General features: G+C 57.7%; 46 protein-coding genes, 1 tRNA gene and 1 pseudogene (2 of these 48 cut by a window edge). 20 read left to right on the forward strand and 28 right to left on the reverse strand.

Features of this window, described 5'->3' with window-relative positions; genetic code table 11:
- Positions 1-801, forward strand: partial view of an ABC transporter permease gene (locus ADJ24_RS01840; protein ID WP_023312492.1) — the 3' portion only. Its footprint begins 225 nt before the window's first position; 801 of the gene's 1,026 nt are visible here — the last part of the coding sequence; its start codon lies off the left edge, out of view; it ends in the stop codon at positions 799-801.
- Between the two features lies 1 nt (position 802).
- Positions 803-2,392: a microcin C ABC transporter ATP-binding protein YejF gene (gene yejF, locus ADJ24_RS01845; protein WP_023312493.1), complete on the forward strand. Its 1,590-nt coding sequence runs from the start codon at positions 803-805 to the stop codon at positions 2,390-2,392.
- 3 nt (positions 2,393-2,395) lie between these two features.
- On the opposite strand, the gene ADJ24_RS01850 is transcribed toward yejF, so the two are convergent.
- The 3 genes from ADJ24_RS01850 to rsuA all read right to left on the reverse strand — a co-directional run bounded on the left by ADJ24_RS01850 (position 2,396) and on the right by rsuA (position 4,939).
- On the reverse strand, positions 2,396-2,740 hold the full coding sequence (locus ADJ24_RS01850) for a YejG family protein (protein ID WP_023312494.1): 345 nt from the start codon (positions 2,738-2,740) through the stop codon (positions 2,396-2,398).
- A gap of 279 nt (positions 2,741-3,019) precedes the next feature.
- The gene (locus ADJ24_RS01855) at positions 3,020-4,216 is read right to left on the reverse strand and encodes a Bcr/CflA family multidrug efflux MFS transporter (RefSeq protein ID WP_008500953.1); all 1,197 of its coding nucleotides are present in this window, start codon (positions 4,214-4,216) and stop codon (positions 3,020-3,022) included.
- Positions 4,217-4,231: 15 nt separating this feature from the next.
- The gene (gene rsuA, locus ADJ24_RS01860; RefSeq protein WP_023312495.1) at positions 4,232-4,939 is read right to left on the reverse strand and encodes a 16S rRNA pseudouridine(516) synthase RsuA; all 708 of its coding nucleotides are present in this window, start codon (positions 4,937-4,939) and stop codon (positions 4,232-4,234) included.
- Positions 4,940-5,091: 152 nt separating this feature from the next.
- Between rsuA and ADJ24_RS01865 the strand changes: the two genes are divergently transcribed.
- Positions 5,092-6,852 (forward strand): DEAD/DEAH box helicase, encoded by a 1,761-nt coding sequence (locus ADJ24_RS01865; protein ID WP_048701931.1) that lies wholly within the window; start codon positions 5,092-5,094, stop codon positions 6,850-6,852.
- Positions 6,853-6,977: 125 nt separating this feature from the next.
- Positions 6,978-7,262, forward strand: a complete 285-nt coding sequence (gene rplY, locus ADJ24_RS01870; RefSeq protein ID WP_023312497.1) for a 50S ribosomal protein L25 — start codon at positions 6,978-6,980, stop codon at positions 7,260-7,262.
- Positions 7,263-7,313: 51 nt separating this feature from the next.
- On the opposite strand, the gene yejK is transcribed toward rplY, so the two are convergent.
- Positions 7,314-8,321 carry a nucleoid-associated protein YejK gene (yejK, locus tag ADJ24_RS01875; RefSeq protein ID WP_021241524.1) on the reverse strand — a complete coding sequence of 336 codons (1,008 nt, stop codon included), beginning with the start codon at positions 8,319-8,321 and terminating at the stop codon, positions 7,314-7,316.
- A gap of 134 nt (positions 8,322-8,455) precedes the next feature.
- Here yejK and ADJ24_RS01880 point away from each other — a divergent pair, with 134 nt between their 5' ends.
- The 3 genes from ADJ24_RS01880 to ADJ24_RS01890 all read left to right on the forward strand — a co-directional run bounded on the left by ADJ24_RS01880 (position 8,456) and on the right by ADJ24_RS01890 (position 10,612).
- Positions 8,456-8,683 carry a YejL family protein gene (locus ADJ24_RS01880; protein WP_008500958.1) on the forward strand — a complete coding sequence of 76 codons (228 nt, stop codon included), beginning with the start codon at positions 8,456-8,458 and terminating at the stop codon, positions 8,681-8,683.
- A gap of 19 nt (positions 8,684-8,702) precedes the next feature.
- Positions 8,703-10,463, forward strand: coding sequence for an LPS biosynthesis-modulating metalloenzyme YejM (gene yejM / locus ADJ24_RS01885; protein WP_023312498.1), 1,761 nt, complete (start codon positions 8,703-8,705; stop codon positions 10,461-10,463).
- A 72-nt stretch (positions 10,464-10,535) separates the two neighbouring features.
- A tRNA-Pro gene (locus ADJ24_RS01890) sits at positions 10,536-10,612 on the forward strand.
- Positions 10,613-10,648: 36 nt separating this feature from the next.
- On the opposite strand, the gene ADJ24_RS01895 is transcribed toward ADJ24_RS01890, so the two are convergent.
- Together ADJ24_RS01895 and ADJ24_RS01900 are read right to left on the reverse strand one after the other, a co-directional pair.
- Positions 10,649-11,836, reverse strand: coding sequence for an MFS transporter (locus ADJ24_RS01895; RefSeq protein WP_023312499.1), 1,188 nt, complete (start codon positions 11,834-11,836; stop codon positions 10,649-10,651).
- Between the two features lie 137 nt (positions 11,837-11,973).
- Complete coding sequence (locus tag ADJ24_RS01900; RefSeq protein ID WP_008500962.1) at positions 11,974-12,234, reverse strand: DUF2534 family protein; 261 nt, start codon at positions 12,232-12,234, stop codon at positions 11,974-11,976.
- Between the two features lie 209 nt (positions 12,235-12,443).
- On the opposite strand from ADJ24_RS01900, the gene eco reads away from it, so the two are divergent.
- Positions 12,444-12,947, forward strand: coding sequence for a serine protease inhibitor ecotin (gene eco, locus ADJ24_RS01905; RefSeq protein WP_023312500.1), 504 nt, complete (start codon positions 12,444-12,446; stop codon positions 12,945-12,947).
- 135 nt (positions 12,948-13,082) lie between these two features.
- On the opposite strand, the gene mqo is transcribed toward eco, so the two are convergent.
- Positions 13,083-14,732: a malate dehydrogenase (quinone) gene (mqo, locus tag ADJ24_RS01910; RefSeq protein ID WP_023312501.1), complete on the reverse strand. Its 1,650-nt coding sequence runs from the start codon at positions 14,730-14,732 to the stop codon at positions 13,083-13,085.
- A 187-nt stretch (positions 14,733-14,919) separates the two neighbouring features.
- Between mqo and ADJ24_RS01915 the strand changes: the two genes are divergently transcribed.
- Positions 14,920-16,209, forward strand: a complete 1,290-nt coding sequence (locus tag ADJ24_RS01915) for a SulP family inorganic anion transporter (RefSeq protein ID WP_023312502.1) — start codon at positions 14,920-14,922, stop codon at positions 16,207-16,209.
- Here the strand turns inward: ADJ24_RS01915 and mgtE are convergent.
- The 6 genes and pseudogenes from mgtE to ADJ24_RS01945 all read right to left on the reverse strand — a co-directional run.
- Entirely contained in the window at positions 16,172-17,608 is a 1,437-nt protein-coding gene (gene mgtE, locus ADJ24_RS01920; protein ID WP_023312503.1) for a magnesium transporter, read from the reverse strand. The genes ADJ24_RS01915 and mgtE overlap by 38 nt on opposite strands.
- A 148-nt stretch (positions 17,609-17,756) precedes the next feature.
- A complete protein-coding gene (locus ADJ24_RS01925; RefSeq protein WP_032668521.1) occupies positions 17,757-19,400 on the reverse strand; it encodes a multidrug ABC transporter permease/ATP-binding protein in 1,644 nt (547 codons plus the stop codon).
- Between the two features lie 69 nt (positions 19,401-19,469).
- Positions 19,470-20,126, reverse strand: coding sequence for a DNA oxidative demethylase AlkB (gene alkB, locus ADJ24_RS01930; protein WP_023312505.1), 657 nt, complete (start codon positions 20,124-20,126; stop codon positions 19,470-19,472).
- Positions 20,126-21,184, reverse strand: coding sequence for a bifunctional DNA-binding transcriptional regulator/O6-methylguanine-DNA methyltransferase Ada (ada, locus tag ADJ24_RS01935; protein WP_023312506.1), 1,059 nt, complete (start codon positions 21,182-21,184; stop codon positions 20,126-20,128). Before ada ends, alkB begins: the two co-directional genes overlap by 1 nt.
- 72 nt (positions 21,185-21,256) lie before the next feature.
- Positions 21,257-22,312 carry an FAD:protein FMN transferase ApbE gene (apbE, locus tag ADJ24_RS01940; protein WP_023312507.1) on the reverse strand — a complete coding sequence of 352 codons (1,056 nt, stop codon included), beginning with the start codon at positions 22,310-22,312 and terminating at the stop codon, positions 21,257-21,259.
- A gap of 114 nt (positions 22,313-22,426) precedes the next feature.
- Positions 22,427-23,455: pseudogene (locus ADJ24_RS01945) on the reverse strand (porin OmpC); the annotation flags it as partial.
- 380 nt (positions 23,456-23,835) lie between these two features.
- Here ADJ24_RS01945 and rcsD point away from each other — a divergent pair.
- Positions 23,836-26,508 (forward strand): phosphotransferase RcsD, encoded by a 2,673-nt coding sequence (gene rcsD, locus ADJ24_RS01950; protein WP_023312509.1) that lies wholly within the window; start codon positions 23,836-23,838, stop codon positions 26,506-26,508.
- Between the two features lie 16 nt (positions 26,509-26,524).
- Positions 26,525-27,175, forward strand: coding sequence for a response regulator transcription factor RcsB (gene rcsB, locus ADJ24_RS01955; RefSeq protein ID WP_006176468.1), 651 nt, complete (start codon positions 26,525-26,527; stop codon positions 27,173-27,175).
- Positions 27,176-27,265: 90 nt separating this feature from the next.
- Here the strand turns inward: rcsB and rcsC are convergent, their stop codons facing one another.
- Together rcsC and gyrA are read right to left on the reverse strand one after the other, a co-directional pair.
- On the reverse strand, positions 27,266-30,112 hold the full coding sequence (gene rcsC / locus ADJ24_RS01960; RefSeq protein WP_023312510.1) for a two-component system sensor histidine kinase RcsC: 2,847 nt from the start codon (positions 30,110-30,112) through the stop codon (positions 27,266-27,268).
- Positions 30,113-30,247: 135 nt separating this feature from the next.
- The gene (gene gyrA / locus ADJ24_RS01965; protein WP_023312511.1) at positions 30,248-32,884 is read right to left on the reverse strand and encodes a DNA topoisomerase (ATP-hydrolyzing) subunit A; all 2,637 of its coding nucleotides are present in this window, start codon (positions 32,882-32,884) and stop codon (positions 30,248-30,250) included.
- A gap of 146 nt (positions 32,885-33,030) precedes the next feature.
- On the opposite strand from gyrA, the gene ubiG reads away from it, so the two are divergent.
- The 4 genes from ubiG to yfaE all read left to right on the forward strand — a co-directional run bounded on the left by ubiG (position 33,031) and on the right by yfaE (position 37,826).
- Positions 33,031-33,759, forward strand: coding sequence for a bifunctional 2-polyprenyl-6-hydroxyphenol methylase/3-demethylubiquinol 3-O-methyltransferase UbiG (ubiG, locus tag ADJ24_RS01970; protein WP_023312512.1), 729 nt, complete (start codon positions 33,031-33,033; stop codon positions 33,757-33,759).
- 347 nt (positions 33,760-34,106) lie between these two features.
- On the forward strand, positions 34,107-36,392 hold the full coding sequence (nrdA, locus tag ADJ24_RS01975; RefSeq protein ID WP_023312513.1) for a class 1a ribonucleoside-diphosphate reductase subunit alpha: 2,286 nt from the start codon (positions 34,107-34,109) through the stop codon (positions 36,390-36,392).
- Positions 36,393-36,441: 49 nt separating this feature from the next.
- Positions 36,442-37,572: a class Ia ribonucleoside-diphosphate reductase subunit beta gene (nrdB, locus tag ADJ24_RS01980; protein WP_023312514.1), complete on the forward strand. Its 1,131-nt coding sequence runs from the start codon at positions 36,442-36,444 to the stop codon at positions 37,570-37,572.
- Positions 37,572-37,826 (forward strand): class I ribonucleotide reductase maintenance protein YfaE, encoded by a 255-nt coding sequence (gene yfaE / locus ADJ24_RS01985; RefSeq protein WP_008500234.1) that lies wholly within the window; start codon positions 37,572-37,574, stop codon positions 37,824-37,826. Before nrdB ends, yfaE begins: the two co-directional genes overlap by 1 nt.
- Before the next feature lie 105 nt (positions 37,827-37,931).
- On the opposite strand, the gene glpQ is transcribed toward yfaE, so the two are convergent.
- Positions 37,932-38,990: a glycerophosphodiester phosphodiesterase gene (gene glpQ, locus ADJ24_RS01990; protein ID WP_023312515.1), complete on the reverse strand. Its 1,059-nt coding sequence runs from the start codon at positions 38,988-38,990 to the stop codon at positions 37,932-37,934.
- Between the two features lie 11 nt (positions 38,991-39,001).
- Positions 39,002-40,354 (reverse strand): glycerol-3-phosphate transporter, encoded by a 1,353-nt coding sequence (gene glpT / locus ADJ24_RS01995; protein WP_023312516.1) that lies wholly within the window; start codon positions 40,352-40,354, stop codon positions 39,002-39,004.
- A gap of 252 nt (positions 40,355-40,606) precedes the next feature.
- Here glpT and glpA point away from each other — a divergent pair, with 252 nt between their 5' ends.
- The 3 genes from glpA to glpC are packed head-to-tail and all read left to right on the forward strand — an operon-like array spanning position 40,607 to position 44,629.
- Positions 40,607-42,235: an anaerobic glycerol-3-phosphate dehydrogenase subunit A gene (glpA, locus tag ADJ24_RS02000; protein ID WP_023312517.1), complete on the forward strand. Its 1,629-nt coding sequence runs from the start codon at positions 40,607-40,609 to the stop codon at positions 42,233-42,235.
- Positions 42,225-43,442, forward strand: coding sequence for a glycerol-3-phosphate dehydrogenase subunit GlpB (glpB, locus tag ADJ24_RS02005; protein ID WP_023312518.1), 1,218 nt, complete (start codon positions 42,225-42,227; stop codon positions 43,440-43,442). The genes glpA and glpB overlap by 11 nt, the downstream gene beginning before the upstream one ends.
- Positions 43,439-44,629, forward strand: a complete 1,191-nt coding sequence (gene glpC / locus ADJ24_RS02010; protein ID WP_023312519.1) for an anaerobic glycerol-3-phosphate dehydrogenase subunit GlpC — start codon at positions 43,439-43,441, stop codon at positions 44,627-44,629. Before glpB ends, glpC begins: the two co-directional genes overlap by 4 nt.
- Before the next feature lie 33 nt (positions 44,630-44,662).
- Here glpC and ADJ24_RS02015 read toward each other — a convergent pair whose 3' ends face one another.
- The 10 genes from ADJ24_RS02015 to ADJ24_RS02060 form a co-directional block, all read right to left on the reverse strand.
- Complete coding sequence (locus ADJ24_RS02015; RefSeq protein ID WP_023312520.1) at positions 44,663-45,862, reverse strand: nicotinamide mononucleotide deamidase-related protein YfaY; 1,200 nt, start codon at positions 45,860-45,862, stop codon at positions 44,663-44,665.
- A 93-nt stretch (positions 45,863-45,955) separates the two neighbouring features.
- Positions 45,956-46,495, reverse strand: coding sequence for a YfaZ family outer membrane protein (locus ADJ24_RS02020; RefSeq protein WP_023312521.1), 540 nt, complete (start codon positions 46,493-46,495; stop codon positions 45,956-45,958).
- A gap of 124 nt (positions 46,496-46,619) precedes the next feature.
- Complete coding sequence (menE, locus tag ADJ24_RS02025; RefSeq protein WP_023312522.1) at positions 46,620-47,981, reverse strand: o-succinylbenzoate--CoA ligase; 1,362 nt, start codon at positions 47,979-47,981, stop codon at positions 46,620-46,622.
- Positions 47,978-48,943 (reverse strand): o-succinylbenzoate synthase, encoded by a 966-nt coding sequence (gene menC / locus ADJ24_RS02030; RefSeq protein WP_023312523.1) that lies wholly within the window; start codon positions 48,941-48,943, stop codon positions 47,978-47,980. The genes menE and menC overlap by 4 nt, the downstream gene beginning before the upstream one ends.
- Positions 48,943-49,800 (reverse strand): 1,4-dihydroxy-2-naphthoyl-CoA synthase, encoded by an 858-nt coding sequence (gene menB / locus ADJ24_RS02035; protein ID WP_023312524.1) that lies wholly within the window; start codon positions 49,798-49,800, stop codon positions 48,943-48,945. The genes menC and menB overlap by 1 nt, the downstream gene beginning before the upstream one ends.
- Positions 49,797-50,573: a 2-succinyl-6-hydroxy-2,4-cyclohexadiene-1-carboxylate synthase gene (menH, locus tag ADJ24_RS02040; RefSeq protein WP_023312525.1), complete on the reverse strand. Its 777-nt coding sequence runs from the start codon at positions 50,571-50,573 to the stop codon at positions 49,797-49,799. Before menH ends, menB begins: the two co-directional genes overlap by 4 nt.
- Entirely contained in the window at positions 50,570-52,240 is a 1,671-nt protein-coding gene (menD, locus tag ADJ24_RS02045; RefSeq protein WP_023312526.1) for a 2-succinyl-5-enolpyruvyl-6-hydroxy-3-cyclohexene-1-carboxylic-acid synthase, read from the reverse strand. The genes menH and menD overlap by 4 nt, the downstream gene beginning before the upstream one ends.
- Positions 52,241-52,328: 88 nt before the next feature.
- Complete coding sequence (gene menF / locus ADJ24_RS02050; protein ID WP_023312527.1) at positions 52,329-53,624, reverse strand: isochorismate synthase MenF; 1,296 nt, start codon at positions 53,622-53,624, stop codon at positions 52,329-52,331.
- Positions 53,625-53,710: 86 nt separating this feature from the next.
- On the reverse strand, positions 53,711-54,016 hold the full coding sequence (gene elaB / locus ADJ24_RS02055; protein ID WP_008500219.1) for a stress response protein ElaB: 306 nt from the start codon (positions 54,014-54,016) through the stop codon (positions 53,711-53,713).
- Between the two features lie 53 nt (positions 54,017-54,069).
- Positions 54,070-54,531 carry a GNAT family N-acetyltransferase gene (locus ADJ24_RS02060; protein WP_023312528.1) on the reverse strand — a complete coding sequence of 154 codons (462 nt, stop codon included), beginning with the start codon at positions 54,529-54,531 and terminating at the stop codon, positions 54,070-54,072.
- 71 nt (positions 54,532-54,602) lie between these two features.
- Here ADJ24_RS02060 and rbn point away from each other — a divergent pair, with 71 nt between their 5' ends.
- The gene (rbn, locus tag ADJ24_RS02065; protein ID WP_023312529.1) at positions 54,603-55,520 is read left to right on the forward strand and encodes a ribonuclease BN; all 918 of its coding nucleotides are present in this window, start codon (positions 54,603-54,605) and stop codon (positions 55,518-55,520) included.
- Between the two features lie 64 nt (positions 55,521-55,584).
- Positions 55,585-56,589, forward strand: coding sequence for a chemotaxis protein (locus tag ADJ24_RS02070; RefSeq protein WP_023312530.1), 1,005 nt, complete (start codon positions 55,585-55,587; stop codon positions 56,587-56,589).
- A gap of 92 nt (positions 56,590-56,681) precedes the next feature.
- On the opposite strand, the gene nuoN is transcribed toward ADJ24_RS02070, so the two are convergent.
- On the reverse strand, positions 56,682-57,671 hold the 3' portion of the coding sequence (gene nuoN / locus ADJ24_RS02075; protein WP_023312531.1) for an NADH-quinone oxidoreductase subunit NuoN. It continues 468 nt past the right edge of the window; 990 of the gene's 1,458 nt are visible here — the last part of the coding sequence; the start codon falls outside the window, past its right edge — the gene reads right to left on this strand; its stop codon occupies positions 56,682-56,684.

Below are 57,671 nucleotides of genomic sequence, written 5' to 3' on the forward strand. Positions count from 1 at the left end.
GCGGAGTATCAGGATCCGTGGCTTCGCCAGCAGATCGAACAGCACGGCTGGGCGCTCTGGGCGCCGGTGCGCTTTGGCGCAAACAGCATTAACTTCGCCACCACGACGCCATTCCCTTCCCCGCCCTCCGCGCAAAACTGGCTGGGAACGGATGCTAACGGCGGCGACGTGCTGGCGCGCATCCTGTACGGCACGCGAATCTCGCTTCTCTTTGGGCTGATGCTGACGATCTTCTCAAGCGTAATGGGCGTGGTGGCGGGCGCCGTTCAGGGCTACTACGGCGGGAAAATTGACCTGTGGGGCCAGCGGGTGATTGAAGTCTGGTCAGGCATGCCAACGCTGTTCCTGATCATCCTGCTTTCCAGCGTGGTGCAGCCTGGCTTCTGGTGGCTGTTAGGTATCACCGTCCTGTTCGGCTGGATGGCGCTGGTGGGCGTGGTGCGCGCGGAGTTCCTGCGTACCCGCAATTTCGACTACATTCGCGCCGCGCAGGCGCTTGGCGTGAGCGACCGGGGGATTATCTTCCGCCACATGCTGCCCAACGCGGTAGTGGCAACGCTCACCTTCCTGCCGTTTATTCTGTGCAGCTCGATCACCACCCTCACCTCACTGGATTTTCTTGGTTTCGGGCTACCGCTGGGTTCCCCGTCGCTCGGCGAACTGCTGCTGCAGGGCAAAAACAACCTGCAGGCACCGTGGTTAGGTATCGCCGCCTTTCTTTCCGTGGCCGTGCTGCTTTCACTGCTGATTTTTATTGGCGAAGCCGTGCGCGATGCCTTCGATCCGAACAAGGCGGTATAAAATGACCCAGCCTCTTCTCAGTATTGATAACCTGTCGATTGCTTTTTCAAAGCAGGGCGAGACGCGCACCGTGGTCACCGACCTGTCGCTGCAGATCCAGACCGGTGAAACGCTGGCCCTGGTGGGCGAGTCGGGTTCAGGCAAGAGCGTTTCGGCACTCTCTATCCTGCGCCTGTTGCCGTCCCCGCCGGTGAGCTACCCGCAAGGGGATATTCTGTTTCACGGCAGCTCGCTGCTGCATGCCGACGAACATACCCTGCGCGGTATTCGCGGCAACAAAATCGCCATGATCTTCCAGGAGCCGATGGTTTCCCTCAACCCGCTGCACAGCCTGGAGAAACAGCTCTATGAAGTGCTCTCCCTGCACCGGGGGATGCGCAAAGAGGCCGCGCGGGGAGAAATTCTGGATTGTCTGGAACGAACAGGCATACGCAACGCGGCCAAACGGCTGAATGATTTTCCGCACCAGCTCTCCGGCGGCGAACGCCAGCGCGTGATGATCGCCATGGCCCTGCTCACGCGACCCGAGCTGTTGATTGCAGACGAGCCCACAACGGCGCTGGACGTGACGGTACAGGCGCAAATATTGACGCTGCTGCGGGAGCTGCGTGACGAGCTGAACATGAGCCTGCTGTTTATCACGCACAACCTGAGCATTGTGAGAAAGCTGGCCGACAGCGTCGCGGTGATGCAAAACGGACGATGCGTTGAACAGAATACCGCGTCCACGCTGCTGAGCGCGCCGCAGCACCCCTATACGCAGCGTTTGCTCGACAGCGAACCCTCCGGCGACCCGGTTCCCCTCAAGGCGGACAGCACACCGCTGCTGCGCGTTGAGGATCTGTCCGTCTCGTTCCCGATCCGCAAAGGTATTTTGCGACGCATCGTCGACCAGAATCCGGTGCTGAAACACATCCGCTTCTCGCTGCGCCCGGGAGAATCCCTGGGGCTGGTGGGCGAATCCGGTTCCGGCAAAAGCACCACCGGTCTGGCGCTGCTGCGCTTAATTGCCTCCCAGGGCGAGATCCTCTTTGACGATATGCCGCTGCACCGCTGGAACCGCCGCCAGATGCTGCCCGTGCGGCCCCGCATGCAGGTGGTGTTTCAGGATCCCAACTCCTCGCTTAATCCACGGCTCAGCGTGTTACAGATTATCGAAGAGGGTCTGCGCGTACATCAGCCCGGCCTGAACGCTCAGCAGCGAGAGCAGGAAGTTATGCGGGTGATGGCCGAAGTGGGCTTAGATGCCGGGACGCGCCACCGCTATCCGGCTGAATTCTCCGGCGGGCAGCGCCAGCGTATCGCCATTGCCCGCGCGCTGATCCTGAAGCCGGAGCTGATCATTCTGGATGAACCAACGTCGTCGCTGGACAGAACCGTTCAGGCGCAGATCCTGGCCCTGCTGAAAGGGCTTCAGGAAAAGCACAGGCTGGCCTATATATTTATCAGCCACGATCTTCAGGTGGTACGAGCGCTATGCCATCAGGTGATTGTGTTGCGACAGGGAGAAGTGGTCGAGCAGGGTGAGTGCCAGCGCGTATTTAGCGCGCCAACGCAGCGCTACACGCGCCAGCTGTTGTCGGCAGACTAGCGGTCAGAACGGGTACTGGCCGGAGAAAGGCTCCGCGATGGCAACGCCAAAATTCTTCAGACGACAGGTGGCGGCAAATTCGTCCTGGCTTTTCACAAACAGGCACGGCTCACCTTCACACTCCAGCACGGAGCTATCCACTTCGATATCCGTCAGGGCCTGACTGAGACGCTCCATCACCCGCCATGCATTTTCGTCGCTCGGGCTCAACAGCTTGAGTGCTACCAGGCAGTTTTCACAGCCCGTGACGTTTTGCGGAATCGGTTCAACTTTCGAACCTGCAAAACCCGTCGACCAGCGATAGCTCTGGGGCAAGCGATGGACAATGGAGAGTTGTAATGTATTCACGTTCGTTCCCCGGAAGCAAAATTTACTTCACAATTTATTTACATTTATAGTAACACATCGTCGCCAGCCTGCACTATTCAGCGCTTTTTTATCCGTTTCCTGGCTCGCGTCGGCGCTATATGTACCCGTTTCTGCGATCTAACTCAACCTTTTTGAATACAATGATGTGACTTTTTACACAAATAGATTTTACATAAAATAAACAAACACGGAATAAACGAACGGGGGTTTGGTTGATATGCATCAACAAAAAAGGCCCTGCCGGGCCTTCTCTGTGTTTTAGTGGGCCGCTTTTCGCGGTCGACTGGCGTAAAGATAGAAGAGTATCGAGCTGGTTGCGCAAAAAGCCATCGCCCACAGCATGGGCCATGCCGTCGTAAAGGTAGCCATCGAAAGCAACGCGCCAACAATAGCGCCGATGCCAAAGCGGAACGTCCCCGCCAGGGAAGAGGCGGTGCCCGCCATATGCGGAAACTCATCCAGGATCACCGCCATCGCATTAGATGACACCATCGACACGCAGCCGACAAAGGCCGCTACGCCGACCACCAGCGCCCAGAAGCCCACGCCCAGAAACGCGCTAACCACCAGCCAGATAGCCATCACAAACTGGATCCACAGCCCGGCGCGGAACATGTTCAGCGCCCCCACCCGCCGGACAAAACGGCTGTTGATGATGGTCATGATGAACAGGAAGACGATGTTAAGCGCGAAATAGTAGCCGAAGTGCTGCGGCGAAACGTGGTTCAGCTCGATGTAGACAAACGGCCCGGCGCTCAGGAAGGAGAACATCCCGGCGAAGCTGAACCCGCTTGCCAGCATATAGCTGAGCACGCGCTTATGGCGAAACAGCGAGGCAAAGTTGCCGATGGTGGTACGGATGTGGAATTTCTGACGGCGCTCGACGGGAAGCGTTTCATCAATAAAGAAGAAGATCATCGCCGAGGCCAGCAGCGCGGCCAGGGCCAGGATCCAGAAAATCACATGCCAGCTAAACCACACCAGCACCGCACCACCGGCCATCGGGGCCACCAGCGGCGCAATCGTCGTCACCAGCATGACAAACGACATCATGCGGGAGAACTCTTCTTTCGGGTAGATATCGCGCATCAGGGCGTTAATCACCACGCTTGCCGCTGCCGCCGCCAGACCGTGGAAGAAGCGCATGATAATCAGATGATCGATGGTCTGCGCCAGCGCACAGGCAACCGCTGCGGCTGCAAAGACCAGCGTCCCGCCCAGAATAACGGGCTTGCGTCCAAGGCTGTCCGCCATCGGGCCATAAAACAGCTGGCCAAGGGCAAAGCCAAGAATATAGGTGCTGAGCGTCATCTGCGCGCTGCCCGCCGGAACGCCAAACTGCGCGGAAATGACCGGCAGCGCGGGCAGGTACATATCAATAGACAGCGGCATCAGCATGGCCAGCAGGCCAAGAATGAAGACGATTTTGAACGACGAGTGTGGCCTGGTGGTCACAGAGCTCTCCTGAAATTAGTGCGAAGGCAGACCGACGCTGGCGATCTCTTCTTCCGTTAACGGGCGATATTCGCCTGGCGCCAGGTCGGGATCGAGTTCGATCGCACCAATCCGCTCACGATGCAGGCCAACAACGTGGTTCCCCACCGCGGCAAACATACGTTTCACCTGATGGTAGCGCCCTTCGCTGATGGTCAGGCGGACCTCCGTCGGGGTGATGACTTCAAGCACCGCCGGTTTGGTCAGATCTTTTTCATTATGCAGCTGAACGCCTTTCGTGAATTGCTCTGCCGTGTCATCCGATACCGGCGACTCCAGCGTGACCAGATAGGTTTTCTCGCAGTGGTGACGCGGGGAGGTAATGCGATGCGACCACTGCCCGTCGTCGGTCATCAGTACCAGACCCGTGGTGTCGATGTCGAGGCGGCCTGCGGCGTGCAGCTTGTGCGCCACCGGTTCGTCGAGGAAATAGAGCACCGTCGGGTGATCGGGATCGTCCGTTGAGCAGACGTAGCCTTCCGGCTTATTGAGCATGAAGTAGCGCGGACCGTGCTGCTGGGTCAGCGGATTGCCGTCATACTCCACCTGATGGTCAGGTTGCAGTTTGAACGCGCTGTCTCTCACAATATCGCCATCCACGGTAACGCGGCTGGCGCGAATTTCACGCCCGGCAATAGCGCGGCTTACGCCGAGTTGCTGAGCGATAAACTTATCAAGTCGCATGAAATCTTTTTAGCCTTAATGGTGCTGGAAGTCGGACAACAGGTCCGAAAAAAGAAGCAGTCTGGAACGGTTCAGTATAATGGTCTGGTTGCGCCACTCAAGGGAAAAAGTTTCGTGGCATACTATGTGCGGAATAACGAAACCGAGACCCCATGACTTTTACACTTCGTCCCTATCAGCAGGAAGCCGTTGACGCCACCCTCGCCTGGTTCCGTAAACATCGCGAGCCGGCGGCGATTGTGCTCCCGACCGGCGCAGGCAAAAGCCTGGTCATCGCCGAACTGGCGCGTCTGGCCCGTGGTCGCGTGCTGGTGCTGGCGCACGTTAAAGAGCTCGTCGCGCAAAACCACGCCAAGTATTGTGCGCTTGGGCTGGAAGCCGATATTTTCGCCGCCGGGCTGAAGCGCAAAGAGAGCCACGGCAAAGTGGTTTTTGGCAGCGTGCAGTCGGTGGCGCGCTATCTGGACCTGTTTCGCAACGAATTTTCGCTGCTGATCGTCGACGAGTGTCACCGCATCAGCGATGACGACGACAGCCAGTACCAGCAAATCCTGGCTCACCTGAAAGCGGTGAATCCTCACCTGCGCCTGCTGGGCCTGACGGCGACCCCGTTTCGCCTGGGGAAAGGCTGGATCTATCGCTATCATTATCACGGCATGGTGCGCGGTGATGACAAGGCCCTGTTTAGCGACTGCATTTACGAACTTCCGCTGCGCTACATGATTAAACATGGCTACCTGACGCCGCCTGAACGGCTGGATATGCCGGTGGTGCAGTACGATTTCAGCCGTTTGCAGGCACAGAGCAACGGCTTATTCAACGAAGCGGATCTCAATCAGGAGCTGAAAAAGCAGAAGCGTATTACGCCGCATATTATCAGCCAGATTGAGGAGTTCGCCGCGACGCGCAAGGGGGTAATGATCTTTGCCGCCACCGTTGAGCACGCGCGTGAAATCACCGGATTACTGCCCGCCGGCGACGCGGCGTTAATCACCGGCGAAACGCCCGGCCCGGAGCGCGACGGCCTGATTGACGCCTTTAAAGCCCAGCGGTTCCGCTATCTGGTAAACGTGTCGGTATTGACCACCGGCTTTGACGCCCCGCACGTCGACCTGATCGCCATTTTGCGCCCGACCGAATCGGTCAGTCTGTATCAGCAGATTGTTGGCCGCGGCCTGCGTCTGGCCCCGGGAAAAACCGACTGCCTGATTCTGGATTATGCCGGTAACCCGCACGATCTCTATACGCCTGAGGTCGGCGCGCCAAAAGGGAAAAGCGACAACGTGCCCGTGCAGGTCTTTTGCCCTGCCTGCGGGTTTGCCAACACCTTCTGGGGAAAAACCACCGCCGACGGTACGCTGATCGAACACTTTGGCCGCCGCTGTCAGGGCTGGTTTGAAGATGATGACGGGCATCGCGAGCAGTGCGATTTCCGCTTCCGGTTCAAAAACTGCCCGCAGTGCAACGCCGAAAACGACATTGCCGCCCGCCGCTGCCGGGAATGCGACGCGGTGCTGGTTGACCCGGACGACATGCTGAAAGCAGCATTAAAGCTGAAAGATGCCCTGGTGCTGCGCTGTTCCGGCATGGCGCTGCAGCCCGGTGCCGATGAAAAAGGCGAGTGGTTGAAAATCACCTATTACGACGAAGACGGGGCGGACGTCAGCGAGCGCTTCCGGGTTCAGACGCCTGCCCAGCGAATGGCCTTCGAACAGCTGTTTATCCGCCCGCATACCCGCACGCCGGGCGTGCCCCTGCGCTGGATAACCGTGGCCGATATCGTGCGCCAGCAGATGCTATTGCGCCATCCGGATTTTGTCGTCGCCCGTAAAAAAGGCCAGTTCTGGCAGGTGCGCGAGAAGCTCTTTGACTACGAAGGTCGCTTCCGTCGCGCCAACGAATTGCGCGGTTAGCGGGACTTTTCATTGATGTGAGGGGCATTTGAGTATAAAATGCCGCCCGCTTCACATCCGTGAGGCAGAACACTCACCTGCTGCTGGGTCGCCTGTAGTAGGGTTTTAAATACAGAGAGAAATCAATGTTCACTATCGAAGCAGAAGTACGTAACGTGCAGGGTAAGGGTGCGAGCCGCCGCCTGCGTAACGCTAACAAGTTCCCGGCTATCGTTTACGGTGGCGAAGCTGCTCCAGTTGCAATCGAACTGGATCACGACAAACTGTGGAACCTGCAGACCAAAGCTGAATTCTACAGCGAAGTTCTGACCATCGTTGTTGGCGGTAAAGAAGAAAAAGTGAAAGTTCAGGCTGTTCAGCGTCACGCGTTCAAGCCAAAACTGACTCACATCGACTTCGTTCGCGCGTAATCGCAAACTCGTCGAAAAAAACCCCGCTTCTGCGGGGTTTTTTTATGGCTGTTATTTCCCACCCGAGGTGCGGCGCTGAAGCTGATCGCGCAGGTTCGGCGGCGTACCTTTAATGGTCAGCGTATCGGTGGCCGGATCCCAAAAGATGCGTTCACCCAGCAACATCGCGTCAAAGTTGATGGTTAACCCACCGCCGCTGCCGGCAAACTTGGTTAACTGACGCAGCGTACTGCGATCGGCCGGGAAGCTCTCTTCAAGCTCATAGCCTTTCTCCGCGGTGAATTCCTGGAAGCTGACTTCGCTGACGCCCGCCAGCTCTTTTGACAGGGACTCCAGCTCGATCTCCTCCCCTGCCTGCAGCTGTTCGTTGCAGTAGCTGTAGACCTGCTGACGCACGGTCTGGCGCTCAGATTTATCGAGCTGCGCTTCAGCCGTGAAGTCGTCAACCGCCTGGAGCAGCCCTTTGTTCTGCGCCTTGGCGTTAAGACCTTCGCTGGCACCGAGGAAATCCATAAAGAAATCCGCCACTTTGCGGCCCACGCGCCCCTTCAGGAATGTCAGGTAGCGGGTCGACTCCGGGTTGGTTTCCCATTCGGTCAAATCAATACGCGCCACGATATCCGCATGGTTGATATCCAGATAATGCGTTGAGCTGATATCCAGCTGCTCGTTCACGCGCATGCTGCTTAAGTTATTCAGCACGGTAACCAGCAGATACTCGACCGCCAGGTAGCGATAGTGGCAGAACAGCACGATCCCGCCGTCGGCGAACGGATATTTCGCCAGTTCGTCGCGCAGACGCCCGGTTGCGGCACGGCTAAACGCCAGGAAATCCTCTTCGCCCTGACGCTGCAGGCGCAGACTATCGGCCAGTTCACTCTCTTCGTTGAACAGGCCATAGGCTTTATTTTTGGCGCTATAGACGCGATGCAGCTCTGCCATCATCTCCACCACGGTCGCCGTGGGTTCCAGTAACGAATCGCGCAGCACCACTTCAAGGGTTTGCTCATCACGCTTGATAAGCTGGTGCAAGGCAATCTGGTTGATTTCCAGACTCATGATAAACTCTCCTTTTAGACCGGGCGGTATTCAACCACCACCAGGACATGTGTGCAACAACAGATAAAAAAGGGGAAAAAAAGCTGTTGCTACGGTAATATGTTGCCCTTTCATCAACAAACTGATTTTGATTTATGCCACAACATTCCCGCTACAGTGATGAACACGTTGAACAACTGCTCAGTGAGCTGGTCAACGTACTGGAAAAACATAAAACGCCGACCGATCTCTCCCTGATGGTTTTGGGAAATATGGTCACCAACCTGATTAACACCAGCGTTGCTCCGGCTCAGCGTCAGGCGATCGCAAAATCGTTCGCCCAGGCTTTACAGTCGTCCGTCAGCAACGACCCGGCCCATTAAGGGATACGAACAACAGTTTATGGTGACGAATCGTCAGCGCTACCGTGAAAAAGTCTCCCAGATGGTCAGCTGGGGGCACTGGTTTGCCCTGTTCAACATTCTGCTGGCGACGGTCATTGGCTGTCGTTATCTGTTTGTCGCAGACTGGCCAACAACGCTAACCGGGCGTATCTACTCCTGGATGAGCGTTGTGGGTCACTTTAGCTTTTTGGTTTTCGCCACCTATCTGCTGATCCTGTTCCCCCTGACGTTTATCGTCATGTCGCAGCGTCTGATGAGGTTCTTGTCCGCCATCCTTGCGACGGTCGGGATGACGCTGCTGCTTATCGACAGTGAAGTGTTCACCCGCTTCCACCTGCACCTCAACCCCATCGTCTGGGAACTGGTGATTAACCCCGACCAGAACGAAACGGCCCGTGACTGGCAGCTGATGTTTATCAGCGTCCCGGTGATCCTGTTGATTGAGATGCTGTTCGCTACCTGGAGCTGGCAAAAGCTCCGCAGCCTGACCCGGCGACGCCATTATGCGAAGCCCGTCGCCGCGCTCTTTTTCGTCTCCTTTATCAGTTCGCACATCATGTATATCTGGGCGGATGCGAACTTCTATCGCCCTATTACCATGCAGCGCGCGAACCTGCCGCTCTCGTACCCGATGACGGCCCGTCGCTTCCTCGAGAAACACGGCCTGCTTGATGCGCAGGAGTACCAGCGCCGTCTTATCGAGCAGGGTAACCCGGAAGCCGTCAGCGTTCAGTATCCTCTGAGCGACCTGAACTACCGCGATATGGGGCGCGGACAAAACGTCCTGCTGATCACCGTCGATGGCCTGAACTATTCCCGTTTCGAGAAGCAGATGCCTGCACTGGCCGCTTTCGCGAGTCAGAACGTCTCGTTTACTCAGCATATGAGCTCCGGTAACACCGCCGATGCGGGCATCTTTGGCCTCTTCTATGGCATTTCAGCTGGCTACATGGACGGCGTACTGTCTACCCGCACGCCTGCGGCGCTGATCACCGGGCTGAATCAGCAAGGCTATCAGTTAGGGTTGTTCTCCTCCGATGGCTTTAACAGCCCGCTCTACCGCCAGGCGCTGCTGTCCGATTTCTCATTGCCGACGGCGCAAAAACAGTCCGATGCGCAGACCGCCAGCCAATGGATAAACTGGCTGCAGCGCTACGCCCAGGAAGATAACCGCTGGTTCTCATGGGTTGCCTTTAACGGCACAACGCTTGCTGACAGCAATAAGAGTGACTTTGCGCGCCGCTACGGTCGCGCGGCTGGCGATGTTGATGCTCAGATAGGCCGCGTGCTTGATGCGCTTCGCGAGTCGGGCAAGCTGGACAATACCGTGGTGATCGTGACCGCGGGCCATGGCGTGCCTTTAGGTGACGAGACGAAGAGTATGAGCTGGTCTCGCCCGAATCTGCAGGTTCCGCTGGTGATCCACTGGCCAGGCACACCGGCGCAGCGCATCAATATGCTCACCGAGCATAAAGATGTGATGACAACCCTGATGCAACGCCTGCTGCACGTCAGCACGCCAGCAAACGAGTATTCGCAGGGGCAGGATCTCTTCAGCGCCGCGCGCCGCCACAGCTGGGTGACGGCAGCGGGGAATAATACGCTGGTGGTGACCACGCCGAAGCTGACGCTGGTGCTGAACAGCAACGGGAATTATCAGACGTATAATCTGCAGGGTGAACGGCTGAAAGATCAGAAACCGCAGCTGAGCCTGCTGCTTCAGGTCCTGACGGATGAGAAGCGCTTCATCGCTAACTGATTAATAATAAACCAGTTAGCGACAGATTCCCTTGCATTCAAAACGGAATCGAGTAGTATTCTTTTTATGCGTCGGCACGTAGCGCAGCCTGGTAGCGCACCGTCATGGGGTGTCGGGGGTCGGAGGTTCAAATCCTCTCGTGCCGACCAAAAACACACTGAAAACCAGCCTGATGGCTGGTTTTTTTATTTCGCCTCGTCCGGCGTTTTGCGCAGATACACAAGCGTAGCCAGACAAATCACCGCTCCGGCATAAAACGTATATTCCGCGCCAAACGTTTCCCATATCGCGCCGGCTCCCACGCTGGCGATTAATAATCCCACGCCGCTTACCAGACTAAAAATACCGAAAGCCGTGCCGCGCAGATCGCGCGGTGCGGTTTTAGCGATCATTGCCGCCAGTAATCCCTGGGTCATACCCATATGTATTCCCCAAAGCGCAACGCCTAAAATGACTCCCATCCAGTGGCTGCTCAGCGCCAGAACAACATCTGCGCCAATCAGCACCATTAGCCCCCACTGCAGAAGTCGGGTGTGGCTCATGCCATCAGAAAGTTTGCCAAAAGGGTAAGCCGAGAGGGAATAGAGTACGTTCATGACCACCATCACCAGCGGAATAAGGGCCAGAGGAACGCCCGACTGCTGCGCACGAAGGACGAGAAAAGCCTCGCTAAACCGGGCAAGCGTGAACACCGCACCAAGGCCAATCACCCACCAGCACGCTTTACCCAGCCGCCTTAAATTCTCTCGTTTAATGGGATTAGTACGTTTATGTTCGAGGGGAGTTTTCGGCTCCTGAAGGCCGAAATAGAGCAAGGCAACTGAAAGCAGCCCGGGGATAAGAGCTATCCAGAAAACAGTGCGAAAATCATTGTCCAGCAACAGCATTAAGCTTACGGCCAGTAATGGGCCAAGAAATGCGCCTGTGGTATCCATTGACTGACGCAGGCCATATGCCGCACCACGCATTTCCGGCGGCGTGACGTCTGCAACCAGCGCATCCCGCGGGGCGCCCCGTATTCCCTTCCCCGTACGGTCCATGAGACGTGCGCCTAAAACCATCCCGGAAGAGGACGCTAATGCGAAAAGGGGTTTGCTTAGGGCCCCCAGGCCATACCCTAACAGGGCCAGCCCCTTACGTTGACCCAGGTAGTCGCTGATCGCCCCCGAAAAGACCTTAATAAAAAGCGCAGTGGCCTCCGCCAGCCCTTCAATCAGGCCGATTAACAGCACGCTCGTACCGAGGGTGGTCATCATAAAAAGTGGCAGCAGGCTGTGAATACTCTCTGACGAGATATCCATCAGCATACTGACGCCCCCCACAACCCAGACGCCTTTGGGGATCTGGCTGAGCACTGGAAATCTGGAACGCATCTACCGCTCCTGCTTTAAAAACAGTTGCCTGAATGCTTACAGGATAGGATATCGCGGATTAAAAAAACCTGAGGAGAGTGGGATGAGACCATAAAAAAGCCATCCGGCAGGATGGCTTAGCTATTGCGAGTCAGCGCTTAATGCTTCTCACGTCCGCCCAGGAAGAAAATGCCCAGCGGGATGGCCAGCAGAACGGTGAACACCAGGCTGTAGACGAAGATCATCGCCGACTGCAGGACATACATGCTGGTTGTCCAGGCAGAGAGGGGGATATTGTACTGTTCGATAACGCCAACAATGGTTGCCCGCCCCACGCACGCGGCAGCAATCATAAATACGACCAGCAGCGCCAGGAGGAACTTGCGGCCTTCAGGCGTTTTCAGTTTTGCACGAACCATCTCTCTTCCCTTTTACAGATGAATAACAATATATAGGGGCTAAAATAACACGAACTGACACCTGACTCCACACCAGCATAAACAACCACTAAACAGGCAAATTAAAAGCGCATAACGCTACCCATAGTGAAAATGTAAGTAAATAACACCGTTCATTCATCGTTGTTATGTTAACCTGCGCAGGATCGTTTTGACATAAAGGAATGACAATGAAAAACGCACCTAAATTTGCCATCGCCCTCATTGCAGCCGCATGCGTCAGCAGCAGCGTTTTCGCCAGCGAAACTCCAAAAGAGCAGCCGCTGGAAAAAGTGGCTCCGTACCCGCAGGCGGACAAAGGGATGAAGCGTCAGGTGATTCAGCTGCCGGTTCAGCAGGATGAAGCGAACTTTAAAGTGGAACTGTTAATTGGCAAGACGCTGGAAGTGGACTGCAACCAGCACCGTCTGGGCGGTCAGCTGGAAAGCAAAACCCTGGAAGGCTGGGGTTACGACTATTACGTCTTTGACAAAGTGACCTCTCCGGTCTCCACCATGATGGCCTGCCCGGACGGCAAGAAAGAGAAGAAATTTGTAACGGCGTATCTGGGTGACAACAGTCTGCTGCGCTACAACAGCAAGCTGCCGATCGTGGTCTATACGCCTGAAAACGTAGAAGTGAAATATCGCATCTGGAAGGCTGATGAGAACATCGGACAAGCCGTAGTACGTTAAAAATAAGTCGGGTGGCGGCTTCGCCTTACCCGACCCGGAAAGGGTGCGCTCTGGTGCCCTCACCCCAACTCTCTCTCACCGGGAGAGGGAGAAAACACTAAAAACGGTAACGGATGTTACCGTTTTGCTTTTACCTTACAGCGCGATATCCGCAACCGGTTTGTTTTCCGGCTGAGGATTCAGCTCCGCTTTTGGCGCAGCATCCGCAGCCTGCGGTTTGATGTACTGCAGCTGCAGTACGCGGCTGGTGTATTCCAGCTCCTGCTCCGTCGCGCTCACGTTGCCGTTCAGCTTCGTGCCGTAGGATGGAATAATGGTTTTCAGCTTCGCCTGCCATTCCGGGCTGGCGACTTTGTCTTTAAACACTTTTTCCATCAGGTGCAGCATGATTGGCGCAGCGGTAGACGCGCCCGGCGACGCACCCAGCAGCGCGGCAATGGTGCCATCCTTATCGCTTACCACTTCGGTACCCAGACGCAGCACGCCACCCTCTTTCGGATCGCGCTTGATGATCTGTACGCGCTGACCCGCCTGCCACAGACGCCAGTCTTCTTTCTTCGCCTGCGGATAGTACTCTTTCAGCGCCTCGAAGCGGTCGTCGTCAGAGAGCATCACCTGGCTGATCAGGTATTTCACCAGGTCGAAGTTATCCAGACCCACGTCCATCATCGGCTTGACGTTAGAGGTGGTCGTGGCGCTGAGCAGATCCCACAGGGAGCCATTTTTCAGGAACTTTGTGGAGAAGGTCGCGAACGGCCCAAACAGCACCACGCGTTTGCCGTCAAGCATACGGGTGTCGATGTGCGGAACAGACATCGGCGGTGCGCCAACGGAAGCCTGGCCGTACACTTTTGCCAGATGACGGTTCACCACTTCCGGGTTTTCTGACACGAGGAACTGGCCGCCCACCGGGAAGCCCGCGTAGTCGTCCGCTTCAGGAATACCGGACTCCTGCAGCAGCTTCAGCGCCGCGCCGCCCGCACCGATAAAGACAAACTTCGCCTTAATGACGTGCTCGGCTTCGTTGTTTTTCAGATCGGCAACGGTCACGCTCCAGCTGTTATCCGCGTTGCGCTTGAAACCGCGCACTTCGGTGCTGAGCTGCAGGTTGAAGTTCTCTTTTTTCTTCAGAGACGTCACCAGCTGACGGGTAATTTCACCGTAGTTAACGTCGGTACCAATTTCGGTACGGGTCGCCGCCACTTTCTGGTTCGGGTCACGACCTTCCATGACCAGCGGAGCCCACTCTTTAATCTGCGCGTGGTCTTCAGAGTATTTCATCCCGCGGAACAGCGTGCTCTGCTGCAGAGCGGCGTAGCGCGCGCGCAGGAAGTTGACGTTCTGCTCTCCCCACACAAAGCTCATGTGCGGCACGGTGTTGATGAAAGAGTGCGGGTCGTGCATCACGCCGCTGTTGACCTGATGAGACCAGAACTGGCGAGAAACCTGGAATGCTTCGTTGATCTCTACCGCCTTCTCGATACTAATGGAACCGTCCTTTTTCTGCGGCGTATAGTTCAGTTCCATGAGTGCCGAATGTCCGGTACCGGCGTTATTCCATCCGTTCGAACTCTCCTGCGCCACGCCATCAAGGCGCTCGACCATGGTCATAGACCAGTCAGGCTGCAGTTCTTGCAGATAGGTTCCCAGCGTGGCGCTCATGATACCGCCACCAATTAAAAGGACGTCCGTTTCCTGCTCTTTTGGTGCGTCAGCTTTCGCCGCCATGGAGACGGTGTTAAGCCCCACGGCCAGAGAAAAGAGCATGGCAGTCATTTTTTTCATAATTTATGCCTTAGTGTAAAAGTGCTTGATGCGTGGAAATTGCAGGTGAAAAAAGCTGCGGGGGCACGGTAACAACTTTTAAATATTGTTTAAAGGTTACGAAATTATTGTAATTGTGAAATTTAATGATGGATTGTTTGTGAGGAATTATCGATGCGTCTGGTAAAGCGCGGTTTTACTGGCTAGTATGTTGCGTTTTGTGATCGCGCGCACGGAAGCCTGCCCTAACCAGCGAACTGTTATGTCCTTACCCCATTCTGCTGTATCCCCCGAAGACCGCGTAGCCAACGTGCTGCGTTCCCCAAAGCGGCTGACGCGTGAAACGCTGGCAGGCGTGATTACCGCCCTGGCGCTGATCCCCGAGGTTATCTCATTTTCGGTGGTGGCGGGCGTTGACCCGAAGGTCAGCCTGATCGCCTCCGTGGTGCTATGTCTTGCCCTGTCTGTACTCGGGGGCCGTCCGGCGATGGTCACGGCAGCGGCCGGGTCCGTGGCGCTGGTCATTGGCCCGATGGTGCATCAGCACGGCGTACAGTACATTCTTCCCGCCGTGCTGATGGCTGGCGTGATTCAGATTCTGTTTGGCGTGCTGGGCATGGCAAGGCTGATGCGCTTTATTCCCCAGTCGGTCATGACCGGGTTTGTTAACGCCCTGGGCATTTTGATCTTCTTCGCTCAGGTACCGCATTTCTGGAGCCGAAGCCCTCTGATTGTGGGCCTGTTCGTCCTGACGCTGCTGATCGTGCTGTGGGTGCCGCGCTATATCAAAAGCATCCCTTCCCCGCTGATTGCGATTGTTGTGCTTACCTTGTTTACCGTTTCAACCGGTCAAATCCTGCCGACCGTGGGCGATGAAGGCTCCATGAGCGGCGGTTTGCCGGGTCTTACCGAGCTGCTGGTCCCGCTCAATGTGCAGACGCTGAGCATTATCTGGCCGTGCGCGCTGAGCATCGCGTTTGTCGGCCTGCTGGAATCCCTGCTGACGGCAAAGCTGGTGGATGAGCTGACCGCAACGCCGTCGAGCAAGCGCCGTGAGAGCATCGGGCTGGGCGTGGGTAATATTCTGGCCGGATTTTATGGCGGAATTGCAGGCTGCGCGATGATCGGACAAACCATCGTCAACGTGGAGATGGGGAAAGGTCGAAGCCGCATTTCAACCTTTGCGGCGGGCATTGTGCTGCTGATCCTGGTGACGGCGCTCAGCGACGTGATGGCCAAAATCCCGATGGCGGTGCTGGCGGGTATTATGGCAATTGTTGCCGTCAAAACCTTCAGCTGGCACAGCCTTCAGCCAGCCACGGTGAAAACGGCCCCGATTGCAGAAACGGTCGTCATGCTGGTCACCGTAGCCGCCACGGTATCAACCGGCAATCTGGCGATTGGCGTGCTGGGCGGGATTATCGTCATGGCACTCCTCCCCGCCCGCATTAAGCGTCGGCTTAAAGCAGAAAAATCGTCGCCAGCCCAAGAAAAATAAAGAAACCGCCGGTATCGGTGATGGCGGTGATCATCACGCTCGACCCCACCGCGGGGTCGCGGCCCAGTTTGGTCATCGTCAGCGGGATAATCACGCCCATTATCGACGCTACCAGCAGGTTCAGCACCATCGCCAGCATCATCACGCCGCCCAGGGCCATATCGTCGTACAGCCACCAGGTGATGCCGCCCATAATCCCGCCCCACACCAGGCCGTTAATTAGCGCGACGCCCATCTCTCTAAAAATGAGCCACGAAAAGTTACCTGGCTGAATGTTTTCCAGCGCCAGCGCGCGGACGATCATGGTGATGGTCTGGTTTCCGGTGTTGCCGCCGATTCCGGCCACAATCGGCATCAGCGAGGCCAGCGCCACCAGCTGCGAAATGGTGTGTTCAAACCCGTCGATCACGCGGGAGGCGATAAACGCGGTGCACAGGTTAATGGCCAGCCACGCCCAGCGCGTTTTTACCGCCTTGCCGACGGAGGCATGGACATCATCTTCGGCGCTGATCCCGCCGAGCGCGCGCAGGTCGTTGTCGGTTTCTTCATAGACCACGTCAACGATCTCATCGATGGTCAGACGCCCCATCAGTTTGCCGACGGAATCCACGACGGCGGCACTCACCAGGTCGTCACGCTCGAAGGTACGCGCCGCTTTCTCCGCATCGTCTTCCGGGGAGAAGACCATCGGCTCGTTTTCCATCACCTCGCTCACCTTCCGCTGGGTGCTGTTGAGCAGGATGGTTTTCAGCTCAAGTTCGCCAAGCAGGGTTTTATCCCGGGAGGTGACAAACAGTTTATCGGTGTTGTCCGGCATTTTGCCCAGGCGACGCAGATAGCGCTGCACGGTACCGAGCGTCACGTCCGGGCGCACCGTGATAACGCCGAACTCCATGATCGCGCCGACGCTGTTTTTCTCGTAGTGCATCACCTGACGCACGCGCGCCCGCTCCTCCGCAGGCAGTGACGCCAGCAGGCGGCCGGTCAGGTTTCGCGGCAGGTGCTGAACGAGGTAAATCTGCTCGTCGATATCCAGGGTTTGCACCGCGTCGAGAATATCCCGGTCGCTCATCTCGTCGATCAGGTCGTCCCAGACGTTTTCGGAGGCCTCAAGCAGCACCTGCCCGCGCTCGTGATCTTGCACCAGACGCCACAGGGCGTGGCGCTCTTCCGAGGGAAGCGCCTCAAGGGTATCCGCCAGATCCGGCGGGGGTAAATGAGCAACCAGCGCACCTACCTCAGCAATATCGTCGGCCAGGGTGCCGACATCATATTGCTCAGCCAGGGTGAGTTTGCCTAAAAGCGTAGAAGTGACCGCTTTATCGGTCGTGAGAAGCCAGATGAGTCGCGCGCGCTCCTGGTCACGCTGTCTGGCGCTGTTTTTCTTTAATACCGACATCAATCATAAATCCATTAAATGAGTTGGGGTTAAGCATAGCGCGGGGATATGTAAATAAGAATAAACAACGGGACGGGATGGAGAAAAAAGCGGCATTACGGCCACGATCTATCCCCTCTCCCTGTGGGAGAGGGTTAGGGTGAGGGCATCAGGCCGTACGCGCCACCGCGTCACGCGAGGCCGCATCTCGCTCTTCACCGGTCAGCTCGCTCAGCTTGCCGTCACGCATCTCCAGCAGGCGGTCAGCATGAATGAAGTAGTGATCGTCGTGGCTGATGGCGAAAATGGTTTTGCCCATCTCCTGCATCAGCGGCAGCAGCACCTGATAAAACTCGCGGCGGAAATGCGGGTCCTGATCCGCAGCCCACTCGTCCAGCAGGATGATGTCACGCTCTTCCGCCAGCGCCAGCAGCAGCGCCACGCGCTTTTTCTGCCCTTTGGAAAGCTTCAGATTGAGAATTTTACCGTCCTGAAGTTCCAGCTTGTGCGACATCTGCAGCTGCGCCAGCCATTTTTCCACCAGCGCCGGATTGGCCTGTTGCCCTTCCGGCCCCAGCAGCCGATCGAACAGCCAGACGTCGGTGAACACCGCCGAGAAAAGCTTGCGGTAATCCTCGGGCTTCTCCGCGCTTAGCGCCTTGCCGTCCAGCAAAATCTCGCCCGACTGCGGCTGATAGAGTCCGGTCAGCAACATCGCCAGCGTAGATTTACCGCTGCCGTTACCGCCGATGAGGAACAGCAGTTCACCGCGGCGGATCGTCAGGTTGACCGGTCCCACGGAGAAAGCGCTGTCCTGATAGCGGAACGTCACGTTACGCAGCTCCAGCGTCTGCCAGTTCGGGAAGGCCTGCGGGCGTGGGAATTCGGCCTTGAACGGCGCGAGATCGAATTTTTTGAGCTTATTAAATGCCACCTGCGCACTCAGCAGGGTGGGCAGCGCACCGACCGCTGAGAGCAGCGGCGTGCGCAAAAACAGCAGCGTCAGCGAGTAGGTTGCCGCGACGTTGGTGTCCGCCCAGCCCAGGCCATTCGCCATCCAGAATACCAGGCCAATGGCGCCCAGCATCATGATGTTTGACCAGTTCACCGCGCTCAGGTGGAAGGTATCGGCGCGAATAATATGATGACGGTATTCGCGCGCGTCCGGGATATAGAGATGATTAAAGATATGCTCGGCGCGCTCGCGGTTCAGGGTGAGCTCTTTGCGCCCTTCCAGCACCGTCTGGTAATCGTTATAAAGCTTATCTTCGGTTTCGCGCAGTACCGCCATGTGTTTATAGACGCGCGACACCAGCATAAAGCCGCCCCAGATGGTAATGACAATCCACAGCGCGGTCACCGCCAGCATTTTGCTGGAGAGCCAGGCGAGATAGGCGGCCGAACCAAAGGTCAGAATGATCCCCTGCACCAGCTCCGGCAGACGAACGAACGCGATGGTAATGGCGCGCACGTCGCTGGTCAGCCCCGCCAGCAGGGAAGCGCTGCCGAGCTGCTCAACGCGCTCTACCTGAGTATCGAGGATCCGCTTGATAAACTCACTGCGCAAACGGAAAACGAAATGGTGCCCGAGTGTGGTCAGCGCCAGCTGGGAACCGAGCGTAACCGCCATCAGCAGGAGCAGCAGGCCGAGAAACTCCGGCAGAACGGAGAGCGAAGTGTCGGTCATTTCAATCAACCGCACGTTAATAAACGCGATCAGGCCAATCCCCAGCGCGGCGCTGGCAAGGCTTAACGCCATTACTGCGATGAAGGGCCAGCGATACTGACGCCAGACGAGGAGAAGTAGTTGCATGCAGGCAATCCGGACAATAAAAATCAGCCAGCAGTGTAAACTGCCCTGCGTGTACATCAAGAATAATTCTTATTTTAGTTTACTGTGCCCCGCCTGACGGAAGGTCAGGTTAAAACGGTACTCGCCCGTGAGCGGGTGGATCCCGGGCTTCAGCGGCTGAATGCCGTGATAATAAAGCCGCGACTCCCTGCCCCACACCACCACATCGCCATGTTCCAGCATAATGCGCTTGAGCGGGTCGTTGCGGCGTAATCCCCCAAACTGGAAGACGGCAGGCAAACCTAACGATACCGAGACGATAGGCGCGCGAAGATCGGGTTCATCCTTGTCCTGATGCAGCGAGAGCTTCGCGCCAACGGCGTAGCGGTTGATCAGGCAGGCATCTGGCCGGAAGTCAGGATACTGCGCTGCCACGGCGGCCTCGTGGCAGAGAGACTGAAAAATCGCGGGCATCGGGGGCCACGGCTGGCCGGTAGCGGGATCGTTCGGAGCATACAGATAGCCCCGCTCGTTCGTCGCCCAGCCCAGTTCGCCGCAGTTGGCCATGGCCACCGACATGGTGTAGCCGCCCGGCGTCACCATATGGCGAAATGGCGAAACCGCCGTCACCTCGTCGATACCGGCAAGAAGCGCCGCCGCACGGGAGAGTGCAAAACGGCGCAGGATCACCGCTCCCGGAGCAAGCGGCTCCTGCCAGGGTTCAGCATCCGCAAAAAGATCGAGCATTATCCCTCCTGGCGTTTCGCCTCACGTTTCAGTAATAGCGCCTTTCGCGCCGAGCCCCAACGGTAACCCGACAGCGCGCCGTCGTTCCGAACCACGCGATGACAGGGGATCACAATCGCCAGCGTGTTTGCCGCACAGGCTCCGGCAACGGCGCGTACCGCACTGGGCTGGCCAATCGCCTGAGCCACCTGCCGGTAACTTGCCGTTTCGCCGCAGGGAATGTTGCGAAGGGCCTGCCAGACGCGCTGCTGGAACGCGGTTCCGCGAATATCCAGCGGCAGCGCAAGTGGTACATCGCGGTTATCAATACTGGCAATCACCTGCTGGATCCGCTGTGCGAAATCCTCTTCCAGCGGCGCATGCGCTGCTTTTGGAAAATGCGCGGCAAGCTCTTCGGCTAATTCTTCATCGCTGTCACCCAGCAGGATCGCGCAGATCCCCCGCTCGCTTTCCGCAACCAGACAGCGTCCTAACGAGCAGTCGCTGATGGCATAACGCACTGCCGCATCCCCTTTGCGGTACTGCTTCGCCGTCATGCCCAGGGCATCGTTGGCTTTGCGATAATAGCTGCTGCTGTCGGGAAACCCCGCCGCCAGCACGGCGTCGGTAACTTTGTCTCCCTGTGCAAGCGCGGTGCGCAGGCGCTGGCCTCGCGCCGCCTGCTGCCAGGCCTTTGGCGTCATGCCGGTCACGGACTTAAACAGACGGTGGAAATGGAAAGGACTCATGGCGACCTGCTGCGCCAGCCCCTCCAGGGTTAGCGTGGGATCCTGCTCCAGAAGACGGCAGGCGTGTTCCACTTTTGCCAGCTTCTGCGCCTGCGGATCGCGTTTGTCCGGCATGCAGCGCTTGCACGGGCGAAACCCTGCCTGAACGGCATGGTGGGCATCGGGATAAAAGCGGACGTTTTTACGCAGCGCGTGGCGGGCGCGGCATGACGGGCGGCAGAAAATACCCGTCGTCTGCACGGCGAAGACAAACTGTTCGTCAGCGAGCGGATCGCGGGCCAGCACGGCCTGCCAGCGATCCTCATCGGTAATAAAGGTTGAGTTTCTCATTATCGGCTCCTCTTGTAAGCATACATAGAGCCTGCCTGAGTGCCACTGATAAAAAACCCGCAACCTTGCTTTTTAATTTTTGTCGCGCACCAGGAAGCTATTGAACTGCGGCGAGCTCCAGGTTTTGAACCCGTCGCCCTCTTTGGTGATCATATAAACCGCCAGCCCTTCCTGGCGAACCACCTCTTTGGCTTTTTCCGGGCCGAGAACCATTAAGCCAGTATCCCAGGCATCCGCTTCCAGCGCCGTTGGGGCGATGACCGTCACCGAGACCAGGTTATGCGTGATGGGACGGCCGGTCTGCGGATCGATAACATGCGAAATACGCTTCCCGTCAAGCTCGTAATAGTTACGATAGCTCCCGGAGGTACTGATGCCATGTCCGTTGATATCCACTATCGCCTGTACGGCATTTTGCCGATCGGTCGGCTTTTGAATCGCTACGCGCCACGGCTTATCGCTGGCGTTCATCCCCCGGCTGACTAGCGCGCCGCCCACGGAGACCAGATAGCGGGAAATGCCTTCCTGGGCCATCAGCGCTGCAAGATGATCCGCCGCATAGCCTTCCCCTACCGTCGACAGATCGACAAACAGATCGGGGATATCCTTTTGCAGGTACTGTTGTCCGTACTGATTGATCACCGTCAGATGCTGCAGCCCTGTCCGGGCGCGGGCGTCATCAATGGCCGCCTGTTCGGGCGTGGTCACCGGCTGTTTGTTAGGTCCAAATCCCCAGAGGTTTACCAGGGGTCCGACGGTCACATCCATCGCGCCGTTGGTTTTATAACCCACGCGTATAGATTCGGTCACGATATCGGCCATCGCCTCGCTCACCGGCCACAGGGAGGTGCTGGTGGAGAGGTTAAAGCGCATCAGCGCCGAGTCATTTTTATAGGTTGAGAGCAGCTGATCGTCGGCATCCAGCTGAGACTGGATTTTGCCGCGTAGCTCATCTGTGCGTGTTTTATCGAGGTTCATCACGCTGACGCGCCAGAAGGTGCCCATCGTTTTGCCTTCGAGCACCGTCGCGGCGGGTGCGTCGGCTTTCGCCACGGGCGCGGAATCGTCACACGCGGTCAGGAAAAAAAGCATAGCCAGAAAGCTGGCGCGTAAAAAAGTCATATCCATTCATTATTATCCTCATGCCAGGGCGGCAAGAGTACACCAAAACGGGTGAGTTGTTCGAATCTGCGAGACACAAAAAAGGGGCCAGCAGGCCCCTTACGTCACACGATGAAGCGATTAGAACTGGTAAACCAGACCCAGCGCTACGATATCGTCAGTACCGATACCCGCCTGACGGGTGAATTCATTTTCATCAACCAGGTTGATTTTGTAATCCACGTAGGTGGACATGTTTTTGTTGAAGTAGTAAGTCGCACCAACATCAACATATTTCAGCAGATCCTGATCGCCGTAACCTTCGATGTCTTTCCCTTTAGACTGCAGGTAAGCCACGGACGGACGCAGGCCGAAGTCGAACTGGTACTGAGCAACCACTTCGAAGTTCTGCGCTTTGTTAGCAAAGCCGTAAATGTCGCTGCTGCTCTGAGAATTGCCGAAACGGGTTGCGTTGTAGGTCTGGGAGTATTGCGCCGCAAGGTAGATGTTGTTGGCGTCGTATTTCAGACCACCAGAATAAACTTCAGCACGATCGCCTTCGCCCTTCAGCGCCAGGTTAGCGGTGTTGTTCTGGTCAGCGGTACGTTTGGAAGAAGACATTGCACCACCGATGCTGAAGCCTTCACCCAGGTTATAGGTCACGGATGCACCGTAGCCGTCGCCGTTCTGTTTCAGCAGGCTACGACCGGTGTCGTTTTCACCGCTTACGCTGCCGTTTTTCCCCTGATACTGCAGGGCAAAGTTCAGGCCATCCACCAGACCAAAGAAGTCCTGGTTGCGGTAGGTCGCCACGCCGTTAGCACGGGACTGCAGGAAGTTGTCCGCACCGTAAGTATCGCCGCCAAATTCTGGCAGAACGTCGGTCCAGGAGGTTACATCGTAGATTACGCCGTAGTTACGACCGTAATCGAAAGAACCCGCGTCAGCGAATTTCAGACCCGCGAACGCCACACGCGTCCAGGCCTGGTTGTCACTTTCAGAGGTGTTGCCCTGGATCTGGTATTCCCACTGGCCGTAACCGGTCAGCTGATCGTTAACCTGAGTTTCGCCTTTGAAGCCAAGACGCATGTAAGTCTGGTCGCCGTCGGCACTCTTGTCGTCAGAGAAATAGTGCAGACCATCGACTTTACCGTACAGATCTAATTCAGTTTTGAATGTCTGTTTATCCCTAATTGAACCGGATGCTCCGCATTCGGTTTTTTTTTACCTTTCTTTACGTAACTTCTCTTTTTTTGTGCTACCGCACCGTAATTGTAACGACTATTAACTAAATTCTCTTCGGGTATTCTTCGAAGTCCATAAATTGGTACAAGACTTAATTTCTTGTTAATTCGTGCTATTTATTGACGGCGTGGGTCGATTATTTGTACGCGCATGGCGAGTTTGTACATGTTTTCTGCACTCCCCGCCGCCGATATTGTCCGGAGAAAAAGTCGCCTCTTCCCGGACAGTCGCGCTGGAAATTCAGTTATTACCCTTTATACTGCCCTATCGCCACAGAGCACGACCATAACGGGTTAAAGATATCAATGAGTCAGACTGAAACTACCGCCCCGAGCAAATTCTCCCTTCTCCCCGGGAGCATCACCCGTTTCTTTCTTCTTTTGATCGTTGTGCTGTTAGTCACCATGGGGGTGATGGTACAAAGCGCGGTTAACGCCTGGCTGAAGGATAAGAGCTATCAGGTCGTGGATATCACCCACGCCGTGCATAAGCGCATAGACACCTGGCGCTACGCCACCTGGCAGATTTACGACAATATCGCTGCTGCCCCGACCTCCTCGTCCGGGGATGGACTTCAGGAGACGCGACTTAAGCAGGATGTCTATTATCTCGAAAAACCGCAGCGTAAGACCGAGGCCCTTATCTTTGGCTCTCACGACAGCGCGACGCTTGAGATGACGCAGCGTATTTCGACCTATCTGGATACCCTCTGGGGGGCCGAAACGGTACCGTGGTCGATGTACTATCTGAACGGTCAGGACAACAGCATGATCCTGATCTCTACGCTGCCGTTAAAAGATCTCTCGTCCGGCTTTAAAGAGACAACCGTGGGCAGCATCGTCGATTCCCGCCGGGCAGAGATGCTGCAGCAGGCGAACGCCCTTGATGAGCGTGAGAGCTTCTCTTCCCTGCGTCGTCTGGCCTGGCAAAACGGTCATTATTTTACCCTGCGCACCACGTTCAACCAGCCAGGGCATCTGGCGACGGTGGTGGCCTTCGATTTACCGATTAATGATTTAATCCCGCCGGATATGCCGCTCGACAGCTTCCGCCTGGAGCCAGACAGCAGCACCCAGAACATGCGTGCGGCGTCCGACAAAGAGGCCGCAGAGAGCGTATCGATCTCCTTTAACGGCTCGAAAATCGAAATTGCCTCATCGCTGAACTCGACCGGCATGCGTCTCGTGTGGCAGGTGCCGTTTGGCACGCTGTTGCTCGACACCCTGCAAAATATTCTGCTGCCTCTGCTGCTGAATATCGGTCTGCTGGCGCTGGCGCTGTTTGGCTACAGCACCTTCCGTTTCCAGACGGGGCGTCAGAGCGACGCCTCTGCGGTTCCGGCCGGTACCAACAATGAGCTGCGCGTATTGCGTGCACTGAATGAAGAGATTGTTTCCGTGCTGCCGCTTGGGGTCTTGGTTCATGACCAGGAGGCGAATCGTACGGTGATGAGCAACAAAATTGCCGACCATCTGCTGCCGCATCTTAACCTGCAGAACATCACCACCATGGCGGATCAACACCAGGGGGTGATTCAGGCCACCATCAACAATGAACTGTACGAGATCCGTCAGTTCCGCAGCCAGGTGGCTCCCCGCACGCAAATATTCATTATCCGCGATCAGGATCGCGAAGTGCTGGTCAATAAAAAGCTCAAGCAGGCGCAAAGGCTGTATGAGAAAAACCAGCAGGGGCGCGCCGCATTTATGCAGAACATCGGCGATGCCTTCAAGCAGCCGTTAAAAACGCTGGCGACCCAGGCGGCGGCGTTAAACACCTCTGAAAGCCACCAGCTTGCCTGCCAGGCCGATTCGCTGGTCAGAATGGTTGATGAGATCCAGCTGGCGAACATGCTGGAAAATGATTTCTGGAAGGGAACACCAGCCCTCTTCTCCATCCAGGATCTGATCGATGAAGTGGTGCCGGAAGTGCTGCCCGTCATTAAGCGCAAAGGGCTGCAGCTGCTGATCAATAACAATCTCCCTGCGAATGACGAACGCCACGGCGATCGCGAAGCGCTGCGCCGCATTCTGCTGATGATTATTCAGTACGCCGTGACCACCACGCAGATCGGCAAGATCACCCTTGAAGTCAGCACCGAGGAGTCGGCAGAAGACCGTCTGACGTTCCGCATCCTGGATACCGGGGAAGGCGTCACAACAAGTGAAATTGATAATCTGCACTTCCCGTTCCTGAATGACACGCAGAGCGATCGCTACGGCAAGGCCAATGCCCTGACCTTCTGGCTGTGCGATCAGCTGGCGCGTAAGCTTGGCGGCCACCTGAATATCAAAGCCCGTGAATCCCTCGGCACCCGCTATTCTCTGCATGTGAAAATGGCGGCCAATCCGCAGGAAGAGGATGAAGAACGTCTGCTGGATGACGTCGTGGTGATGGTCGATGTGACCTCGAACGAGATCCGCAATATTGTCGTTCGTCAGTTAGAAAACTGGGGAGCGGCCTGCATCACGCCGGATGAAAGACTTGCAAGTCAAGAATTTGATCTGTTTTTAACTGATAATCCGTCTAATCTTACTGCCTCCGGCTTGCTTTTAAGCGATGATGAGTCAGGCGTGCGGAAAATCGGCCCTGGCCAGCTGCGCGTCAACTTTAATATAAGCAATGCGATGCAGGAAGCTGTACTACAACTAATAGAAGAGCAGCTGGCGCAGGAAGAGATAACGGAGTCACCGTTAGGCGGCAATGAAAATGCCGAGCTTCACGCCAGCGGATACTATTCACTCTTTGTTGATACAGTACCAGATGATGTTAAGCGGTTGTATACTGAGTCCGCTGCGAATGATTTTGCAGCGCTGGCACAGACAGCACACCGGCTTAAAGGGGTGTTTGCCATGCTTAATCTGGTTCCCGGCAAGCAGTTATGTGAAACGCTGGAACATCTAATTCGTGAGAAAGATGCCTCTGGCATTGAAAAATACATCAGCGACATTGACGCCTACGTCAAAAGCTTGCTGTAGCAAGGTAGCCTTATACATGAACAATATGAACGTAATTATTGCCGATGACCATCCGATTGTACTGTTCGGTATTCGCAAATCACTTGAACAGATCGAGTGGGTGAATGTAGTCGGTGAATTTGAAGACTCTACAGCACTGATCAATAACCTCCCAAAGCTTGATGCACACGTGCTCATTACCGATCTCTCCATGCCTGGAGACAAATACGGTGATGGGATCACGCTCATCAAATACATTAAACGTCACTTCCCGGATATCTCGATCATTGTTCTGACCATGAACAACAACCCGGCGATCCTGAGCGCGGTGTTGGATCTGGACATCGAAGGGATTGTGCTGAAACAGGGCGCCCCGACCGATCTGCCAAAAGCGCTCGCTGCGCTGCAGAAAGGCAAGAAGTTCACCCCTGAGAGCGTCTCTCGTCTGCTGGAAAAAATCAGCGCGGGTGGCTACGGTGACAAACGCCTGTCCCCGAAAGAGAGTGAAGTTCTGCGCCTGTTCGCAGAAGGTTTCCTGGTAACCGAGATTGCCAAGAAGCTGAACCGCAGCATTAAAACCATCAGCAGCCAGAAGAAATCAGCGATGATGAAGCTGGGCGTGGACAACGATATTGCTCTGCTGAACTATCTCTCCTCCGTTACGCTGAGCGCATCGGACAAGGATTGATCCCGGACGGGTGTGCGGCCTGAGGCCCTCACCCCGTCCCTCTCCCACGGTGAGAGGGTTGAAAAGCGAAAAGGCCCTTGCGGGCCTTTTTTATATTCTGGTTTTTCTCACGCGATCCGCGTAAATCGACAACGTCTGCTTCAGCACGTCCAGCGTCACCGGTTTCGACAGACAGCTGTCCATGCCTGACTCCAGACAACGCTGTTTCTCTTCCGCCAGCGCGTTCGCCGTTACGCCCACCACCGGCAGCGTCAGGCCCAGCTGTCGGATGCGCTGCGTCAGACGGTAGCCGTCCATGTTTGGCATGTTGACGTCGCTAAGCACGATATCAATATGATTTTTACTCAGCACATTCAGCGCATCCACGCCGTCATTGGCGGTTTTGCACTGGTAGCCCAGCGATCCCAGCTGGTCAGCCAGCAGGCGACGGTTAATCGGATGGTCATCCACCACCAGAATCATCATATCGTCATTTACCGACGCCAGAGACTCCGGTGACGGCAATCCGCCCGCGCCGTCACGCTCTTCCAGCTCCACTTTGTAGATGCGCGCCAGCAGGCTCAACAGCTCGTGCGGCGTTGCAACACTGTGTACCCATTCCCCGGGCGCACGCTCGACAGGAATGCCGATGTGGCGACGGCAGAAGAGCACCGACCCTCTCCCCTGCCACGGTTGCCCCGGCATCTCGTCGGCGATCAGCACATCGTCCACGTCCGGTGTTTGACCTTCATAGAGACACACCCTGACTCCACTGTGGGCAAGCAGCGCCGTCAGGTAATCATTCAGCGAGGCGTTATGCACCGCCAGCCAGCAGCGCTTGTCGCTCAGCCCGTCCACCGTCGCTTTTGCCGGATACTGCGCCGAATAGAGCGGAATACGGATGGTGAACTGGCTGCCCATGCCGGGCTCGGTATCCACGGAAATATCACCGTCCATCATGCTGACTAGCTTCTCACAAATCGCCAGCCCCAGTCCGGTGCCCTGGAAGTTACGCTGCACGCCGGTCCCGACCTGGAAGAACGGGTCGAACAGGCGGACCACTTCCTTCGCCGGGATGCCGACGCCCGTGTCGCGCACGCGAATGCTCAGGTAATCCCCCGCCCGGCAAACGTGCAACACGATACAGCCAACGTCGGTGAATTTGATGGCGTTGCTGAGCAGGTTTGAGATGACCTGCTGCAGGCGCATCGGATCGCCGTGCAGCGTCAGCGGCACGTCAGGTTCAATAAAGCAGTAGAGCCCCAGCTGTTTACGCACCACCAGCGGCAGATAGTTGGCGCTGATGTGGTTCATCACCTCGCGCGGCGAGAACTCCCGCGGCTCGATTTTCAGCTGCTCAGACTCGATTTTAGAGAAGTCGAGAATATCGCTGATGATTTTCAGCAGCAGGCTGGAGGAGTTGTTCATCGCCGTCACCAGCCTGTCGACCCCTTTCGGCAACTCTTTGGTCTGCAGCAGGTCGAGGTTACCGATGATCCCGTACAGCGGCGTTCGCAGCTCGTGGCTGACGGTGGCAAGGAACATGGATTTCGACTGGCTGGCCTGCTCCGCCGCCTGGGCCATCTCCTGCAGCGACTCTTCCATCTTCACGCGCGCGGAGACATCCACCAGCACGCAAATCGCCACGTTTTCATTGCGATAGCGGGAATGCACAAAGCTGATCTGCAGGTTGGTGTGCGTGCTGGTGAGCACGTCGACAAAGTTAACCTGCTGACCGCAGATAATTTGCGTCAGCCTCTGGCGGTCTTCGTGCGTCAGCATGTTCAGGTAGTTATGCGCCAGCTCGTTACTCAGGATGTTGGTTCCGTCCTGGGTACGCAGAATGCAGATCCCCACCGGCGCCGACGCGACAATCTTCCGGTTAAACTGCTCGTGTTCCTCCAGCCGCTGGGCGTCGCTTTCGGCCGGAATAAAGATTTTCCGCTCATACATACGCGCCAGGGTGAACAGCGCACCACCCGCGATCAGGTTCAGCAGAATGGCATTCATGATGAGAATGCGTATCCGCTCAAGCACCATGTCCACTGGCACCGAGTAGACAATACTTAGCGACGAAGGCGGCAGGCTCTTCTTCAGCACCAGTTCGCGGAAGCCGGAGGTATAGCCAAACCACGACCGCTCCTGCATCCAGTGCGGTTCGACGTTTAACCGGTTATCCGGCCCGGCAAGTGAGATCAGCTGATGACCGTTTTCATCCAGAATGGTCACCCCCATAGGCAGGCTGCCCGGGGTGAAAAAGTTTTCCATGCGAATGGTCTGCTCAATCCCCAGCAGCGCCTGCAGGCGATTGCCCAGATACACCGGCGTCAGGGCGTAGAAATAGCCCACGCCCGGGCGCGGGCCCTGGCTAACCCAGAAGATGTTATTCCCGCGCTCGTCCTGCGGCGCATTGCGGTATTTCACAATACGTTCATGCAGGCTTTTCAGCGCATCGTCACGCTCAACGGGCACGTCGCGCAGGCCAAAGTCAGCCATGCAGAGATTTTCGCTGCCAATCAGGAATACGCGGTTCAGGTCATAGGCGGCGGAGAAATTGTCGCGCCAGTAGCGCATAAACCAGGCAAGGGATTCCAGCGACCCGCGCCAGGTATTGCTCATGGTGGAGCAATCGGAGTCCGGGAACAGCGGCTGGAAGTCCGGGACTTCGGTATTGTCATTCCGCCCGCGAAGCGCAAGGATGCCGTTTTCCGCCGTCAGACGATTTTCGGCAATATACTTCAGCTCCTTCATCACGTCAGACGTTCGCTGAATGTAGCGCTGGGCCTGGTCGGAGCTTAAGTTAAACTCCTGGCGGATCTCCGCTTCTTTCTGGTGCAGCGCGTTAACGATGTAAAACACCGAGAACAAGGCCACCAGCAGCCAGAGCAAGAGCGCCAGCGCCCGAAACAGATAGCGAGAAACTTTCAGCGTAGTACGAAAGGAGACGAGGTATTTCAAGGGGGCGAGGCTCCGCCGTCGGGGTCAAAAGAATGTGGTTAAGGTAGCGGTAAACGCGCCAGGTCGCAACGTTGACTTATCTGCTTGTGCAAAAGAAAAGGGCCGGAATCCGGCCCTTTTTTGCATCAGGAGACATTACTCGTCAGCGTCATCCGCTACGTCATCGTCGGTGTCGGCTTCCGGCGCGATATCATCATCGCCTTCCGCAACGCTACCGTCGATGGAATCGAGCTCTTCGTCATCCACCGGCTCAGCAACGCGCTGCAGACCCACCACGTTTTCATCTTCCGCTGTACGGATGAGGATCACGCCCTGGGTGTTACGCCCCACCACGCTGATCTCAGACACGCGGGTACGCACCAGCGTACCGGCATCGGTGATCATCATGATCTGGTCGGCATCGTCTACCTGCACCGCGCCCACAACGGAACCGTTGCGCTCGGTCACTTTGATAGAGATAACGCCCTGCGTGCCGCGAGACTTGGTTGGGTATTCCCCTTCCGCCGTACGTTTACCGTAACCATTCTGCGTCACGGTCAGGATAGCCCCTTCACCGCGCGGAATAATCAGAGAAACAACGCTGTCTTCGCCAGCCAGTTTGATACCACGAACGCCCGTAGCGGTACGACCCATTGCACGGACGGCGTTCTCTTTAAAGCGCACCACTTTACCGGCCGCAGAGAACAGCATCACTTCATCAGAACCGGAGGTCAGATCCACACCGATCAGCTCGTCGCCTTCGTTCAGGTTCACCGCGATGATCCCGGCGGAACGTGGGCGGCTGAACTCGGTCAGCGCGGTTTTCTTCACGGTACCGCTGGCGGTCGCCATAAAGACGTTCACGCCCTCTTCGTACTCGCGTACCGGCAGGATGGCGGTGATACGTTCGTTCGCTTCCAGCGGCAGCAGGTTGACGATTGGACGGCCACGCGCGCCGCGGCTCGCTTCCGGCAGCTGATAAACTTTCATCCAGTACAGACGACCGCGGCTGGAGAAGCAGAGGATCGTGTCATGGGTGTTCGCCACCAGCAGGCGGTCAATAAAGTCTTCTTCTTTAATACGCGCTGCAGACTTGCCTTTACCGCCACGACGCTGTGCTTCGTAGTCGGTCAGCGGCTGATACTTCACATAGCCCTGGTGAGACAGGGTGACCACCACGTCTTCGCGGTTGATCAGATCTTCAATGTTGATATCAGAGCTGTTCGCGGTGATTTCGGTGCGGCGCGCATCGCCGAACTGATCGCGGACCAGCTCCAGCTCTTCACGGATCACTTCCATCAGACGCTCTGCGCTGCCCAGGATATGCAGCAGTTCAGCAATCTGTTCCAGCAGCTCTTTGTATTCGTCGAGCAGTTTTTCGTGCTCAAGGCCGGTCAGTTTCTGCAGACGCAGATCCAGAATCGCCTGAGCCTGCTGTTCAGTCAGGTAATACTGACCGTCACGCACGCCGAATTCAGGTTCCAGCCACTCTGGACGCGCTGCGTCATCGCCCGCACGTTCCAGCATCGCGGCAACGTTACCCAGATCCCACGGACGGGAAACCAGGGCTGCTTTCGCTTCCGCCGGGGTTGGCGCACGACGGATCAGTTCGATGATCGGGTCGATGTTGGCCAGCGCAACCGCCAGCGCTTCAAGGATGTGCGCACGGTCGCGCGCTTTGCGCAGTTCGAAGATGGTACGACGGGTCACCACTTCACGGCGGTGACGCACGAACGCGCTCAGGATCTCTTTCAGGTTCATGATCTTCGGCTGACCTTGGTGCAGCGCAACCATGTTGATACCGAAGGAGACCTGAAGCTGAGTCTGGGAGTACAGGTTGTTCAGCACAACCTCACCCACCGCGTCGCGTTTGATCTCAATCACGATGCGCATACCGTCTTTGTCAGACTCGTCACGCAGCGCGCTGATGCCTTCAACACGTTTTTCTTTTACCAGCTCGGCGATTTTTTCAATCAGACGCGCTTTGTTCACCTGATACGGGATCTCGTGAACAATGATGGTTTCACGGCCGGTTTTAGCGTCCGCTTCCACTTCGGCGCGGGCACGGATGTAAATCTTGCCGCGGCCGGTGCGGTAAGCTTCTTCAATACCGCGACGACCGTTGATGATCGCCGCCGTTGGGAAGTCCGGACCCGGGATGTGTTCCATCAGCCCTTCAATGCTGATGTCTTCATCGTCGATATAGGCCAGGCAGCCGTTGATCACCTCGGTGATATTGTGCGGCGGAATGTTGGTTGCCATACCGACCGCGATACCGGAGGAACCGTTAACCAACAGGTTCGGGATCTTGGTTGGCATCACATCTGGGATGCGCTCGGTGCCGTCGTAGTTATCGACGAAATCAACGGTCTCTTTTTCCAGGTCGGCCATCAGCTCATGAGCGATTTTCGACATACGGATTTCCGTATAACGCATCGCCGCAGCGGAGTCGCCGTCGACTGAACCAAAGTTACCCTGACCATCTACCAGCATGTAACGCAAGGAGAATGGCTGCGCCATACGAACGATGGTGTCATAAACGGCGGTATCACCATGCGGGTGATATTTACCGATGACGTCACCGACGACGCGGGCAGATTTTTTATAGGCTTTATTCCAGTCATTGCCCAATACGTTCATGGCGTATAGTACGCGACGGTGTACCGGCTTAAGGCCATCGCGGACGTCCGGCAGCGCACGGCCAACAATGACCGACATCGCATAGTCCAGATAGGAGCTCTTCAGCTCTTCCTCGATGTTAACCGGTGTAATTTCTCTCGCAAGGTCGCTCATCTAACCGCTATCCCTCTACTGTATCCCGGATTCAAAGGTCGCAAATTATAACACAGCCGAGGTGATTGAGGTAAACCTATACGCTTTATTCACGGGGATTGCCTGATATACTCCTTTGTCTTGCTAAATAAGGAGTAAAAGCGCCCATGAATGCCGAAAAATCCCCGGTGGCTCACAACGTTGACCACGAAGAGATTGCCAAATTTGAAGCGGTGGCGTCCCGCTGGTGGGATCTCGAAGGTGAGTTCAAACCGCTGCATCGCATTAACCCGCTGCGTCTGGGCTATATCGCGGAGCGTTCCGGCGGTCTGTTCGGTAAGAAAGTGCTCGACGTCGGCTGCGGTGGCGGCATCCTGGCTGAGAGCATGGCGCGCGAAGGGGCGAATGTTACGGGCCTGGATATGGGCTTTGAACCGCTCCAGGTTGCCCGCCTTCACGCGCTGGAGTCCGGCATACAGGTGGAATACGTGCAGGAAACCGTGGAAGAGCACGCGGCAAAACACGCCCATCAGTACGATGTGGTGACCTGCATGGAGATGCTGGAGCACGTTCCCGATCCGCAGTCGGTGGTGCACGCCTGTGCAAAACTGGTGAAACCGGGTGGACAGGTCTTCTTCTCAACCATCAACCGCAACGGTAAAGCCTGGCTGATGGCCGTTGTCGGCGCGGAGTATGTGCTGCGCATGGTGCCGAAAGGGACGCACGACGTGAAGAAATTCATCAAGCCTGCGGAGCTGTTAAGCTGGGTTGACCAGACGTGGCTCAAAGAGCAGCACATCACCGGCCTGCACTACAATCCGCTAACCAATAAATTCAAACTCGCACCGGGCGTTGATGTTAACTATATGTTGCACACAACCGCCAAAAACGACTAACGTCATTCGTTATTCTTATAAAGATTGCGCGACATCATGTTGCGCAATTCTGACCTCCCGTTGAAGAAATCAGCACTCGATCAAATTTTGAATTTTTTTTCTTAATTATTGACATGTCTTCCAGGCCTTACGGTACGAGGACTTAGCCTTTTTTACCCTTTCACAACCTCAATTTAACGCCAAAATCAACCCTTGTGCTGAAAAGATTCGATACTAGAATACTCACCATATAGCGTTTTTCTTATCGCAAACCCCCTACATGTAGTATTTATCCACAGAGTTAGTCACAAGACGGTTCTGTGGATAAACGGGGGATATTTTTTATTTCACGGACAGGTAAAACCCACATGAATCAGAGTCTGCTGGTGACAAAGCGCGACGGTACTACCGAGCGTATCAATCTGGACAAAATCCATCGAGTTCTCGACTGGGCAGCAGAAGGACTGAACAACGTATCTATCTCCCAGGTTGAACTGCGTTCTCACATTCAGTTCTACGACGGCATCAAAACGTCTGATATCCACGAAACGATCATTAAAGCAGCGGCAGACCTCATCTCCCGCGAAGCACCGGATTATCAGTACCTCGCTGCACGTCTGGCGATTTTCCACCTGCGTAAAAAAGCCTACGGTCAGTTTGAGCCGCCGAAGCTTTACGATCACGTGGTGAAAATGGTTGAGCTGGGCAAATACGACACGCATCTGCTGGAAGACTATACGGAAGAAGAGTTCGAGCAGATGAACGGGTTTATCGATCACTGGCGCGACATGAACTTCTCCTACGCGGCGGTGAAGCAGCTCGAAGGCAAATACCTGGTTCAGAACCGTGTAACCGGTGAGATCTACGAAAGCGCCCAGTTCCTCTATATTCTGGTGGCCGCCTGCCTGTTCTCTAACTACCCGCGTGACACCCGTCTGGAATACGTGAAGCGTTTCTACGATGCGGTATCCACGTTCAAGATTTCTCTGCCGACGCCAATCATGTCTGGCGTGCGTACTCCCACCCGTCAGTTCAGCTCCTGCGTACTGATCGAGTGTGGTGACAGCCTGGATTCCATCAACGCCACCTCCAGCGCCATCGTGAAATACGTCTCCCAGCGTGCCGGTATCGGCATCAACGCCGGTCGCATCCGTGCGCTGGGCAGCCCGATTCGCGGCGGTGAAGCGTTCCACACCGGCTGTATCCCGTTCTATAAACACTTCCAGACGGCCGTAAAATCCTGCTCTCAGGGCGGCGTGCGCGGCGGTGCTGCGACCCTGTTCTACCCGATGTGGCACCTGGAAGTGGAAAGCCTGCTGGTCCTGAAAAACAACCGCGGCGTGGAAGGCAACCGCGTGCGTCACATGGACTACGGCGTGCAGATCAACAAGCTGATGTACACCCGTCTACTGAAAGGCGAAGACATTACGCTGTTCAGCCCGTCCGACGTTCCGGGCCTGTACGACGCGTTCTTTGCCGATCAGGACGAGTTCGAACGTCTGTACACCAAATACGAAAAAGACGACAGCATCCGCAAGCAGCGCGTGAAGGCGGTAGACCTGTTCTCCCTGATGATGCAGGAACGTGCCTCTACCGGCCGTATCTACATCCAGAACGTGGACCACTGCAACACCCACAGCCCGTTTGATCCAGTAGTTGCGCCAGTGCGCCAGTCTAACCTGTGCCTGGAGATCGCCCTGCCGACCAAACCGCTGGAAGACGTGAACGACGAAAACGGCGAAATCGCGCTGTGTACGCTGTCCGCGTTCAACCTGGGCGCGATTAAGAGCCTGGACGAGCTGGAAGAGCTGGCCGTGCTGGCGGTTCGCGCGCTAGACGCCCTGCTGGACTACCAGGATTACCCAATCCCGGCCGCTAAACGCGGTGCGATGGGCCGCCGTACCCTGGGTATCGGCGTGATCAACTTCGCCTACTGGCTGGCGAAAAACGGCAAGCGTTACTCCGACGGCAGCGCTAACAATCTGACGCACCAGACGTTCGAAGCGATTCAGTACTACCTGATGAAAGCCTCTAACGAGCTGGCGAAAGAGCAAGGCGCGTGCCCGTGGTTCAACGAAACCACCTACGCGAAAGGCATTCTGCCAATCGACACCTACAAGAAAGACCTGGATGCGATCGTCAGCGAGCCGCTGCATCTCGACTGGGAAGGCCTGCGCGAGTCCATCAAGACCCACGGCTTACGTAACTCTACGCTCTCTGCCCTGATGCCGTCCGAGACCTCTTCGCAGATCTCTAACGCCACCAACGGTATTGAACCGCCGCGCGGCCACGTCAGCATCAAAGCGTCGAAAGACGGCGTGCTGCGTCAGGTGGTACCGGACTACGAAACGCTGGGCAACAACTACGAGCTGCTGTGGGAAATGCCAAACAACGACGGCTACCTGCAGCTGGTGGGTATCATGCAGAAGTTTATCGACCAGTCGATCTCTGCCAATACCAACTATGACCCGACGCGCTTCCCGTCCGGCAAGGTACCGATGCAGCAATTGCTGAAAGACCTGCTCACCGCCTACAAATTTGGCGTGAAAACCCTGTACTATCACAACACCCGTGACGGTGCGGAAGACGCGCAGGACGACATGGTACCGTCAATTCAGGACGATGGCTGCGAAAGCGGCGCATGTAAGATCTAATGAAGGGCGGGGATATCCCCGCCTTTATTTCGTAAGACAGGACACACTCATGGCATATACCACCTTTTCACAGACGAAAAACGACCAGCTCAAAGAGCCGATGTTCTTCGGCCAGCCGGTCAACGTGGCACGCTACGATCAGCAAAAATATGACATCTTCGAAAAGCTGATTGAAAAGCAACTCTCCTTCTTCTGGCGCCCGGAAGAAGTGGACGTCTCCCGCGACCGTATTGATTACCAGTCGCTGCCGGATCACGAAAAACATATCTTCATCAGCAACCTGAAGTACCAGACGCTGCTGGACTCCATTCAGGGTCGTAGCCCGAACGTGGCGCTGCTGCCGCTGATCTCCATTCCGGAGCTGGAAACCTGGGTGGAAACCTGGGCGTTCTCCGAGACTATCCACTCCCGCTCTTACACCCACATCATCCGCAACATCGTGAACGATCCGGCGGTGGTGTTTGACGATATCGTCACCAACGAGCAGATCCAGAAGCGCGCGGAAGGCATTGCCCATTACTACGACGAGCTGATCGAGATGACCAGCTACTGGCATCTGCTGGGCGAAGGTACGCACAACGTGAACGGTAAAACCATCACCGTGAACCTGCGCGCGCTGAAAAAACAGCTTTACCTGTGCCTGATGAGCGTCAACGCGCTGGAAGCGATCCGCTTCTACGTGAGCTTCGCCTGCTCCTTCGCCTTTGCCGAGCGCAAGCTGATGGAAGGCAATGCCAAAATCATCCGTCTGATTGCCCGCGATGAAGCCCTGCACCTGACCGGTACCCAGCACATGCTGAACCTGCTGCGCAGCGGTACGGACGATCCGGAGATGGCGGAAATCGCCGAAGAGTGCAAGCAGGAGTGCTACGACCTGTTCGTGCTGGCGGCTCAGCAGGAGAAAGAGTGGGCCGACTACCTGTTCCGCGACGGCTCCATGATTGGCCTGAATAAAGACATCCTGTGCCAGTACGTTGAGTACATCACCAACATCCGCATGCAGGCCGTCGGTCTTGACCTGCCATTCCAGACGCGCTCTAACCCGATTCCGTGGATCAACACCTGGCTGGTGTCCGATAACGTGCAGGTTGCGCCGCAGGAAGTGGAAGTCAGCTCTTATCTGGTCGGTCAGATTGATTCTGAAGTCAACACCGACGACCTGAGCAACTTCCAGCTCTGATGTCACGCGTCACGTTAAGTCTTTCCGGCACTGAGGTGCTGTGTCGGGAGGAGCACCCTTCTCTGCTGGTGGCGCTTGAGGCGCATCAGGTAGAAGTAGAGTACCAGTGTCGTTCCGGCTACTGCGGCTCCTGCCGCTGCCGCCTGGTCGCCGGCCAGGTGGACTGGCTGACCGAGCCGCTGGCCTTTATCAACGAAGGGGAAATTTTGCCCTGCTGCTGCCGGGCAAAAGGCGATATAGAGATCGAGATGTGATGTTGTCCTTATCCCCTCTCCCGGTGGGAGAGGGTTAGGGTGAGGGCATCAGGCCGCAGAGCCAGATTGTCGGGTGGCGGCTTCGCCTTACCCGACCTGCCAAACCTACTTCCGGTGAATGAATTCGACCGCTTTATCCGGGAAATCCGTAAACAGCCCGTCCACGCCCGCCTGGTTATACAACACCTCATAAAGCTGATTCACGTCCGTGGCATACGGCGGCAGCTGGTCTGCACGCACGGTATACGGATGTACCTGCATCCTGCTGGCGTGCGCCTCTTTCACCATCGCCGTCAGCTTCACGTGGCCCGGCGCTGAGCCTTCCGCCACCAGCATGTGGTAATCCGGCCCGATGCCGTCGGCGTACTGCGCAATCTGCTTCATAGCGCCCGGCTTAAACATCCAGTCGTAGTTATAGTTCACCCATTTGCCGTCCGGCTGCTTCTCCTGGGTTTCATTCCAGTCGGTATAGGCAATCAGCTGCACCAGATTGAGGTTCATCCCCATCTTCGGCTCCAGCTCGGTTTTGATGCGCTTCAGCTCGGCGGCGTCAAAACACTGCAGGTAGACTTTGTCCTTCTTGCTGGTGTAGCCGTACTGCTTCAGCACCTCCAGCGTCTTCGCGGCAATGTCTTTGCCTTCCTGATGGTGGAACCACGGCGCTTTGATCTCCGGGTAGATGCCGATATTTTTACCGGTTGAGTGGTTCAGCCCCTGAACAAACTCAATCTCTTCCTGGAAGGTATGGATCCGGAAGTCAGATTTGCCCATCGGGAAACGTCCCGGATAGACCTGCACCTTTTTGCCGTTTTCGATCTCGAAGCCTTCGGTAAACTTCAGGGAACGGATCTCCGCCAGGGTGAAATCAATGGCATAGTAGCGGCCATCTTTTCGCGCACGGTCCGGGAAACGCTCCGCCACGTCCGTCACGCGGTCCAGGTAGTGGTCATGCAGTACGACCAGCTGGTCGTCCTTGGTCATCACCAGATCCTGCTCCAGATAATCCGCGCCCTGGGCATAGGCCATCGCTTTCGCCGGGAGCGTATGCTCCGGCAGATAGCCGCTGGCGCCGCGGTGGGCGATAACGATTTTATCCGCCGCCAGCGCGGAGCCTGTCATCAGGCCCGCCAGCAGCAGGCCGGTTGTTACGTAAGATAATTTCATCGCAATGCTCCTTATTGACGACGCGCCAGCACTTCCGCGTGGTGACGTTTCTCACCGATCATGACCACAATGAGCAGCAGTACCGCCAGCACGCTGCCGCCGATCATCACCATAAAGCCGCCGTCCCAGCCGAAGAAGTCAACGGTGTAGCCCACGATGGCGCTCGCCGCGACCGAACCGCCCAGGTAGCCGAACAGGCCGGTAAAGCCTGCCGCCGTGCCCGCCGCTTTTTTCGGCGCCAGCTCCAGCGCGTGCAGGCCGATCAGCATTACCGGACCATAAATCAGGAAGCCGATAACGATCATGCAGGCCATGTCTACTGATGAGTTGCCCGGCGGGTTGAGCCAGTAAACGACGGTCGCGATGGTGACCAGGGTCATAAAGAACACGCCCGTCGCCCCGCGGTTGCCTTTAAACACTTTGTCCGACATCCAGCCGCAAAGCAGCGTGCCCGGGATCCCGGCATATTCATACAGGAAATAGGCCCAGGAAGACTTATCCAGCGCGAAGTGCTTAACCTCTTTCAGGTAGGTTGGCGACCAGTCGAGGATGCCGTAGCGCAGCAGGTAAACGAACACGTTTGCCACCGCGATGTACCACAGCAGCTTGTTCGGCAGCACGTACTTCATGAAGATCTGTTTGGCGGTCAGCTCTTCTTCGTGCTCCTTGCTGTAATCATCCGGATAATCGTTTTTGTACTCTTCAATCGGCGGCAGGCCGCAGGACTGCGGCGTATCGCGCATCAGGGCGAAGGCAATAATCGCCACCAGAATGGCGCCAAAGGCAGGCATATAGAGCGCCGCGTGCCAGTCGTTGAACCAGGCCATCCCCAGCAGGAACAGCAGCGGCGGAATACCGCCGCCCACGTTATGCGCGCAGTTCCACACCGACACGATGCCGCCGCGTTCCTTCTGCGACCACCAGTGCACCATGGTACGTCCGCACGGCGGCCACCCCATCCCCTGGAACCAGCCGCAGAGGAACAGCAGCACGAACATAATCGCAATACTGGACGTCGCCCACGGCACAAAGCCCATGAACAGCATGACCGCGGCCGCCAGGATCAGGCCGGCGGGCAGGAACACGCGCGGATTCGAGCGATCCGACACGGAACCCATGATGAATTTGGAAAAACCGTAGGCGATTGAGATCCCCGACAGCGCGAAACCCAGATCGCCGCGGGAGAAGCCCTGCTCCACCAGATACGGCATGGCGAGCGCGAAGTTTTTACGTACAAGGTAGTACGCCGCGTACCCGAAGAAAATTCCCAGGAAAATTTGCCAGCGCAGACGGCGGTATAGCGGATCAATTTCTGCCTCTGGCAGACGCGCCCTGTGCGGCGCAGGTTTGAAGATACTGAGCATAACAGCCTCCGTGGCCTTGAATTGAATGGGCAGGTGGCTCGCACCTGAATTCCAGAGGCGGGGATGTTAAGAAATCACGGTGATTGTTACTGTGAATCAACGCACAGATTGTTACAGAAATATGACAGAATGCGCAAAAAAGCGCATGAAATCACGGTTCACTTTCGAATTTCGCGCGTTTATGTTCGAAATCAAACAAACCACACTATTGATATGGCTAAATGACAAAAAAACGAACATAGAGGGTAAACAATGACCATTCACGATCCTCGCTACAGCGATGTGATAATCATTGGCGGTGGCGCAACCGGCGCCGGGATCGCACGCGACTGCGCCCTTCGCGGCTTAAGCGTTACGCTGCTGGAGCGCCACGATATCGCCACGGGCGCAACCGGGCGTAACCACGGCCTGCTGCACAGCGGCGCGCGGTATGCGGTTACCGACGGTGAATCCGCGCGCGAATGTATTGCTGAAAACCAGATCCTCAAGCGTATCGCCCGCCACTGCATTGAGCCAACCAACGGCCTCTTTATTACTCTTCCCGAAGATGATCTCGCCTTTCAGGACACCTTTATTACCGCCTGCACTGCGGCGGGCATTCAGGCTGAGGCCATGGACCCGGCGCTGGCGCGGCGGCTGGAACCGTCGGTTAACCCGGCGCTTATCGGCGCGGTGAAAGTGCCTGACGGCACCGTCGACCCCTTCCGCCTGACCGCCGCCAATATGCTGGACGCCCGCGAGCATGGCGCGCGCATCCTGACCGGGCACGAAGTGACCGGGCTTATCCGCGAGGGGAATCGTATCTGCGGCGTGCGGATCCTTGATACGCAGTACAACGAACACAGCGAGCTGTATGCCGCCGTGGTGGTCAACGCGGCGGGGATCTGGGGGCAGCGCATCGCGGAATACGCGGACCTGTCGGTGCGCATGTTCCCGGCGAAAGGCTCGCTGCTGATCCTCGACCACCGCATTAATAACCACGTTATTAACCGCTGCCGCAAGCCGTCCGATGCCGATATCCTGGTGCCGGGCGACACCATTTCGTTAATCGGTACCACCTCAACCCACATCGACTACAGCGAGATTGACTACAACCGCGTGACCGCCGAAGAGGTCGACGTCCTGCTGCGCGAAGGGGAAAAACTGGCCCCGGTGATGGCGCAGACGCGTATTCTGCGCGCCTACGCGGGCGTGCGTCCGCTGGTTGCCAGCGACAACGACCCGAGCGGACGTAACGTCAGCCGGGGCATCGTGCTGCTCGATCACGCCGAGCGCGACGGCATGGACGGGTTTATCACCATCACCGGCGGCAAGCTGATGACCTACCGCCTGATGGCCGAGTGGGCGACCGATGCCGTCTGCCGCAAGCTGGGGAATACCGAAACATGCGTGACGGCAGACCAGCCGCTGCCCGGCTCGCGTCAGTCCACCGAAAAAACGCTGCAAAAAATCATCTCCCTGCCCGCGCCGCTGCGCGGATCCGCGATTTACCGCCACGGCGACAGAACGCCGCAGTGGCTCGGTGAAGGACGCCTGAGCCGCAGCCTGGTATGCGAGTGCGAAGCCGTCACCGCCGGTGAGGTGCAGTACGCGGTGGAGAGCCTGACGGTCACAAGCCTGCTCGATCTTCGTCGCCGCACCCGCGTGGGAATGGGTACCTGTCAGGGCGAACTGTGCGCCTGTCGTGCCGCCGGGCTGCTGCAGCGTTTTCATACCACCACCGCCACCCAGTCGCTCGATCAGCTCAGCGCGTTTTTAAACGAGCGCTGGAAAGGCATTCAGCCTGTCGCCTGGGGCGATGCCCTGCGCGAAAGCGAATTTACCCGCTGGGTCTACCAGGGGCTTTGCGGTCTTGAGAAGGAGCAACGCGATGAAATTTGATACCGTAATCGTCGGCGGCGGGCTGGCAGGCCTGCTCTGCGGCATCAAGCTCTCGAAGCAGGGTCTTCGCTGCGCCATTATCACCCGGGGCCAGAGCGCCCTGCACTTCTCGTCGGGCTCTCTGGATCTGGTGGACGAAGCGTACCGCGACAAGCTGCCGCCGGAGCACCCGTATCACCTGATTGGCGCCCAGCATATTGACCGCTTTGCGCTGGAAACCGAAGCGCTGCTGGCGGACTGCGGCGCGCGTCTGAAGGGAAGCGCCCGGCTCAATCACCAGCGCGTCACGCCGCTCGGCACCCTGCGCTCTGCCTGGCTCAGCCCGGAAGAAGTGCCCGTTGCTCCCTTCAATGCCGCACGCGTCCGGGTCGTGGGCATTAGCGGCTTTCTGGATTTTCAGCCCCATCTCGCGGCCGCGTCGCTCTGTCGCCAGGGCGTCAATGCCGAAACGGCAGAGATAGAGCTGCCTGAGCTTGATGTCCTGCGCGACAACCCGAGCGAGTTTCGCGCGGTGAATATCGCCCGTTTTCTGGATAACGAGGACAAATGGCCGCTGCTGTATGATGCGCTCAGGCCCCACAGCGACAGCTGTGACGCCCTGCTGATGCCCGCCTGCTTTGGTTTACGCGACAACCGCCTCTGGCGCTGGCTCTCGGATCGTCTGCCCTGCACGCTCGGCCTGCTGCCAACCCTGCCCCCTTCCGTCCCAGGCATTCGCCTGCATACCCAGCTCCAGCGCCAGTTTGTCGCGCAGGGCGGCGTGTGGATGGCGGGTGATGAGGTGAAAAAAATCACCCTGACCGACGGCGCGGTGAGCGAAATCTGGACGCGCAACCACGACGATATTCCGCTTCGTGCCCGCTATACGGTGCTGGCAAGCGGCAGCTTCTTCAGCAACGGGCTGCTGAGCAGCCGGGAGGGCATCCGGGAAGCCATTATGGGGCTCGATGTTCGCCAGCGATCCTCCCGCGCGGACTGGTATCAAAGTGATTTCTTCTCGCCGCAGCCCTGGCAGCAGTTTGGCGTGATCGTCGATAACCAGCTACATCCGCAACTTTCCGGTAAGCCCGTCAGTAATCTCTTTGCCATCGGCTCGCTGCTGGGCGGATACGATCCCATTGCCCAGGGATGCGGTGGCGGAGTCTGCGCCGTCACGGCGCTGTATGTGGCAGAGCAGATTAGCCAGCGCACGGAGGCTGAACAATGAACGACACCCGTTTTGAAAGCTGCATTAAATGCACGGTGTGTACCACCGTCTGCCCGGTGAGCGGCGTGAACCCACGCTATCCCGGGCCAAAGCAGGCCGGACCGGACGGCGAGCGTCTGCGTCTGAAGGACGGCAAGCTGTACGACGAGGCGCTGAAATACTGCATCAACTGCAAACGCTGCGAAGTCGCCTGCCCGTCGGATGTGAAAATCGGCGATATCATCCAGCGCGCCCGGGCGCGCTACAGCACGCAAAAGCCGACGCTGCGTGACGCTATTCTGAGCCACACCGATCTGATGGGCAGCGTCTCGACGCCGTTTGCCCCGCTGGTGAATGCCGCGACCTCTCTCAAACCGGTGCGCCAGCTGCTGGATGCCACGCTGAAGATAGACCATCACCGCAGCCTGCCGAAATATTCTCACGGCACCTTCCGCCGCTGGTACAAATCCGTTGCGGCGGAACAGGCGCAGTACGCCGATCAGGTGGCCTTCTTCCACGGCTGCTATGTGAACTACAACCACCCGCAGCTGGGTAAAGACCTGCTGAAAGTGCTGAACGCCATGGGAACGGGCGTTCAGCTGCTTAGCAAAGAGAAGTGCTGCGGCGTACCGCTGATTGCTAACGGGTTTACCGATAAGGCGCGCAGGCAGGCTCAGAGCAATGTCACCTCCCTGCGCGAAGCGATTGTTGATAAAGGTATTCCGGTGCTGGCGACCTCGTCCACCTGTACCTTCACCCTGCGCGATGAGTACCCGCATCTGCTGGACGTGGATAACACCGGCCTGCGCGAGCACATCGAGCTGGCGACACGCTTCCTGTGGCGCAAGCTGGACGGCGGACAGACGCTGCCGCTGGGGAAATTACCCCTGAAAGTGGTGTATCACACGCCGTGTCATATGGAGAAGATGGGCTGGTCGCTCTATACGCTGGAGCTGCTGCGGTTAATTCCGGGCCTGGAGCTGACGGTGCTGGACTCGCGCTGCTGCGGGATTGCGGGAACCTACGGCTTTAAGCGTGAAAACTATGAAACGTCGCAGGCGATCGGCGCCCCGCTGTTCCGTCAGATTGAGGAGAGCGGCGCGGATATCGTGGTGACGGACTGCGAAACCTGCAAGTGGCAGATTGAGATGTCCACCAGCAAGCGCTGCGAGCATCCAATCTCCCTGCTGGCGAAGGCGCTGGGCTAAACAGTGCCGGGGCGAAACGCCCCGGCACAGGTTTTACTCAATGAACAGCGACTCGACAACGTTAATCCAGCCGTGCTCGCTGGCAACCTCTTTGCCATTCAGCCAGCGGCGCAGCATGTTCAACGCCATCATGGCGCAAACCTCCTGACGCACCGCCAGGCTGTGGCGGGTGATGCTCATTTTTACCCGCAGGGCCCAGGTGCCTTCCGGCGTCGCCAGCGCGAAGTTAAGGTATTCCTCGTCCAGCCCCCCGACGAACAGCGCCAGACCGGCAAAATGCTTCACCCTTCTCTCGGAAGCCCAGCGGGCGGTTTGCGCCAGGGTCTCCTGCTGGAACGGCACCACTTCGCTGGCCAGCAGCGGCGCGTTGACGCGCGACAGCTGCAGCGCCAGCAGGCCACCGGTGAACTGTTCGCTTAAGGTCACGCTCAGCTGACGCGACTGCAGATGCGTCGCAATCTGCGCGGGCAGCCCTTCCGTCCCTTCAAAGATCAGGCTTTCGCCCGCCACGCGCTGCACCTCGGGCCACAGGGCCAGCATCGCCTCTTTCTGCTCGGCCGGGCCTGTCAGCTTGAGTTCAATGATCGGCATGGAGGAGCGGTAGCCCATGGAGACGCCCGGCGGCAGCGGGAGAGGGTCAAGGCTCTGGGCCAGATCGCTTTCCGAGCGGCCAAAGGTGGTCAGACGCAGGCACAGCGGCGGTTCAGGCAGGGTAAAACGATCGCGAAGGCGCGGCAGGATCTGTTGCTCGACCATCACTTTAAATTCTGAGGGCACGCCCGGCGTAAAGAACATCAGGCAGCGGTTCAGCTGCATGGCAAACCCGCACGCGGTACCCACCGGGTTATCGACCAGCTCGGCGCTGGCGGGAATTTCAGCCTGTTTGCGGTTGCTGGGGGCCATGACGCGGCCACGTTCGGAGAAAAAGCGCTCCATCTGCGAAAGCCACGCCTCGTGCAGCACCAGCCCTTCGCCTTTTGCGGTCGCGGCGGCCAGCGCGCTGAGATCGTCACCGGTGGGGCCGAGTCCGCCATTCACAATCAGCACGTCGCACTGTTCGCTGCGCTCGCGCAGAATAGCGACCAGCGACTCAAGATTGTCGCCCACCGTATTGCGGCGCGTTAACGGTAATCCTTGCTCAAAGAAAAGATCGGCAAGCCAGGCAGCATTGGTATCAATAATTTGTCCATGCAGCACTTCGTCGCCGGTGGATAACATCTCCACGTTAATCATTATGTTCTCCCGCTTATTTGGTCAAAACACTATAGCGCAAACGCGGGGTGGAGAAGAGAGAAACTGGCGCGACAGAACGCCGCGCCGGAGTGATTAGAAGCCTGCGCTGACGCCCACGTACGGGCCGTCGGCCAGCGCGTTGTCGCGGTTGCCGTCTTTGCCGGCCAGGTTCAGATAGCGATAGCCCGCTTCGATGGTAATCGGACGCATGATGGTCCAGCGCGCGCCGGCGTTGGCCTCTTCATAGCTGTCGATACCGCTTGAGAGGGAATCTGGAGAGTAGTAGTACTCACCAAACAGGCCGAAGCTGTCGCCAATTTTCCACTGCAGGCCGCCGCCCACTGCCGCCGCGTACCCTTCGTCACCGTCATTTGGGTTGGTATAGATACCTTTACCGCCGACGGTGGCCAGGAACGGGCCAAGAGGAACGTTCAGACCCAGGCCGAGGCTCGCCGCGTCGCCGTCGTCATCGTTATGCGTCCAGCCGCCGGTCATCGCCAGACCGGAAGTCTCGGTACCCATGCCAAAGCCCAGGTGGGTATAATCCTGACCCGCCGAGCCGTTAATGCTGATGGCGTTAGCCGCCGCAGATACAACCATCAGGCCGAAGCCCACTAATGCCACTTTTTTCATTGTCGTGATCCCGCACAATTATTATAAAGAAGTCCCAAAACCGCGAGATTTTAACCGGAGTCTCCCGGGGATCAAGCACTCTGCGTGCGGCAGGTCAGTAGATTGTAATTATTTGAAACGGCTATTATCCCTTCAGCGAGGCGTTCACCCACTGCTGCAACGCGCGGCGCGAGACTTTAATGCCGCCATTTTTGAGTTCGGTCGGCAACAGCAGCCAGCGGACGGGTTGCTCAAAACGCGCCACCTTATCCCTGACCCAGTCAGGTAAACAGCTGATATCCGTTCCCGGCTCGCACTCCACCACCGCCACCGGACGCTGTCCAAACTCGGCGTCGTCCAGCGGGACGATAAACACCTGGTTAATCTGCGGATGGCGGGCGATAACGCGCTCAAGGCTCTCCGGCTGGATCCCTTCTCCGCCGCTAAAAAAGAGGTTGTCCATGCGGCCGAGGATCGTCAGGCGGCCGTCATGCCATTCACCGCGATCGCGGGTGGCGAACCATCCCTGCGCGTTGGTCAGCGGAACCAATTCGCCGTCCCGCCAGTAGCCTGAGGCCATACTCTCTGCCCGGATCCAGACCTCACCGTTAACTACCTGCACCTCTCTGCCCGGCAGCGCATAGCCTACGTCCGGCTCGCCGTCCGCCGCTTTTGCGCAGACGGTAGAGGCAAACTCGGTCAGGCCGTAGCCGCAGAAGGTGCGAATTCCCTGCTCGCGCGCCTGCTGCGTCAACTCCACAGGGATGGCGGCACCGCCCAGTAGCACCGCTTTCAGTGTGACAGGCTGACTGGTATTAAGCAGACGCCAGAGCTGGGTCGGCACCAGCGAGGCGTGGGTACAGTCGCGCAAAGCCTGCGCCAGCGGCTGTTTCTCGCGCACGGTTAACCGCGCGCCGGCCTGCAGCCAGCGCCATAAAACCCCCTGGCCGGAAACGTGAAACAGCGGCAGCGAAAGCAGCCAGTCGTCGTCTTCGCCGTAGGGCATCAGCGCCAGCACTCCGCGCGCGCTGGCGAGATGGGCGTCGCAGGTATGCACCGCCGCTTTCGGCAGCCCGGTGGAGCCGGAGGTTAGCGTCATCGACGCCAGCCGCGCCGGTTGCCACGCAACGCGATATTCCCCCGCGCGCTCGCGCATGCTCAGGGCAGGAAGACCGTCGCAGGTACCGTCCAGCACCAGCGCAAAGCGCAGCGTCATCTGCGGGAGCAACACGTCCAGCAGCGGGCGAGGCAGCTGCGGATTAACGGGAAGAATACGCGCCCCGCACTGGAGCAGGGCCAGCCACGCAAGCAGAGTTTGCGGGTGGTTATGGGCCAGCAGCAGAACGCCGTCGCCCTCCTCCACGCCCTGCAGATGAAACTCTGCCGCAAGGCGGTCGACGCGGGCGCACAGCTGTTGCCAGCTGAGCACCTCGTCGTTCAGCTTCAGGGCCGGTTTATCAGCAAACTGCGCGCGCCAGTGCCGCCACGGCCAGTCGGTAAAACTCATAACAACGGCTCCAGCGCCGTGACGTCGAGGCACGGCAGCGCGCTGTCCGGCCACGTGCGGATAAGCTGGGCCTGCATCAGGTTCAGCGTGTCGAGGCCGGGGATCGTATTCGGCGTTAGCCAGGCGGCAATGCGCGCCAGCTGGGTCAGCCCAAGGCTGGACTCAATCGACGAGCTGATGACCGCCGTCAGCCCCGAGGCGTGCGCCGCCGCGACCTGCTCGCGCACCTTCGCCAGGCTGCCGGTCAGCGTCGGCTTAATCACCACCGCGCTGACGCCGGGCTCGGCGATAAATTCAAAATCGTCCTCACGCAGGCTTTCATCCCAGGCGATGGCAATCCCCGTTTCGCGGGCAAACGCGCGCGAGTCATCGCGGGTTTTGCACGGCTCTTCCAGGAAAGCAATGCGGCTGCGGTACGCCGGGTTGACGTACTTTGCAAACTGCTGCGCCTTGAGCGGCGTCCAGGCGCGGTTAGCATCCAGACGCAGATGAAGGTCGGGGATCGCCTCCAGCAGCAGGTTAGCGACCATGCCGTCGCGCACCGCTTCGTAGAGGCCGACTTTAATTTTCGCCACTTTCTCGCCCGGCATGGCGGAAAGTAGCGCGAACAGCTCGTCAGGATCGCCCGTACAGAGCGGTGCCGCGCGGTAATTCCCCGCTTCCGGCAGGCTACCGTCCAGCTCCGCCAGCGCGCAGCTGATGCCAAAAGCCGCGGAAGGTACGTCCGGCAACGCCGGATCCGCGCCCTCACGCCACGCGTCTGCCCACGCCAGCAATGCTGACTGCGCGTCATCCAGCGACTCCAGGCTAAAGCCCGGCAGCGGTGAAATCTCGCCCCAGCCTTCCCGCTCGTCCTGCTGCAGATGCACGAAGAAGCCATCACGGGTTTTTAACCGCCGTTCACGCAGCACCACGCCCGCGTCCATCGGTATCTGCCAGCGGTAAACCTGCGCGCGACGCATTACGGATTCCGTTTGTATTTGCTGAAGTCCGGCTGGCGTTTTTCGTTAAACGCGTTGCGCCCTTCCTGACCCTCTTCGGTCATGTAGAACAGCATGGTGGCGTTGCCCGCCAGCTCCTGCAGACCCGCCTGTCCGTCGCAGTCGGCGTTGAGAGCGGCCTTGAGGCAGCGCAGCGCCATCGGGCTGTTTTGCAGCATTTCGCGGCACCAGCGAACGGTCTCTTTTTCGAGATCGGCAATCGGCACCACGGTATTCACCAGGCCCATATCCAGCGCTTCCTGGGCGTTGTACTGACGGCACAGGAACCAAATTTCGCGGGCTTTTTTCTGCCCGACGATGCGCGCCATATAGGAGGCACCCCAGCCGCCGTCGAAGGAGCCCACTTTCGGGCCGGTCTGGCCGAAGATGGCGTTCTCGGCGGCAATGGTCAGATCGCACATCATGTGCAGCACGTGACCACCGCCGATGGAGTAGCCTGCCACCATCGCCACCACCGGTTTCGGACAGGTGCGGATCTGGCGCTGGAAATCGAGGACGTTCAGGTGGTGCGTGCCCGCATCGTCCTGGTATCCGCCGTAGTCGCCGCGCACTTTCTGATCGCCGCCGGAGCAGAACGCTTTATCGCCTTCGCCGGTCAGGACAATCACGCCTATGTTGTCGTCATAGCGCGCATCCGCCAGGGCCTGAATCATCTCTTTCACGGTCAACGGACGGAAGGCGTTACGCACCTGCGGACGATTGATGGTGATTTTGGCAATGCCGTCGGTGGATTTGTGGTAACGAATGTCGGTGTAGCCTTCGGAGCAGTCCTGCCATTCAACCGGGGCGTAAAGCATGTTTTCATCAGGGTAGATCATAGAGTGTCCTTTATTCGATAACGCAGTATCTGAGCCAGACTCGCGATAACCGCATCGGGGTTTTCCCGGTGGGCGTTGTGTCCAGCGTTGGGAATGGCATGGCGAACGGCGTTCACTTCCGCGGCAAGGGCCGCGAACTTCTCGTCCCGTTCGCCATAGAGATAGTCAAAAGAGAAATCGCGTGCGCTAAGCGCGGCACGCAAATCCGGCTGCACGGCCAGCGAGGTCGCCTCGAGCATCATCGCCAGCGTCGCGCCGTTGTTCTGGCTGCGCAGGGTAATCAGCGCCTCGCGCTGGGCGTCCGTGAGGGAGGCGAACACGGGCTGTTGGTACCAGTCAGCGAACACCTTCTCCAGCGGTCCGGTGCGAAAACGCGTTGCCCAGCGGCGGTCGGACGCCAGCCGCGCATTTCGCGCTTCGGCATCCTGCAGGCCCGGATGTCCACCTTCAACAATCACCCCGAGCGGCCCCTTCGGCTGCTGGCAGGCATGGAACATCGCAATGCGGCCGCCGAGGGAGTACCCGATGAGCCAGAATTTAAGTATGTTGTAACTAAGCAGAGTTTGAGTGAGCAACGTGCTCATCTCGTCAAACCCCGTCACGCCCAGATTCCGGGATCCACCGTGACCCGGCAGATCCAGATAGAGCCGGGGATAATCGTCGAGCCCTTCACCGACCCTCTGCCACTCGCGGCAATCTCCAGAAAAACCGTGCAAAAAGACCAGCCAGGGATAGCCTGTCTTACCGGCCTGCTGCACGCCCGAGAGGATCACAGCTGGCTCACCTGCGCCAGCAGGCTTTGCAGGGCCTGCGCACCGTCAGCCTCGTTCACCACCAGCTCAATCAGCGTCGCGCCCGGCTGTTTCCAGGCGCTGCTTAACGCCGCCTCCAGCTGTTCCCAGCTTTCCGGGCGATGGTATTTCAGGCTAAACATCGCCGCGGCGTGTTCGAACTGCACGTTCTGCGGCATCAGATAGAAGCGCTCGCGCTCGCTCTGCGGCGTTGGCAACAGGGAGAAAATCTGCCCGCCGTTGTTGTTGACCACAATCAGCACAAACGGGGCTGACGCCTGACGCAGCAGCGCCAGCGCGTTGAGATCGTAGAGCGCGGAGAGATCGCCCACGATCGCCAGCGTCGATTCCGCGCTGGCGCGCTGCACGCCCGCCGCCGTAGAGATCAGCCCGTCGATGCCGCTGGCGCCGCGGTTGCTGTACACCGGGTAGCCCGCGGGCAGCTTCGAGAAAGCGTCAATCAGCCGCACGACCAGGCTGTTGCCGACAAACAGCTGCCCCTGTTCAGGCAGGTACTGACGAATGCGGTGCGCCAGCCCGGCTTCGCTAAACGCTTCACAGTGCGCTTTGGTCAGTTCCCACGCCTGGCGCGAAAGGTCCGGTATAGCCACCGCCCAGGGCTTGCGTTTTTCAGCCGGATGAAGCGTCAGCCAGGCGTCGATGCTGCTGACCAGACGACGGCCGCGGTGGTGCGCCGGGTCAAGCCGTCCTTCCAGCGAATCCACCAGCCAGTACTCTTCCGGCGTGCAGGTGGCCTGCCACTGCAGTAACCGTTTGCCGGTTAAACTCGATCCAAGCTGGACCACAATCTGCGCCTGCGCAAGCTCGGTGACCGCTTTCGCGTTACCCAGCCAGAGATCGGCGCACGGCAGCGGCTGCCCGGTCTGGGAAAGTACGTCGCCAATCAGCGGCCAGCCAAGGGTTTGCGCCCATTCGGCAACCAGCTTGCCTTCGGCGGTGCTCATGCGCCCGGCAATCACCACACCGCGCTTCTGCCGCCAGAAGAACCAGTCGCGCTGTTTCGCGCTCTCAAGATGCATCTGCTCGCGCAGCCACGGTTTTTCACTCTGCCACCAGTCGCCGAGGGACTGCTGCCAGTCAAGACCCGTGTCGTCCAGCTCGCCGTACAGCGGCTCGGCAAACGGGCAGTTGATATGCAACGCCCCGCTGCGCAACGTCTCCATGGCGTGATCGACGGTGGAGACCAGCCAGCTTGCCGGAATATCCTGGGTGGGACGCGGTAACGAAATCGTCTGCGAAGGATGCGAAGAAAAGAGCCCCGGCTGGCGAATGGCCTGATTGGCACCGCAGTCGATAAGCTCAGGGGGACGATCGGCCGTCAGTAAGATCAGCTTTTCACCGGTTAACCCGGCTTCAATCAGGGCCGGATAGAGGTTCGCCACGGCGGTACCGGAGGTGACGATCACCGCCACAGGTTCTTTGCTGACTTTCGCCAGACCCAGCGCAAGATGCCCGAGGCCGCGCTCATCGAAGTGGGTATGGTGAATTAACGCCCGGTTTTCTGCGGCCGCGAGCGTCAGTGGCGTTGAGCGAGAACCCGGTGCAATACACACGTGCCTGACGCCATGGCGCGTCAGGGATTCAAGGATCACCGCCGCCCAGCGTCGGTTAAAAGAACTTACTGACATGAGATTGTCCGGTATCAAGAATGCGACACAGTATAAATAATAGAAAAAATTGGAATTTTGATATGAATCGGGATTGCGCGAATCTGTATTAATCCCTTAGGAGCAGAGAGCGCAATCCGGCGGCTTTGTTTTCGATCTCCTGCCACTCCTGCTCCGGGTCAGATCCGCTGACAATACCGGCGCCGGCGTAGAGCCGCAGGGAGTCCTCCTGAACGCGCGCGGAGCGCAGCGCCACGCAGAACTCACTCTGTTCGGGGGATAAATACCCGGCCGAACCGGCGTACCACTCGCGGTTAAAGGGTTCAACCTTCTGGATAAACTCGCGCGCGGGCTGTCGGGGTAATCCGGCAACGGCCGCGGTCGGCTGTAACATGAGCAGACACTGCTCGTCGTCGGCCTGTTTGAGCTCGGTCCAGATACAGCGGCGCAAATGCTGCACTTTACGCAGGCGTACCACCTGGGGGGGCAGTACCTCAAGCGTCTGCGTAGAGTGCTGAAGACGCTGGCAGATATCTTCCACCACCAGCATATTTTCGCGCTGGTTTTTATCATCGTTCAGCAGCCACTCGCCGAGACGCTGCGCCTGGCTATCATCGGTATGGCTGGCGACGGTTCCCGCGAGCGCTTCCGTGCGCAGCAGCTTGCCGCGCCGCCGCCAGAGACGCTCGGGGGTCGAGCCGAGAAACGCGTTGCTGGCGTCGAATACCATGCAGAAATGATAGCAATGTAAATTGAGGGCGCGGCTGGCGGCCATCAGCGCGACAGGGTTAACGCGCTGCGTGAACTGCAGATCGGTTGCCCGGGCGAGCACCACTTTTTCAAACTCACCGCGCGCGATGGTCTCCGTCGCCCTGCGGATAAGCTTCAGCCATTCGGCCTGCTGCGGCTGATGGGTTTCGTGCTCAACCTGCACGGAGAGCGGACGGATAGATCTCGCAGGACGGAGCTGCTGTAAAAAATCCTGCGCGACGCGGGCATCCTCGACAAGCGAGCGGTCGCTCCACAGCTGCAGGCGCAGCGTGGCGTTGCCGGCGGTGCGTCGCCAGAGCAGTCGCGGTAAAAAGAGGCTGCCCTGTTCGGGATTAAAGGCGTTCAGGCCGCAGATGCGGGTATCACCTGCCGCGTTTTGCGCGCGCAAAAACTGCGAGGCTAATGCCAGAGAGGAAAATTGGGTGACCGCCCCCAGCGCGGCCAGCTCTTCATCGCCGTTACGCTGCTGCCAGTAAAACTGCGGATAACACTGCTGCTCGCCCAGCCAGGCGAGGGGATCGAAAGCATCGTTTAACGGGAAAGAGACGTCGAAATGACGTATGCCGGGTGCTGCGGGTAACGCTTGCGAAAGCTGGGTACGCAGTTGCTCCAGCGCGAGGAAAATCGAATTCACGCGAACCTCTCCCTGTTAAAACGTCATATTATACGGGGTACTGGCCATAAATAGCAGTACCCACGTATAGGGAGTGGTTAAGCGGCTTAACGACGGGCTAACAGCAGCCCCAGCACCAGCCCCACGGCAGCACCCACCCCAATACCCTGCCACGGTTTTTCATGCACGTAATCATCGGCACGATACACCGCTTTTTTGGCACGGTAGTAGTAAGTATCTGAGGCATGGCTGACGCGGTTTTTCACTTCATGCAGCGCCTGCTCGGCGCGGGCTTTTAGCTCAATATATTTCTGATCGGCAGGGTCACCGGACGAACGTAACACCTCTTCCAGCGTTTCGCTCAGCAAGGCCAGGTCGTCGTCGATACGGGTATCCCAGGATTGAAATGACATATTTTTCTCCATGTTAGTACACCAGTCCGCTAACTATAGCCAACGACTCGCCATTACGCCTGCTTCGCTTCCCGCGCCATGCCGATGTGGGGAATGCCGTCTTCATCGTACACCTCGGTGACCGGCACGAAACCAAAGTGGCCGTAGAAGGACTGCAGGTGCGCCTGTGCGCCCAGGTATAACGCCTTGTTCGGCCACTGTTTCTGGCATGCCTCCAGCGTTTTCTCCATCAGCTGATAGCCCAGTTTTTCACCGCGCGCTTTGCCGCTGATGATGACGCGGCCAATGACGACAGGCTCAAAATCGTCTTCGCTTTTCAGAATCCTCGCATACGCCACCAGCTCGTTATCCCGCCAGCCGAGGATATGGCGGTTCTCGCCGACGAGATCGTCGCCGTCGATGTCCTGATACGGGCAGGTCTGTTCAACCACAAACACTTCGCAGCGCAGCTTCAGCAGGGCGTAAAGTGAATGAACGGTGAGTTCGCTATGGTGTAAATCTTGCCACTGGATCATGTCAGTCTCCTTCCTGGGGTTCATCACGTTATACTAAACCCCTCCCCGTTCGGCAAAGGGCTGATTGCGTTATGGAACTGATTTTTCTGGGTACGTCCGCGGGCGTACCAACCCGCTCACGAAATGTGACGGCGATATTGCTGGATCTTAAACACCCCACCCGCGGCGGGCTGTGGCTGTTTGACTGTGGTGAAGGGACGCAGCATCAGCTGTTACACACCGCTTATCATCCCGGCAAGCTGGATAAAATTTTTATCACCCATCTGCATGGCGACCATCTGTTTGGCCTTCCCGGCCTGCTGTGCAGCCGCTCGATGGCCGGTAACGCCAACCCGCTGACGATTTATGGGCCTGCGGGTATTCGTGAATTTGTTGAAACCACGCTGCGCCTGAGCGGGTCATGGACCGATTATCCGCTGGAGGTCGTTGAGATTGCCGAAGGGCTGGTATTCGATGACGAGGATTATCGGGTTACTGCTCAACCGCTCAATCATCCTGTGGAGTGCTATGGCTACCGTATTGATGCGCATGATAAACCCGGCGCGCTGGATGCCGCCGCGCTGATGGCCGACGGCGTAAAACCCGGGCCGCTGTTCCAGCGTCTTAAGCACGGAGAGACCGTCACGCTGGAGGACGGACGCGTCATTAACGGCCAGGATTATCTCGCCGCACCGCAGCCCGGCAAAAAGCTGGCGATTTTTGGCGATACGGCCCCATGCCCGGCAGCGCTCACGCTGGCTCAGGGCGTGGACGTGATGGTGCATGAAGCGACGCTTGAAACGGCGATGGAAGAGAAGGCCAACGGCCGGGGCCATAGCTCCACGCGACAGGCGGCACAGCTTGCCCGTGACGCGGGCGTCGGGCGGCTCATCGTCACTCATGTCAGCTCGCGCTACGACGCGCGGGGCTGCGAAAAGCTGCTGGCAGAGTGCCGCGCGCTGTTCCCGGAATGTGAGCTGGCCGAAGATTTCGCTCAGGTTAGCGTTTAGTCCTTCATTTTTCCCTGAGGATGCCGATAACGATTAAAAGGTCAGCATTTCTCTCGAGGGTAGAATGGATAATTTCCAGAAAGATATTGATGACAGGGCGAATCTGACCCTGTCGAACCGTTTTGAACTGTTGCTGTTCCGTCTTGGCACCTCTCTGAACGAAAATAAATCTGAGCTGTTTGGCATTAACGTCTTTAAGCTGCGTGAAATTGTGCCGATGCCGGAGTTCACGAAACCCGCCGGGATGAAATCGCCGCTGATGGGAATGGTGAATATTCGCGATCAGGTGATCCCGGTGATTGACCTGGCCGCCGTGGCGGGCTGTAAGCCCACCACCGGGCTGAACATCCTGCTGATCACCGAATATGCGCGCAGCGTGCAGGCGTTTGCCGTGGAATCGGTTGAGAACATCATGCGTCTGGACTGGAAGCAGGTGCATGCGGCGGAAACCGCCGTCAGCGGTCGCTACATCACCAGCATTGCGTGTCTTGACGAGAAGACCGATACCAACGATCTGGCGATGGTGCTGGACGTTGAGCAGATCCTGTATGACATCACCCCGGCCAATCACGATCTGCACGCCACGAATCTAAAGACCACCAAATTCCATATCAAGCCAGGCGCTGTCGCTATCGTTGCAGAAGATTCCAAGGTGGCGCGCTCGATGCTGGAGAAAGGTCTGCAGGCGATGGAGATCCCCGCGCAGCTGCATATCACCGGCAAAGACGCGTGGGAGAAAATTGGCGTGCTGGCCGCACAGGCGCAGGCTGAAGGAGTTCCCATCACCGATAAGATCGCTCTGGTGCTGACCGACCTCGAAATGCCTGAGATGGACGGTTTTACGCTCACGCGCAAAATCAAAACCGACCCGGTATTGAAGGACATTCCGGTAGTGATCCACTCTTCCCTTTCCGGCAACGCCAACGAAGACCATATTCGCAAGGTGAAGGCCGACGGGTACGTCGCGAAGTTTGAGCTGAACGAGCTGTCGTCGGTGATTGAGGAAGTGCTGGACCGCTCGATGAAGAAGATTGACGGGCCGTTGATTAGCCGCAAGCAGCTGGCTTAAGCATGGTGCGGGCTGGTGCCCTCACCCCGGCCCTCTCCCACTGGGAGAGGGAGAAAACCATAAAAAAACCCGCCGAGGCGGGTTTTTTGTTTTTACATCAGCGGCATCGCTCGCTGCACGATATCAATCAGCGGCTGCGGATAGATACCGAAGATCAGCACCAGCAGTGCGGAGATAAGCACGACGATACCACCGGCGCTGTACTGCCAGTTGGTTGGGGCATCACGGTTGAGCTGCTGAGGCGCGCTCAGGTACAGGCTCACGGCCACGCGCAGGTAGTAGTAGAGACCAATCGCGGAGCCGATAACCACGCCCGCGGTCAGCCACCACAGGTGCGCCTGCACACCGACGGCCAGCACGTAGAACTTACCGATGAAGCCAAGCGTCATCGGGATACCTGCCAGAGAGAGCATCATCACGGTCATTACCGCGGACAGGATCGGACGGTGCCAGAACAGACCACGGTAGGAGAACAGTGAATCGGCATCCGGGCCACGGTACGGGCTGGACATCAGGCTCACCACGCCGAAGGCGCCGAGACTGCTGAACAGGTAACCGGCCAGATACACGCCCACGGTTTCCATCGACATCTCGCCGCTCTGCAGCGCAATCAGCGCCACCATCAGGTAGCCCAGATGAGAGATAGACGAGTAGCCCAGTAGACGCTTGATATTGGTCTGGCTCAGCGCCATCAGGTTACCGAAGATGATGGAGACGAACGCGATAATGCCCAGCACCACGCGAACCGCTTCGCTGTCACCCACAGGCGCGTACAGGAACAGACGCATGACCACACCGAAGATAGCGATCTTGCTCGCCGTCGCCAGGAAGGTCGACACCGGAGCCGGGGCGCCCTGGTATACGTCTGGCGTCCACAGGTGGAACGGCACCAGAGAGAGTTTGAAGCCGAGGCCAACAATCATCATGCCCAGACCTGCCAGCAGCAGCGGCTCATGCAGCATGCCGTCGCCGAGGCTCTTGCCGAGCGCCATAAAGGAGAGGTTACCGGACTGTGCGTACAGTAGCGCAATACCAAACAGCAGGAACGAGGACGCAGCAGCAGACAGAATGGTGTACTTGAT

It is taken from the genome of Enterobacter sp. 940_PEND, from assembly GCF_001059415.1.
In the GTDB taxonomy this organism is placed as follows: domain Bacteria; phylum Pseudomonadota; class Gammaproteobacteria; order Enterobacterales; family Enterobacteriaceae; genus Enterobacter; species Enterobacter cloacae_M.

What these genes read in the sequence shown, in the direction of transcription:
- ADJ24_RS01925 (WP_032668521.1), bottom strand. Translation starts at nt 19,400, where the DNA reads ATGCAACTACTTCTCCTCGTCTGGCGTCAGTATCGCTGGCCCTTCATC.
- eco (WP_023312500.1), top strand. Translation starts at nt 12,444, where the DNA reads ATGAAAAACGCACCTAAATTTGCCATCGCCCTCATTGCAGCCGCATGC.
- yejK (WP_021241524.1), bottom strand. Translation starts at nt 8,321, where the DNA reads ATGAGTCTGGAAATCAACCAGATTGCCTTGCACCAGCTTATCAAGCGT.
- ADJ24_RS01900 (WP_008500962.1), bottom strand. Translation starts at nt 12,234, where the DNA reads ATGGTTCGTGCAAAACTGAAAACGCCTGAAGGCCGCAAGTTCCTCCTG.
- rcsD (WP_023312509.1), top strand. Translation starts at nt 23,836, where the DNA reads ATGAGTCAGACTGAAACTACCGCCCCGAGCAAATTCTCCCTTCTCCCC.
- glpC (WP_023312519.1), top strand. Translation starts at nt 43,439, where the DNA reads ATGAACGACACCCGTTTTGAAAGCTGCATTAAATGCACGGTGTGTACC.
- elaB (WP_008500219.1), bottom strand. Translation starts at nt 54,016, where the DNA reads ATGTCATTTCAATCCTGGGATACCCGTATCGACGACGACCTGGCCTTG.
- yejM (WP_023312498.1), top strand. Translation starts at nt 8,703, where the DNA reads ATGGTGACGAATCGTCAGCGCTACCGTGAAAAAGTCTCCCAGATGGTC.
- glpB (WP_023312518.1), top strand. Translation starts at nt 42,225, where the DNA reads ATGAAATTTGATACCGTAATCGTCGGCGGCGGGCTGGCAGGCCTGCTC.
- ADJ24_RS02015 (WP_023312520.1), bottom strand. Translation starts at nt 45,862, where the DNA reads ATGATTAACGTGGAGATGTTATCCACCGGCGACGAAGTGCTGCATGGA.
- glpT (WP_023312516.1), bottom strand. Translation starts at nt 40,354, where the DNA reads ATGCTCAGTATCTTCAAACCTGCGCCGCACAGGGCGCGTCTGCCAGAG.
- nrdA (WP_023312513.1), top strand. Translation starts at nt 34,107, where the DNA reads ATGAATCAGAGTCTGCTGGTGACAAAGCGCGACGGTACTACCGAGCGT.
- alkB (WP_023312505.1), bottom strand. Translation starts at nt 20,126, where the DNA reads ATGCTCGATCTTTTTGCGGATGCTGAACCCTGGCAGGAGCCGCTTGCT.
- ADJ24_RS01880 (WP_008500958.1), top strand. Translation starts at nt 8,456, where the DNA reads ATGCCACAACATTCCCGCTACAGTGATGAACACGTTGAACAACTGCTC.
- menD (WP_023312526.1), bottom strand. Translation starts at nt 52,240, where the DNA reads ATGTCAGTAAGTTCTTTTAACCGACGCTGGGCGGCGGTGATCCTTGAA.
- yejF (WP_023312493.1), top strand. Translation starts at nt 803, where the DNA reads ATGACCCAGCCTCTTCTCAGTATTGATAACCTGTCGATTGCTTTTTCA.
- glpQ (WP_023312515.1), bottom strand. Translation starts at nt 38,990, where the DNA reads ATGAAATTATCTTACGTAACAACCGGCCTGCTGCTGGCGGGCCTGATG.
- ubiG (WP_023312512.1), top strand. Translation starts at nt 33,031, where the DNA reads ATGAATGCCGAAAAATCCCCGGTGGCTCACAACGTTGACCACGAAGAG.
- menB (WP_023312524.1), bottom strand. Translation starts at nt 49,800, where the DNA reads ATGATCTACCCTGATGAAAACATGCTTTACGCCCCGGTTGAATGGCAG.
- menE (WP_023312522.1), bottom strand. Translation starts at nt 47,981, where the DNA reads ATGAGTTTTACCGACTGGCCGTGGCGGCACTGGCGCGCGCAGTTTGCT.
- ADJ24_RS01865 (WP_048701931.1), top strand. Translation starts at nt 5,092, where the DNA reads ATGACTTTTACACTTCGTCCCTATCAGCAGGAAGCCGTTGACGCCACC.
- rcsB (WP_006176468.1), top strand. Translation starts at nt 26,525, where the DNA reads ATGAACAATATGAACGTAATTATTGCCGATGACCATCCGATTGTACTG.
- mqo (WP_023312501.1), bottom strand. Translation starts at nt 14,732, where the DNA reads ATGAAAAAAATGACTGCCATGCTCTTTTCTCTGGCCGTGGGGCTTAAC.
- yfaE (WP_008500234.1), top strand. Translation starts at nt 37,572, where the DNA reads ATGTCACGCGTCACGTTAAGTCTTTCCGGCACTGAGGTGCTGTGTCGG.
- ADJ24_RS02020 (WP_023312521.1), bottom strand. Translation starts at nt 46,495, where the DNA reads ATGAAAAAAGTGGCATTAGTGGGCTTCGGCCTGATGGTTGTATCTGCG.
- ADJ24_RS02060 (WP_023312528.1), bottom strand. Translation starts at nt 54,531, where the DNA reads ATGATCCAGTGGCAAGATTTACACCATAGCGAACTCACCGTTCATTCA.
- ADJ24_RS02070 (WP_023312530.1), top strand. Translation starts at nt 55,585, where the DNA reads ATGGATAATTTCCAGAAAGATATTGATGACAGGGCGAATCTGACCCTG.
- gyrA (WP_023312511.1), bottom strand. Translation starts at nt 32,884, where the DNA reads ATGAGCGACCTTGCGAGAGAAATTACACCGGTTAACATCGAGGAAGAG.
- ada (WP_023312506.1), bottom strand. Translation starts at nt 21,184, where the DNA reads ATGAGAAACTCAACCTTTATTACCGATGAGGATCGCTGGCAGGCCGTG.
- menC (WP_023312523.1), bottom strand. Translation starts at nt 48,943, where the DNA reads ATGCGTCGCGCGCAGGTTTACCGCTGGCAGATACCGATGGACGCGGGC.
- ADJ24_RS01895 (WP_023312499.1), bottom strand. Translation starts at nt 11,836, where the DNA reads ATGCGTTCCAGATTTCCAGTGCTCAGCCAGATCCCCAAAGGCGTCTGG.
- glpA (WP_023312517.1), top strand. Translation starts at nt 40,607, where the DNA reads ATGACCATTCACGATCCTCGCTACAGCGATGTGATAATCATTGGCGGT.
- ADJ24_RS01915 (WP_023312502.1), top strand. Translation starts at nt 14,920, where the DNA reads ATGTTGCGTTTTGTGATCGCGCGCACGGAAGCCTGCCCTAACCAGCGA.
- apbE (WP_023312507.1), bottom strand. Translation starts at nt 22,312, where the DNA reads ATGGATATGACTTTTTTACGCGCCAGCTTTCTGGCTATGCTTTTTTTC.
- rsuA (WP_023312495.1), bottom strand. Translation starts at nt 4,939, where the DNA reads ATGCGACTTGATAAGTTTATCGCTCAGCAACTCGGCGTAAGCCGCGCT.
- rplY (WP_023312497.1), top strand. Translation starts at nt 6,978, where the DNA reads ATGTTCACTATCGAAGCAGAAGTACGTAACGTGCAGGGTAAGGGTGCG.
- rbn (WP_023312529.1), top strand. Translation starts at nt 54,603, where the DNA reads ATGGAACTGATTTTTCTGGGTACGTCCGCGGGCGTACCAACCCGCTCA.
- nrdB (WP_023312514.1), top strand. Translation starts at nt 36,442, where the DNA reads ATGGCATATACCACCTTTTCACAGACGAAAAACGACCAGCTCAAAGAG.
- mgtE (WP_023312503.1), bottom strand. Translation starts at nt 17,608, where the DNA reads ATGTCGGTATTAAAGAAAAACAGCGCCAGACAGCGTGACCAGGAGCGC.